Source organism: Microvirga ossetica, assembly GCF_002741015.1.
GTDB lineage: Bacteria > Pseudomonadota > Alphaproteobacteria > Rhizobiales > Beijerinckiaceae > Microvirga > Microvirga ossetica.
In genome coordinates this window covers 1,525,284-1,580,803 of the sequence record NZ_CP016616.1, presented here as the reverse complement: position 1 = coordinate 1,580,803, position 55,520 = coordinate 1,525,284, and the positions used below count along the sequence as shown (strand labels likewise).

The following is a 55,520-nucleotide window of genomic DNA, read 5'->3' as shown; positions in this document are numbered from 1 at the left end:
CAAGAAGCCGGATGGGATGGAGAGGTTCTGGCAGGTGTGGCCCGATGTACCCTGAACGAACTCAATGGAGTTCAATGGCTCCAGTTCACAATCAGGCAGCCAGAGCCCGAAGCCGCCTCTGCAAGCTTTCAAGCTGCTGAACGTAGGGCATACGCCGCTCTCGATGGCATTCTTGCAGCTTTCTAATCGTCGTCTGCTTCAGCCACTCATCCGCTGAGCTATTCCTGACAGTCTCAACGTCACTCTCATGCTCGAAGTCAATGTCGGCTACGGTCGCCAGAAGCGATTGCACCAACGGCAGAAGCTCAGGAGGATACATCCGAGAAGCATCCATTCCAGCGTTAGAAGATCGACGTTCCGGGTTAGCGGCCATGTGTTCCCTCGGCTTGTTATTGGTTGCTGACGTAGCCTGTTACTGGCCCACGTGGGCTGTCGTTGAGTTCCACGCAATGATCCTATGGAAGTAGCACTTATGGGTAAGCGCCTCTTCTGATCCGCCCAGGGATTAGGAGGGTGCTGATCCCTCTACGACCCACGAGGTCACCGCATCGGCACGATCCAACACCTGATCAATGAGAAGGTGAGCGGGCGAGTGGTTTACGCCGTGATGACCTTTGGGGGTTTTCTTGGGATCGGCAGCCATGGGCACCCAATCCCATGGGAGAAACTGAAGTACGACACCCAGCTTGGCGGCTACAGAACCGATATCACGCAGGAGCAGCTAACTGATGCTCCGGTCGTCTCTGGCGATGAGAAAGACTGGTGGGACCGCAGCCATGAGCAGGACCTTGACGATCACTGGAAAGTGCCGCCCTACTTGGGCTGGTGAGCAGCATTGCCAACACTGACCGCCCAAGCCTGAACCTTGCCGCTGCTCATCATTGTATCGGTGCGATGTCGATCCAGGCTGATGCTGTTAGTAAGCACGCTCCACGAGACGGGATGCTCGTCCGCGCCGATCCCAAGGATGCTATGCAACGTTACTGACGAACATTCCTAGCCTTTGCGGTCGCAGTTTCGGAGGAGTATAGTTTTGGCCCAATAACAAGTGTTCTGGCTGCCCTGAGTTGGATGCCGCTGCGGTCGAGCGCAGAGGAAGGGCAGCGCCTCGGCCCACCTTCACCGGCCACGTCGCTCTTGCTCGGGTCGAGCAAGAAAGTCGGCCCCGGCCCGGAGCAGGCGACCTCAACAACAGGAGGACGCTATGCTGGACATCGACCGTAGATCAGCCCTTGCCATCGGTTTTGCCGGGCTATCAGGGCTTGTTCTTCCAGAACAGGCTGCCGCCCAAACCTATGGCCCCAACGAGGGTAAGGAACTGATCCAGGGCGTCAGGCAGATTGACTTAGGGGAGCGGGAGTCATTGATCCCTGCCTACAAGAAGGTGCATTTGCGTGACATCGTTCTACAACCCGGTGCCAAGACCCCGGACAACACAATGATGAACGACATGCTCTGCCACATGTCCGAGGGCGAACTCGCGGTGGTGCAGAACGACAAACAGTTCACGGTCAAGAAGGGAGACGTGTGGACTTGCGCCAAGGGCAACACCACGGAAGGCACCCAGAACAAGAGCAATGCAATCGCCATCATGAGAATCATCGACCTGCTGACAACATGAGCGAGCAGGTGATGGACACTTCCTTCCCATGGCAACCTCAGGAGAGCGCTATGCCTATCTTCATTTCTCAGGGTCGGTATTCGCAAGATGCGATGCGCAATATGGCGACCACGCCGGAAGACCGGACTGAGCCGGTATCCAAGCTCATTGAAGCTGCGGGCGGTAAGCTTCTGTCCTACTATGTGACCTTCGGCGAGTACGACTGGCTCCTCGTGGTCGAAGCGCCGGATGCACGCACGGTTGCGGCGGCGGTGATCACGGCGGCGGCAGGCGGCGGCGTGACAGACATGAAGACCACCCTTGCAATGACCGGGGCTGAGGCCATGCAAGCCTTCCGCGCCGCAGGGGATCTCGCCAAGAACTTCAGGTCAGCCGGGCAGGCGGCGTGATGACCGGAGCTTAGGTCTGAAGAAGCGAGGTTTGGACCGACACCTGCGCCGCAGGCAGGGTCTCGTTGATAAGTCCCGGTCCTATGAGGGGACCGGGAGCGGAATACCTCTGCCGCTTGCCTGTCCAGATCGTCAGGTCAGGACCCAGTAGTAGGACACCTGATAATGGTCGTGCAGATCCTGCTCACTCTGCCGATCCGGCCAGTCCTGACCGCGATCACGGGAGAGACGCGGCGCACTCCGAAGCTGCTCTGCGGTAGTCTGGATCTGATAACCTCCCAGGCGGGGGGCATAATCGAGCATGCGCCAGGGGACGGCGTACTCGTCCGCACCAACCCCAAAAAAGCCGCCAAACGACATCACGGCATAGGCAACACGTCCACTGAGCTTATCGATCATGACCCGCTCGACGGTGCCGATGCGCTTGCCGCTCTGGTCGTAGACGGCAGTTCCTTCCACCCGGTCGCTTTCGATCAAAGGCTTGCCGGAGCGCTGACCAGGGGAGTCCCTTCGGCTCCTGGCACCAGATGGCGCACGGTCCTGGCTTCTGGTCAGACCACCAATGACCCAGGCCATACCAAGGCCGACTGCTCCGACCGCCAGCAGCGATACGAGTGGGGACTCAGTGAATTGGTGCTCGATGGCCTGTGTGGCTCGTTGATAGTAGCGCTGGGCCTCGGGATACCGGTCACTTGCTTCGCGGACATATTGCTGACCCTGCTCGTAAGCACCACGGGCCACATCGGAGGCACGGTCTGCAACGTCAGCAACAGTGTTCGTCGCTTGGTCAACCAAACTTTCAGTCGAGCCCCCGCCCCCTTGAGCATTCCCTTGAGGATTAGGGCCATTACCGCTCGCTTGGGTTGCAGCATTGGACTGCACATTTCCAGCTTGCCCGGTTCCTGTTCCCTGTTTCTCGTCCATGATCACTCTCCTGTTGAGATGACGATCTGACTTCTTTGGGTGTGGCTTTCCAACTCCTACGACCAGCGTATCGTTCAACGTACTTTGAGGCTTGGCTGCGGTGGCTCGGATGTCCGGATTCCAACACGCAATCATACAGCCGCGCTGGTATAGTTGTCCTTGCGCCCTTGTGGCGATGCAAAGTGTGAGCGGGGAGGGTAGCTGCCGGGACGCGTCTGGGCAGAGATAGTTCAGTTCGCTGGACCTTTCGGCGTTCACCGTTTTCCACCCTGGATCAGCATGAGCTTTCGCAGCATCGGTGGTAGATCCGGAGGAGGGCGACTGGTTGCCTCCAAGTCCGTGAAGCGGGCTTTGCACTTTGGATCGTATTGACCAGCAGGGCGCTCCCACGGGAGGGACTTCCTCGGGCAATCGAGTGAGATCCTATCGAGGAGGTCGCATAGCTGGATGTCTGACCCGAACTCCTCGGCCAACCGAGCCAGCCGATACTGCCCCTTCCGGCGAGGACAGAAGGGACAATCGATCCGGACGATCACCCAAGGAAAATCGCTCAGCCGTTCAACCATCGCTGCCCCATAGCTGTATGCGAACGAAATGAGAACGATAGGCTGGGGGTTCCAAACGATTCGGCAGGAGTTGGCTTGGGCTTCAGCCCACCTTCAGGCTAAGCTCAGGGTCCCGATAGATGACGTGGGAGACTTCCAACATGGCTGACGCGCTTCAGAGCAGTCGTTGTCAAAAAGCAGCCAGAAACGGCATCCGAACGGTTTAGCCACCGGGCTGACTGGGCAGCTTTTTCTGTAGAACTCGATTCGAAATGCGATCCGATGCCATGCGGCCCAAACCGTCACCGTGAATAGCGACTGTTCCCGTGTTCATTGGCGGCGACGACGCGGGCTACAAGGCTGAGCAGGGTTTCCCGTTCAGCCTGCGAGAGCGACGCCATGACTTCATCTCTCACTGAGAGGACGGCAGGATAAAGTTGGGAAAACAGTTCGTGCCCCTCGGGTGTGAGACTGAAAAGGCGTCGGCGGTTACTCCCAAAACCGTCCGCCCGGCCAACGAGCCCTCGGCTTTGAAGGTGCTTCACCATCCGCTGAACATGGGCAAGATCAGCCCCGATCCGATCCGCAAGGCGCTGCTCATCAATTGCGGGAGCGTCATGGAGCGACGCAAGCACTGTTGGCTCAACTGCTGTCAGTCCCTCGGGCGTGGCAATCTTCCGTACAGCAGCGGTAAGAACTCGATGGAAGCGCCGAACTAAGTTAAACTCACTTTGGCGGTGAACCGATGGAATAGCCCGCGACAGCGGATTGATAGAAGGGCAGGCAATATAAGCTCGAACAGGTGTGCTCAAATTCTTGAAGAGTTGCGGTCCAAGGTCGTCAAAAGTCACTGACACGGCCTTGCAAGCGTATTGAAAGGCTGCTTCTGAAACAGCTACACATCCGGGTGGGGCCAGCTTCTCCATACGCGCTGCGATGTTGACACCATCGCCGAACAGATCACCGTTTCTGGTCATGATCTCGCCGACATGAACGCCAATCCGAAAAATGACCCGTCGCTCTCTTGAAATATCCTCGTTGGCGTCTGCGATTTGCTCCTGAACATCTAAGGCGCACCTAACTGCGTTTATGCAACTCGGGAACTCTGCAACAATACTGTCTCCGGCAGTATTCGCGGTGCGGCCACCGTAACGAGTGATCAGTCGATCAATAATCTCACGACGCGAGTTAAGTAACGATAAGGCGCTAGACTCGTCAATACTCATCAGACGTGCATAACCCGCCGCGTCTGCGCAAAAGATTGCAGCTAGGTGGCGTTGGATTACTGGTTGAGTCTTGTTCATCGGCAGTGCCTTTGATGGCCATCGAGAACGGACCCAGCACACAACGCGCAACTTTTAGTAAGTTGCTCCACCAGAACGCAACTCAACTTTCCGCAAAACGAACATAGTAGGTGTGGGGTTCCCCTAAAATCTTTCCCGCTGAACGTGCAGGTGGAGCCTCACGTGAACGACCGTGGCGAAGACCGTGCTGCCTCACCATCACGAGGACGATGGGCCTGGGACATTGGCGACATCGTGGGTGAGATCGTCGGACATATGGTCTGAAGACGGTGGGTGCGACGGTGGTTGCAACGCCATCCAGAGCTATAACATATCGCTTTATGTCAGCCTGCAATAGGAGGGTGACAAGCAGCCGTTATCGGGTCACAGTCTGACGGTCTGACAGGCAGAGGAACGGCACGGATGGCAACATATTCCTATTCAAGAGTAAGCACACTGACCCAAGCCAATGAGGGTGAAAGCCTGGGTGCTCAGCAGCGCCGCATCGAAGGTTATTCCCAGATGATCGACACCACGGTAGATGAGCATTTCGTTGAAGAAGGGGTTTCTGGCTCTGTGCCTTTCGCTGATCGCCCTCGTGGTGGTGAGCTTATGGCGAAGGTGAAGGTCGGTGACACGGTGATCGTGACCAAGTTGGACCGCTGCTTCCGTTCTGCTGATGATGCGCTCAACGTCCTGCGGAAGTTCAAGGAGAAGGGTGTTGCCCTGCACATGATGGACCTTGGTGGCGACGTGACCAGCAACGGTGTCTCGAAGCTCGTCTTCACAATCTTGTCTGCCGTGGCCGAGCAGGAACGAGACAGGACGAAGGAGCGTATCACCGAGGTTAAGCAGGACCAGAAGAAGCGTAATCGCTTCCTGGGTGGCTCTGTGCCCTTCGGCTTCATGGTTGGTGACGATGGTGAACTGATCGAGAAGGAAGACGAGCAGGACGCAATCAAGACCATGATCGAGTTGAAGGCCGATGGCTTCTCTTATCGCGGCATCGCGAAGATGTTGCAGAAAGATGGCTTCAACATCAGTCACGAGACTGTCGGTCAGATCGTCAAGAAACAGCTTCAGCAGACCGTATAAGAACGTCACCAGCAGGCTTCAGACCCATGGGCCGGGAAATCTCCCGGCCTTTCTTTTTGCCTTTCTGCGGCCATTTCTGAGCCCTCAACGGGCCTACAATTGGTGGTAGGGCAGGGGAGGGCTGACGCTATTTCTAAGTGTGATGCTCTATATGGGCGACGAGCGAAACGTGTGCGTCTTCCGGTTATTTCTCCCAGAGTGGAGCGGCTTACACGTCGTCCGTCAGAGCGTAGAACAGATGCCAGAACCATGACGTTCTGGTTTGCACCGTCCCGAGGCACTTGGCATCTTGCACGACGACATTTGAATTAGGGACAATCGGTTTCTCGCACATCCGAAGCATCAACGCATACCGCTGGTTCTCTATTCTCACGAGCCTATCAGCAACGAAAAGCGACAGTGCGAGCAGCGCAAAGATCGTTAGGGATTTCACCGTCATTGCTCAGAACCGCTGACAGGAGCCATAGCTTACGGCGAGATGAGAACGGCGGTGCAAAATTTGACCACGGTAGCGGCGGGATAGACCCGCTGCGGGCGGCGTAAAAGTCGTCCACCTATTCCCTTTCTGCCGGTTGCAGGGAGGGCTGGGGGATTTTCACCGTGGAACTTTACCGGAAGGTTCGGCTGGCGTGCTCTGAAGGCATGAGCCAGCGCGAGGCGGCGAAGCATTTCAACATATCGCGCGACAGCGTTCGCAAGATGATGGCCTATGCGGAGCCGCCCGGCTATCGGCGTCATGCTCCTGTCCGGCGCCCGAAGCTGGAAACGTTCGTCCCGATCATCGATGCCTGGCTGGAGGGCGATCGGTCGGTTCACCGCAAGCAACGCCATACGGCGAAGCGGGTGTTTGACCGGCTCCGGGAGGAGCATGGGTTCACCGGCGGCTATACGACGATCAAAGACTACATCCGCGAGCGCGAGCGGCGATGCCAGGAGATGTTTGTGCCGCTGTCGCACCCACCCGGCCATGCGCAGGCCGACTTCGGGGAGGCGGTGGTCGTGATCGGCGGGGTGGAGCAGAAAGCGCATTTCTTCGTGCTTGATCTTCCGCACAGCGATGCGTGTTTCGTCCGGGCCTATCCCGCGGCTGTGTCTGAGGCCTGGGTGGACGGCCACATCCAGGCCTTTGCCTTCTTCGGTGCGGTGCCGCAGTCGGTGCTCTATGACAATGACCGCTGCCTGGTGGCAAAGATCCTGCCGGACGGGACGCGCAAGCGGGCGGCGTTGTTCAGTGGTTTCCTGTCGCACTACGTGATCCGGGATCGCTACGGTCGTCCGGGCAAGGGGAACGACAAAGGGAATGTGGAGGGCCTCGTCGGTTATTCCCGTCGCAACTTCATGGTGCCAATCCCGAACTTCCCGAGCTGGGAGACCTTCAACACCTGGCTGGAGGGGCAATGCCGCAAGCGGCAGGATGACAAGCTGCGGGGGCCGGCCGAGACGATCGGCCAGCGCCTGCAGCGGGATACCGCGGCCATGCGTCCCCTGCCGGCCTCGCCATTTGAGGCCTGCGATCAGGCCAGCGGGCGCGTCTCATCGCAGTCGCTCGTGCGCTACAAGACCAACGACTACTCGGTGCCCGTGGCCTGGGGCCATCAGGATGTCTGGATCCGGGGCTATGTCGACGAGGTGGTGATCGGCTGCCGCAGCGAGGTCATTGCGCGCCATCCCCGCAGCTACGAGCGGGAAGAGGTGATCTTTAATCCGCTACATTACCTCCCGTTGATCGAGAACAAGATCAACGCACTCGATCAGGCCGCTCCTTTGCAGGGATGGGACCTGCCCGAGGAGTTCGCGACCTTGCGCGGCTTGATGGAAGTCCGCATGAACAAGCAGGGCCGGCGCGAATATGTGCAGGTGCTGCGGCTGCTGGAACTCTTCAATCTCCCGGATCTCCATGCTGCGGTGAAGCAGGCCCTGCAGATGGGGGCGATCGGCTTCGATGCGGTCAAGCATCTGGTCCTGTGCCGGGTGGAGCGCAGACCGCCGCGGCTGGACCTCGATGTTTACCCCTATCTGCCGAAAGCCAGGGTCGAGAAGACATCGGCGGCGGCCTATATGTGCCTGATCTCGGAGGATGCCGCATGAGCGCTGAAGCTCCCGAGATTTTGCTCGCCCACCACCTCAAGGCGCTCAAACTGCCCACATTCCTGCGCGAGCACCAGAAGCTGGCCCGCCAATGCGCCACCGAGGGGCTTGACCATGTCCGCTTCTTGGCCCGGCTCGTGGAGATGGAGCTGATCGACCGCGAGCGGCGGATGGTCGAGCGGCGCATCAAGACCGCGAAGTTCCCGGCCGTCAAAAGCCTCGACAGCTTCGACTTCGCCGCCATCCCGAGACTGAACAAGATGCAGGTCCTAGAGCTGGCGCGTGGCGAGTGGATCGAGCGGCGCGAGAATGTCATTGCCCTCGGCCCCTCCGGCACCGGCAAGACCCATATCGCCCTGGGGCTCGGGCTGGCCGCCTGCCAAAGGGGACTGTCCGTCGGCTTCACCACAGCCTCTGCCCTGGTCAGCGAGATGATGGAGGCCCGTGACGAGCGCCGCCTGCTTCGTCTCCAGAGGCAGATGGCCGGATACAAGCTGCTGATCATCGACGAACTGGGCTTCGTGCCCCTCTCGAAGACCGGGGCGGAGCTGCTGTTCGAGCTGATCTCGCGACGCTACGAACGCGGCGCCACCCTCATAACCAGCAATCTGCCCTTTGACGAATGGACCGAGACCCTTGGCTCAGAACGCCTTACGGGCGCACTTCTCGACCGACTGACCCACCATGTCAGCATCCTCGAGATGAACGGCGAGAGCTACCGTCTTGCTCATAGCCGATCGCGCAAACGGCAAACATCGTCCTGAAATCAACCCGATGACAATTGGCCCAGGGGGCCAATGCGCCATGGCACGCGCCAGCTATGTGGTCAGCGCGCCCGCCACTGGCCCAGTTTTGCGCCGCCCCGTGGTCGACTTTTGAACCGCCGTTGACAGGATCATTGCAATCTTTTCAGCTTCTCAAACTTCTTGCGCCGTTCCGTATCTTCAACGATTACGGTGCGGTTCTGAGCATCCCGGTGATCTTTACCATCGCTCGTATAGGCTTCGGCTCTGATGTTACCAGCCTCAATCTGTGGGATCAGGTTGATCTGGGCCTCAAGCTTACCGTCTCGGAAGCGATATGCCTTGATGCCACCGAACACGATTACATCCACCGCGCCATCGGCATAGAAGTATATGCCATCGACCATGCTCTTGATGTTGAAGGCGAGCCGTTCGCGAAGACGAGCAAGGTCCGCCCCTTCGGCCTGAGCCAACTCGCCTTTGATGGCTTCGATGGTTTCGATGCTCTGAACCCGACGATCTTCCCGAATGCGCGAGGTCCGAAATTCCTCCTGAAGTTTCTTGAGGTCAGCCTCAGCCGCGTCCAGTTCGGCAAGTTTCTTGTCAACGCGGTCCTGTATGAACGCACCTGTCCTTTCGGACTTGGCGTTATCAAGCTGCTTGCCGAGGTTCTCGATTTCGGCTTCCAGTGTCTGAACCTTATATTCCGTCTCTTCGATCTGTTTACGGATAATCTGCTCAGGGCTCTCCGGGGCTTTGTTCTTGAGCAACCCCGTTACGTCAAAATCTCGCACATGTTCCAAAAACAATTTTTCGAACAGATCGTAACGCCAGTTTCTCTGGGTCTCATGAACGTTGCTGCCCGCTTTCCTCTTCGCGGCGCAAATCAGATATGAGTAGGTCTTGGGCTTCCTATTCCCCTTACCCTTCCGGAGGTTGCCACGGATCTGCATCGTCGCGGCCTCACCGGTTTCCGCATCGTGGCAGTGGCCGCACAGAAGCAGCCCGCGAAACAGGTTCGTATAGTTCGATGTTCCGTCATTAGAAGTGCCAGTGCGTCCCTTATGGTTAGGACGGCGACGGGCAGCTTGAGCCCGATTGTAGAGTTCGACTTCCACAACGGGAGGATAATAGTTGTAGATCGGGTCACCGTCTGGCACGGGCTTGCCGCTATCGAGCTTACAGGGTTGCATTTCGCCGATGACTTCCCGCGAGTTCAGGATGCGCGAAATGTAGGCCGTGCTCCAACCGTGCTTGGCGCTTCCCTTGCCCTGTCGAAAAGTCGGTTCCTCCCGTTCGGTGAGGGTGCGGCAGAGCGAGAAGACAGTCATGCCGTCAGCGGTCATTTCGTAGATATCGCGGACGACTTGCGCCCGCTTGGGATAGGGCTTGAACCAGTAGGTCCGCCCGTCTTGCTCATAAGGCTGTTGGCTTTTGTGCAGCCAGTAGGGGCAAACCGATGTCATCGCCTTCCGGCCTTCACGGGCGTCGATCCGGTTCTGCTTCCGCCGCTCCCCGACACGGAACGCTTTCTGAGCGCTATCAGCATGGGCAAGGCCCATGAACATCAGGGCACCCATGAGCTTTTGAGGGTCATTGAGTGCATCTTTGTCGTATGCCGTCCGGAGCACTCGAATGTGAACGGTCATTCCCGAGAGGATAAGGGTGCGGAACTGCTGATACGCGTCATCGAGCGTCATACGCGAAAGGCGGTCAAACGCCTCGACGATGACATGCTTTATGCCGTGCTGCTGGAAGATCCCCTGAGTGGCCATATCGTTTAGAGCTTTGAACGCGCCGACCTTCGCATTGCGCCCTTTGAAGGCCGAGATACCAAGATCCTCGAAGCTTTCAACGATCTCCAAATGCGCCTGATCGGCATAGGCGGCATTGGCATCCCTTTGACGACGCTTGGAGTCACCAAGGCTTTGGATGGCATCGCTGAAACGTAGGTACTCGATAGCCAATTCTTTCGAGCCGGTGGGCGGCTGATGGCCATAAAGCGAGCGCGAGCCAGTAGGCGAGGGATTCCAGTGCATGGTATCGATCAGGGGTGATTTGCGAAGTTGCGGTTAACCCTAGTCGAACGTCATGCCTTTCGCAAATGATGTAGACACCTCGCTCCACATGAACAACGGCCGCTACTGGACGCTCATGGATCTCGGCCGCACCGACATCATGATCCGCTCCGGCCTGTGGCGCCCGATTCTGAAGCATGGGTGGGTGCCGGTAGTGGGCGCCGGGCAGATCCGGTTCCGGCGGGAGCTTAAAGCTTTCCGCACCTTCACCCTGGAGACGCGCATCCTAACCTGGTCGGAAAGCCACGTGGTGATGGAGCATCGGCTGGTCTCGGAGGCGCGGGACGGCAGTTCGATTCTGAATGCCATCGCCCTCGTGCGGGCCGGACTCTACGACCGGCGGGAGAAGGGCTTCGTGTCGATGGAGCGGCTGCTCGGCGAGATCGGCCTTCGGGCTCAGGCGCCGGCGGTGGCGCCCGAGGTCGAGGCTTTTCTCCGGGCGGAAGAGACGTTGAAGCGCGCCGCCTGATGGTTCAAGGTGGGCCATCGCCGTTCCGGCCTGATCAAACCCGAATCGGACCCATGCCCCGCATCATCGATTATTACTTCTCCCTCGTGAGCCCCTGGGCCTATATCGGCCATGCGCCCTTCATGGAGATCGCGCAAAGGCACGGGATCGAGGTCAATTACAAGCCTGTCTTCCTCGGCCGTGTCTTCTCGGAGACCGGCGGCCTGCCCCTCGCCCAGCGCCACCCGGCGCGGCAGCGCTACCGGATCGTGGAACTGCAGCGCTGGCGCGAAAGGCGCGGGCTGTCCTTCAACATAGCGCCGAAGCATTGGCCCTTCGATGTGAACCTCGCCGACCGGTTCGTCATCGCGATCACCGCCTCCGGCAAGAGCCCCGATGCCTTCCTGCGCCGGGCCTTTTCGGGGATCTGGGAGGAGGAGCGCAACCTGGGCGATCCGCTCGTGCTCGCGGAGCTGGCGGAACAGGCCGGTCTCGACTCGTCCGCCCTCATGGACGTGGTGACAGGCAGCACCACCGAGGCGATCTATGCGCTCAACCTGGAGAATGCGGTGGCAGGCGACGTCTTCGGCTCGCCGGCCTATGTGCTCGACGGCGAGGTGTTCTGGGGCCAGGATCGGCTCGAGCTGCTCGACGACGCGCTCGGCAGCGGGCGCGATCCCTATACGCCGAACGCCTGAGGGCCTGTGCGATGCGGACCATCGGCCTCATCGGCGGCATGAGCTGGGAAAGCTCGGCCGAGTATTACCGCATCATCAATCAGGAGACAAACCGCCGGCTCGGTGGCGTTCATTCGGCGCAATGCCTGATGTATTCCGTCGATTTCGAGGGGATCAAGCGGCTTCAGCACGAAGGTGACTGGAACAAACTTGCGGAAGCGATGAGGGAGGCGGCGCTTCGGCTGGAGCAGGGCGGCGCGAGCTTCATCGTTTTGTGCACCAACACCATGCATCGCGTCGCGGATGCGATCGAAACGGCCGTGAGTATCCCGCTGCTCCACATCGCCGATCCCACAGCGGAGCAGATCAAGGCCGCCGGCTTCCACCGCGTGGGTCTCCTCGGCACGGCCTTCACCATGGAGCAGGACTTTTATAAGGGCCGCCTGCAACAGCATCATGGCCTCGACGTCACCGTGCCCGACGAGGACGACCGTCGCGTCGTGCACGAGATCATCTACAAGGAACTCGTGCTCGGAAAGATCGTGCCGGAATCGCGGCAGGCCTATCGCGCGATCATCGCCCGCCTGATCGAGCGCGGTGCTCAATGCGTCATTCTCGGCTGCACCGAGATCATGCTACTCGTGTCCGACGAGGACTGCGCCGTGCCGTTGTTCGACACGACGACGATCCATGCGCTGGCAGCGGTCAATGAGGCGCTGAAAGTGGATTGATCCTCCACGTCATGGCCGGCCTTGTGCCGGCCATCCCGATCCTGTGGAGCGCAGCGTTTCTCGTATCGAGATCACCGGCACAAGGCCGGTGATGACGTCGAGGGATGACGCCATAACTACTCCGCCGCCACCTTGGTCGCGCGCCATTGCGTCAGCAGCGCGCGCAAAGCCGCCGGCTTGAGCGGCTTGTTGAGGACGTGGATGTGCATGGAGGCGGCGGCGTCGCGCACGACCGGGGTGCGGTCGGCGGTGACAAGAACGGCCGGCGTGTCGACCTGCGTCTTCCAGCGCAGGGCCTTGATGAGCTCGAGGCCGTCCGTGTCGTCGAGATGATAATCGGCGACGATCACCTCCGGCAGCGCCTTGTGCGTTCGCAGAGCCTGATGGGCCGTTTCGAGATCCGACGCAATCCAAGTCTCGCAGCCCCAGCCCGTGAGCAGAAGGCGCATGCCCTCGAGAATGGCCGGCTCGTTGTCGATCACGAGCACGCGCAGCCCAGACAGAACGGTCGCCGCCGGCTTGGGCAGCTCGGGAGCGGCGGCGGTGGCCGGGAGCGCTGCGACGACAGGCACCTCGACACGGAACACGGACCCTCGCCCCGCTTCCGAGTTCAACGTGATCGGGTGCTTGAGCACGCGACCGATGCGCTCGACGATGGAAAGGCCAAGGCCCAGGCCGCGCGCAACCTTCACGCCCTGATCGAGGCGCTGGAATTCGCGGAAGACGATGCGCTGCTTCGAGGGCGGAATGCCGAGGCCGGTGTCCCAGACCTCGAGAACGAGGTGCGCGCCGCGCCGGCGCGCGCCGACGAGCACGCGGCCCGACGGCGTGTACTTGATCGCGTTGGAGATCAGGTTCTGCAGCAGGCGGCGCATGAGACGCCGGTCGGAGCGGACCGTGAGGGAGGGGATGGCGAAGGTAAGCGTCAGGCCCTTGCTGCCGGCCACGGGCTCGAACTCACGCTGAAGCTGGCGGAACAGCTCGTCCATGCGGAAGCTCGACCATTGCGGCTTCATGGCGCCCGTGTCGAGGCGCGAGATGTCGAGGATGGCGGTGAGGATTTCCTCGACGGCGTCGAGCGAGGCGTCGATGTTCTCGGCGAGCGTCGCGTCGCCTGCGTCGCGGTCCCGCTCCACGAGCGAGGTCGCGTAGAGGCGCGCGGCATTGAGCGGCTGCAGGATATCGTGCGAAGCGGCGGCGAGAAAGCGCGTCTTGGAAATGTTCGCCTCGTCGGCGTCCGCCTTCGCGCCTCTGAGAGCCTCGTTGAGGCGCGTCAGCTCTTCGGTTCTCTCGCGCACGCGCTGTTCCAGCGTCTCGTTCGCGCGCCGGCTCGCCTCCTCCGCGAGAACGGTGTCGGTGACATCCGTGTAGGTGGTGACGTGGCCGCCGTCGGGCAGGAGGTTCGAGCGGATCTCGATGACCTTGCCGGAGGGAAAGAGTTTTAGGCGCACCGGCTCCACATCGTGCCGGAACGAGTGCAGGCGGGCCGCGACGAGTTCCTCGATCCGGCCGGGTCCGTAGGATCCGCGCGAGGCATTGTAGGTGACGATCTGTTCCATGCTGATGCCCACATGAACGAAGTTGGGCGGCATGTCGTAGAGATCGATGAAGGCCTGGTTCCAGGCCAGCAGGCGCAGGTCGCTGTCGAGCACGGTGATGCCCTGCTTGGCATAGTTCAGCGCGTGCTGGAGAAGGTCGCGGCTGTGCTGGATCGCGGCAGAGGCATCGTCGAGGAGCTTGAGGGCCGCCTCCGTCGAAACGGTGCGGCGGCGCAGAAGCAGCGACAAGGCAAGACGTGAGGATGCTGTGCCGATGGCCGAGGCCAGAAGATGCTCGGCGTAGCGCAGAAGATGAATGTCGGCCTCGGCGCGCGGCTCCAGGTTCTGCCCGCGGCTGTGGGTGAAGCCCTCGAAGGAGCGCGTCGTGCGCTCCTCGCCGAGATAGCGTGCCACGGTGGCGCGCAATTCGCCGACGGTGACGCTGGCGCGGAACAGGCGGAAGCTCGGCGTCACGGAGGCGACGGCCTCGCCGACAAAGAGATTGGCCTGGATCTGCTCCATCGCCGTCACCGGGCGCCAGAGGGAGAAGGCGACGTAGCAGAGGATGTTGAGCGTCAGGCTCCAGACGACGCCATGCGTGAGCTGCGGCAGGTCGACGCCGAACAGGGATGTGGGCTTGAGCACCGCGATGCCGAACGGGCCGGTGACGACGACATCGGACCAGAACACGCCATCCCAGACGAGGCTCGGGAGAAGGAGCGTGTAGGCCCAGGTGAGAAACCCGACGATCAACCCGATGCTGGCGCCGAGCGCCGTGCCGCGCGTCCAGATGAGCCCTCCGAGGAAAGCCGGCGCGACCTGCGCGATGGCGGCGAAGGACAGAAGGCCGATGGCGGCGAGAGCCGCTTCTCCCGATGCGCGGTAGTAGACATAGCCGAGCAGGATCACGAGAACGATCGAGACCCGCCGCACGCCGATCACGAAGCTGCCTGGATCGATGCCGGCAAAGGCGCGCCGCCGCAGCACGATGGGCATGACGAGATGGTTCGAGATCATCACCGCGATGGCGACGGAATCGACGATGACCATGGCGGTGGCGGCCGAAAACCCGCCGAGGAAGGCGATGACCGCGACGGTGCCGGCCTTGTCCATGAGCGGCAGCGCGAGCAGCGTCATGTCGCGGTCGATGGCGCCGCTGGGGTAAACCGCGAGACCTGCGAGTGCGATCGGGATCACGAAGATGTTGATGAGGATCAGGTAGAGCGGAAACAGCCAGGCGGTCCGCTTCAGGTCGGCGATCTCGTGGTTCTCGACCACGGTGACGTGAAACTGACGCGGCAGAAGCAGGGCGGCGCAGGTGGAGAGCAGGATCAGCGTGATGTAGCTGCCGAAGCCGGAGGTCGTGCCCATCAGGTTGGAGCTCGTGCCCTGCGCGTTGAGGCGCTGCACGATGGCATCGTATCCGTCGAACATCACGAATGTGATGTAGCCCCCGACGACCAGGAACGCGATCAGCTTCACCACGGATTCGACAGAGATGGCGAGGAGCAGCCCGTTCTGGTGCTCGGTCGCATCCGTGTGGCGCGTGCCGAAGGCGACGGCGAAGCCTGCGAGCACGAGCGCGACGACGAAGGCGAGATCGCCTACCAGCGGGAACTGGAACGGCAGCGTTTCGCTCGCGGCGCCGAGGAACACGTCGAGCGAGGAGGAGACCGCCTTGAGCTGCAGGGCGATATAGGGGATCGAGCCGACGAGGGCGATCAGGCTGACGAGGGCCGCGACCCGTTCGCTCTTGCCGTAGCGGGCGGCCACGAAGTCGGCGATGGAGGAGATGTTCTGGGTCTTGGCTACGCGCACGATCCGCGCGACCAGCGGATAGCCGAAGCCGATCGCGAGGATCGGGCCGATATAGATGGCGAGGAAGTCGAAGCCCGAGCGGCTGGCAAGGCCCACCGATCCGAAGAAGGTCCAGGAGGTGCAATAGACCGCGAGGGCCAGCGCCGCGATGGTCGAGCGGGCCGGCCCCTGGATGAAACGCTTGCCTCCGTTGTCGCCCCAATGGGCGACCGTGAAGAGAAAGCAGAGATAGACCAGCGCCGACAGCACGACGGCCCAGGTGGCGACCATAGGCGTTAACCCTCGAAAACCAACGTGGAACAGCTTTATCCGGTTAGCCGTGCGAAGGCCACCGCCGGGCTAGCGGAGGCCCCGATCCCAGCCCGGCTCCGGCCCGAAACACCGGCTGAGGAACGCGATGAAGGCGCGAACCTTCGCGGGCGCCTGCCGGCCCGAGGGCAGGACCGCGTGGATACCGGGCTGGTAGGTCGGATAGCCGGGCAGCACCGGCACGAGGGAGCCGTCGCGCAGGCTGTCGCCGACGATGAAGGTCGGCTGGTAGATGAGCCCCTGTCCGGCGACGGCCGCCGCGAGCAGTGCGTCGCCGTTATTGGCGCGCAGGTTGCCCTGCACCGGAACGACCGCTTCGCCATCGAGGCCGAAGGCCCAGCGGTTCGCCCCGATGGCGCTGGGCAAAGTATAGCCGAGGCAATTGTGCCGGGAGAGATCTTCCAGGCTCTGCGGGATGCCGTGTTCCGCAAGATAGGACGGCGCAGCGCAGACGGCCGTGCGGCATTCGGCGAGCCGCCGGGCGACGAGGCTCGAATCCTTCAGGCGTCCGATGCGGATCGCCAGATCCCAGCCTTCCTCGAGGAGGTCCACGTAACGGTCGGCGAGGCCGAGGTCGAACGAGACGGCAGGGTACAGCCGGCTGAACTCGGCCAGGGCCGGAACCACCTGCCGGAAGCCGAAGGTGAGAGGCACGTTGAGCCTCAATGTGCCGCGCGGCTCGACGCGGTCCAGGCTGGCGGAGGCCTCTGCCTCCTCGATCTCGGCCAGGATGCGCTCGCAGGCGGCAAGATAATTCCGGCCGCCCTCGGTCAGCACCAGCTTCCGGGTAGAGCGGTGCAGCAGCTTGATCCCGAGTCTCTCCTCGAGGGAGACCACGTGCTTCGTCACCATGGTCTGCGACAGGTCGAGCGCCCGGGCGGCCGCCGAGAAGCTGCCCAGGGCCGCAACGCGGACGAAGACCTGCATGCTGGTGACACGGTCGAGCATGGATCGATCTCATTCCTGCAGTGTGAGCTCATATTCCAGCTCTAAGATTATCATATTATCAGTTTGAGGTCATATGAGGGACCCTTTCAGGAGATTCTTCGATGATCGACTCCCGCACCGCTCCCTATGCTGCGCTGATCCTGCGCATCACCCTCGGAATCCTGTTCCTGGCCCATGCCGGCCTCAAGGTCTTCGTGTTCACCCCCGCAGACGCCGCGCAGTTCTTCGGAAGCCTCGGCCTGCCTCCGGCTCTGGCCTACCTGACCATCGCGGTGGAGGCGGTCGGCGGCATTGCCCTCATCCTCGGCATCTTCACCCGCTGGGTAGCGCTCGCCCTGATCCCGGTCCTCATCGGCGCCATCGCCTTCGTGCACGGCCCGGCCGGCTTCTTCTTCAACAACCCCAATGGCGGCTGGGAATATCTGGCCTTCTGGATCGCAGCCCTCGTGGTCCAGGCTCTCCTCGGCAACGGCGCTCTTGCCCTGCAGGCCGGATCGGCGAAGACTGCTCCTGCTTTGTCCGTCCGGTCGGCCTGAGGTTCAAGACGATGTCGCAATCCGTTCTCTCTGGCGCCACCGGATATCCGGTGGCGCGGCCCATCGATCCCGGCGTCAGGATCGGCCACGTCCATCTCAAGGTGGCCGATCTCGAGCGCGCGCTCGCCTTCTATTGCGGCGTGCTCGGCTTCGAGCTGATGCAGCGCTACGGCAGCCAGGCCGCCTTCGTCTCGGCGGGGGGCTACCATCACCATATCGGCCTGAACACCTGGGAGAGCAAAGGAGGATCTCCGCCGCCTCCCGGCACGACCGGCCTCTACCATGTGGCGATTCTCTATCCCACGCGGGCGGCCCTTGCCGATGCGCTCTTCCGGCTTACCGAGGCCGGCATCCCCCTGCAGGGTGCGAGCGACCACGGGGTGAGCGAGGCGCTCTACCTCAGCGATCCCGACGGCAACGGCATCGAGCTTTATGTCGACCGCCCGCAGGACCAATGGCCGCTCACGCCCGACGGCGAGCTTCAGATGGTCACAAAACGGCTCGACCTGCAGGACCTTCTGGCCGCCCGCGAGGCTTGACGAAATTCTCAGGCCGGACAGCTTAAGCTTGGGAACAAGCGGAAGGATCCGGTCATGTGGAACGAATTCAAGCAGTTCGCCTTGCGCGGCAATGTGGTCGATCTGGCGATCGGCATCATCATCGGTGCCGCGTTCGGCAGGATCGTGGACTCGATCGTCGGCGACATCTTCATGCCCATCATCGGGGCCGTCACGGGGGGCCTCGATTTCTCGAACTACTTCACCACCCTGTCGGGCAACGTCACGGCAGGGTCTCTCGAGGAAGCCAAGAAGCAGGGCGCCGTGCTCGGCTGGGGCAACTTCCTCACGGTCGCCATCAATTTCGCCATCATCGCCTGGATCCTGTTCCTCCTGGTCAAGGGCATGAACCGCCTGCGCCGCACCGAGGATGCCAAGACCGGCACGGCCGACAAGCCTGCGGAAATTCCAGCCGACGTGAAGCTGCTGACGGAAATCCGCGACCTTCTAAAGACGGGCCGGACGGCTTGAGAGGCTGCTCATCACCCTCGACCTCATCCTAAAGGAGATGCGAAGCACCGTCTCGCAGGAGTATTCAGCGTGCTCTGGAGACGCGCTCGTCCTTCGAGACGCCGCCTCCGGCGGCCCTCAGGATGAGGGCTTGGGAGAGCGCCGAATATGGGCCAGACTTTGAGAATGATCACTGGTTTCGATCGGACCCTTCGTCTTTTGTCATGAGACCTATTCCAGGCTTGCCTTGAGGCCGCCGACAGGTCATCCCTGTTCGCCTGCCCAGAGGAAATCCCCGATGAACGTGTCCGTCTCGATGCCGTCCTTTCTCAACCTGCGCCCCGAGGCGGAGCAGGCGCCGACGAGCGGCATCGTCGACGTGTTCAGCTATGGTCGGCTCAAGCCCGGCATCATCCCGCTCTGGGTCGGCGAGGGCGACCTGCCGACGCCGACCTTCATCTGCGAGGCGGCGGCGCAGTCGCTGGCGGAGGGCGAGACCTTCTACACCTATCAGCGCGGCATCCCCGAATTGCGCCAGGCCATCGCCGGCTACCACGAGCGGGTCTACCGCAAGCCGTTCGACCCCGAGCGCTTTTTCGTCACCTCCGGCGGCATGCCTGCGATGCAGATCGCCTTCCGCATGCTCGCCGGCAACGGCGACGAGGTGCTGGTTCCGACCCCGGCCTGGCCGAATTTCGCCGGCGCGATCTCCATTGCCGGAGCCCGGCCCGTCGCCGTGCCGATGATCATCGACGCGAAGGGCTGGCATCTCGATTTCGAGCGGCTGGAAAAGGCGATCACGCCGCGCACCCGCGTGCTCGTCATCAACTCGCCCTCCAATCCCACCGGCTGGGTGGCAAGCCACGACGATTTGCGCGCAGCACTGGATCTTGCCCGCCGTCACGGGCTCTGGATCGTGGCTGACGAGATCTATGGCCGCTTCGTCCACGATCCGTCGCTCACGATCGACGGGCGCACGCCGTCCTTCCGCGATGTAATGGAGCCGGAGGACAAGATCATCTTCGTCCAGACCTTCTCCAAGAACTGGGCCATGACCGGCTGGCGCCTCGGGTGGATCGAGGCGTCTCCCGCCTTGGGCCAGGTCATCGAGAACCTGGTGCAGTATCAGACCTCGGGAACGCCGGTCTTCGTGCAGCGGGCGGGCGTCGCCGCCATCGAGCAGGGCGAGGATTTCCTGGCCGACCAGATCGCAAAGGCGCGCCGTGGCCGGGAGGCGGTCGGGCGGCTTGCGGAAACGGGCCTCGTGGAACTACCGCCCCCAAACGGCGCCTTCTATGCCTTCCTCAAGATCAAGGGCGCCACGAGCGCGAAGGACATCGCCTTCCGTCTCATCGACGAGGCCAATGTCGGCCTCGCGCCGGGCTCGGCCTTCGGCGAGGCGGGCGAGGGCTACCTGCGCCTGTGCTACCTGCGCAAGCCCGAGGATGTGGAAGAGGCGGTCCGCCGCATCGCCGAGGCCCTGCCGCGGCTCGTGGCTTGAGCCAGTCAACTCGCTACGGAGGCGGGATCACGCCCTTCTTCAGGATGAAGCAGCCGTAGAAGCGGCGCTCGCCGGTGACGACCACCGCATAGGCCTGCTTGGCGCGCTCGTAGAACGCGAAGCGCTCCACGGAGCCCATCGGCCACGCGTCGCGCCCGGCATCGCGCTGGGCAACGGCGTCGATCTCTCCTTGAGCCTCCCGTTGGATCGCCGGAAGCTCGTCCGGATTGCCGACGACCTCCATGCGCTCCGCCGGATGCTCCACGAAGCTGTCGAGCGGCATGACCGAGAGGATAGCGCGCACGGCCTGGGGCGAGGTGATGTTGTCCATGCGGATCAGCCGGCCATGGGCGGTCTGGCGCGCGATTGCTTCGGCCGGGAAGTTCGCGTCGCAGACGACGATGTCGTCGCCATGCCCCATGGCCCGCAGCACATACAGCACATCGGCGTTCAGCGCCGGATCGATTCCGTGCAGCAAAGTTTCCTCCCCGATTTGAATTGTGAGCGATCTCAGCAGGCTTTCGCGTTGCGTGCAATGCTCCGGATGAGCCCGCAGCGACGACAGTCGCTCATCGCATGGCCACTGCGCAGCATCGGCATTTGACGCAAGGGGAAAGGACGTCCATTGAGCAAAGTCTCATGCGTCTCGTCTTTGCCCATCTCGCCCAGATCCTGATCGCCGCACTCGGCGGGCTCATCTTCCACTGGCTCGGCGTTCCGGCCGCGTGGCTGTCGGGCGCTGCCATCGCCGCGACGCTCTGGGGCCTCACCGGCTGGGCCGTGCCCATGCCGAAGGCGCTTGCCGACACCGCCATGCTGATCTCGGGCGCCGCCATGGGCGCGGCGGTGACGCCCGACGCCATCGCGGCCATGGGACGATATCCAGGCAGCCTCATGCTGCTGGTGATCGGAGTCGTGGCGATCTCCGCGGCATCCACCGGCTGGCTCGTGCGCATGTCGGGCTGGCGCAAGGCCGATGCGGTGCTGGCTTCGGTCCCGGGCGCCCTGTCCACCGTTCTCGCCGTGGCGGCCGACCGCAAGGCGGAGGTCGCCTCCATCGCCATCGTGCAGAATTTCCGCCTCTTCGTGCTGATCGCGCTTCTGCCGAGCTTCGTCGTCGTGACCGGAGGAGGGGGCAATACGGGGGCGCTGATCGGTGAAGGGCTTCCCATCGAGAGCCCGGAAGGCATGGCCTTCATCCTTCTCGGCGGCCTCCTGCTGGGGCTGGTGTTCAACCGGCTGAAGGTGGCCGCGCCGATCCTGCTCGGCGCAACCGTGGTCAGCGCGGTCAGCCACGGCGCGGAATGGGTGACCGGCGTCATTCCTCCTGTCATCGCCACCGGCGGCCTCGTGCTGATCGGCCTGTTCATCGCGGAGCGGTTTCGCAACGTCCAGCGCTCCACCCTGAGGCAGGCGCTCGTGGCGGCGCTGGGCTCCTTCGGCGTCGGAATGGTGGTGGCGGTGCTCTTCGCCGGCGCTGCGGCGTGGCTTGCCGGGGTCAGCTTCGCCAACGGCCTCGTCGCCTTCGCGCCGGGCGGGCTGGAGGCGATGACGGTGCTCGCCCTCATCCTCGGGCTCGACCCGCTCTATGTCGGCATCCACCACCTTGTCCGCTTTCTCGGCATCGGACTGGTTCTGCCGTTCCTCATCGGCTGGCTGCAGCGGAGCCGGCCCGAGGCCGCGGAATAACGCTCAGGATCTCTCGTTCCGCAGCCGCTCGACCGCCTCCATCCGCGGCTTGGCCGTCTCCCACAGGCGCTTCGTGACGGCGGCGACGAGGGCCTCGGTCAGCAACAGAAGGCCGGCGGCGGAATCCCAGTTAGAGGGAGCGACGATGTGGGCCGGCAGCACATGCCGCGCCACGCGGGCGATGGGCGAGAGCCACGGATCAGTGAGCAGAACCACCGTCGCGCCCTGCTTCGCCGCCGTTTCGCAAAGCGCCGTGACATCCTCCTGGTAGCGGCGGATGTCGAAGGCGACGATCACGTCCTTTCGGCCGATCTCGATCATCCGGTCGCGCCACAGGGCGGGCTGGCCCTCGATGAAATCCACGTTGCTGCGCACGATGCGGAAATGGCTCTCGGCATAGCGCGCGAGCGCGCCGGTGAAGCGCCCGCCCGTGACATGGATGTGCCGGCGCGGGTCGGAAAGCAGCGTCACCACCGCTTCGAACTCGGCCGGGGCGATGTTCTCCACCGTCGCCTTTAAGTTCGCGATCACCGCTTCGGCGAAGGAGGCGAGCGCCGGCGCGCCCTGGCTTTTGTCCGAGGGGCTTGCCTTGGCGAGCGGCGAGAGAAGCTGCGCCTCGAGTTCCTCGCGCAGGTGCTTCTGGAAATCCGGAAAGCCGCCGAAACCCAGCCTCGTGACGAAGCGCAGGACCGAGGGAGCCGAGATGCCGGCGCGGGACGCGAACTCCGCAACGGTGTCGAGGCCGGCGAAGGGGTAGTGGCTCAGAAGCAGGTGCGCGGCGCGCTTCTCGCTCGGCGTGAAGGCGTCCATCTCGAGACGGATGCGCTCGGCGAGGCTCGGCGGGGCGGTCGGGGGGAGGCGAGGGTCGCGACGCATACCGGATTGATTCACAGCCCTCCTTGACGGTTTTGAAAAGCTGTATCAGAAATTTCAGAACATGAAAAAACTATAAGAAACGTATCAAGCGTTCAATCGGGGATCGACCTGCCTCGGGCAGGATCACGGAGAGCCGCATGACGCAGGCGAGTCGGGTGACAGCCGGGATGCCCTCTGCCGCAACGGCAGAGCAGCCGGTCGCTGCCGTCGACAATTCGCAGGGCCGTTCGCCGATCCTGCTGATCTGCGAACACGCCTCCAATCGCCTTCCCGCGCGCTACGGCACCCTGGGCCTGACCTCCTCCGAACTCGAAAGCCATATCGCCTGGGATCCGGGGGCGCTCGGCGTGGCAAGGGAGCTCTCGCGTCTGCTCGATGCACCGCTGATTCATGCGACCGTCTCGCGTCTCGTGCTCGATCTCAACCGCGAGCCTTCCGCCCCGGATTCGATCTGGACGCTGAGCGAGCGCACCACGGTCCCCGGCAATCTCGATCTCGACGCGACGGAGCGGGCGACCCGCGTGCGCGAGGTGTACGAGGCCTTTCACGGCGCGGTCGATGCCTTCGCGAATGCGCGTCAGGCGGCGGGACAGCTCGGCGCCGTCGTTTCCATCCATTCCTTCACGCCGGTCTACCGCGACGTGAAGCGGCCCTGGCAGATCGGCCTCATCTTCGACCGCGACGAACGCTATGCGCAAAGCGTCGAGGCCGGTTTGAAGCAGGACCCGGCGCTGATCGTCGGCATGAACGAACCCTATTCACCGGCGGACCGGGTGTTCCACACCCTCGAGCGCCACGCCGAACGGCGTGGTCTTCCTCCGCTGATGATCGAAATCCGCAACGACCTGATCCGCACACAAGACGGACAGGCGTCGTGGGCTCACCGTCTGGCGCCGCTTTTGAGGGAGGGGGCACGGACGCTCTGATGACGGGCATGGCGCATGACGTGCCATGACCTGAAACGCAGAACTTCTTGGAGGATCAACTCGATGTCAGTCGGACAAGGAAGCACCGGGGTTCATGCCCCGCCGGCCGGGGCCCAGGGCACCGCCGGCATCACCTATACCACGGTGGACGAAAGCTATTTCGAGGCGCGGCGCCTGAAGCGTCACGCCCGCGTCTGGTCGCTCTGGGCGCTCGGCGTCGGCGCGGTGATCTCAGGCCATTATTCGGGCTGGAATCTCGGCCTCAGCAACGGCTTCGGGGCGATGTTCTTCGCCACCATCATCATCGCCATCATGTATCTCGGCCTGACGTTCTCGATCGCCGAGATGTCGCCGGCCCTGCCGCATACGGGCGGCGCCTATTCGTTCGCCCGCACCTCCATGGGTCCGTGGGCGGGCTACATCACGGGCATCGCCGAGAACATCGAGTTCGTGCTGACCCCGGCCGTGATCGTGTTCTTCATCGGCTCGTACCTCTCGGCGATCTTCGAGACGGCGCCGGCCTTCCAGCCCGTCTACTGGATCCTGTGCTACGCGCTCTTCGTCGGCCTCAACATCGTCGGCGTTGAATTGTCGTTCAAGGTCACGGTGGGCGTCACGGTGGCAGCGCTTGCGGTGCTCGCGTTCTTCTACGTCTCGGTGCTGCTCTCCGGGCAGTTCGACTTCTCGCTCTGGGCCCTGAACATCGGCCCCGATGGTGCGGAACTGCCGACCGGCAACGGCGCGTTCCTGCCCTTAGGATTCGGCAGCATCCTCGCCTCGCTGCCCTTCGCGGTGTGGCTGTTCCTCGCCATCGAGCAACTGCCGCTCGCGGCGGAGGAATCGCACGATCCGCAGACCGACATGCCCAAGGGCATCATCGCCGGCATCCTGACGCTCATCGCATCCGCGTTCCTCGTGCTCTTCCTGAACACGGGCATCGCGCCGGGTGCCGCCGGCCTCGGCAAGTCCGGCGAGCCGCTCCTCGACGGGTTCCGCACTCTGTTCGGCACGGATATCGCGAAGATCCTGGCGGCGATCGCGGTGATCGGTCTGATCGCCTCGTTCCACACCATCATCTTCGCCTTCGGCCGGCAGATCTACTCGCTCTCGCGGGCAGGCTACTTCCCGAGCGTCCTGTCGGTGACGCACGGCGAGCGCAAGACGCCGCATGTGGCGCTGATCGCAGGCGCGGTGCTCGGTCTCCTTGTGATGCTGATCATCTGGTTCTCGGTCGGCGCCGAATCAGGTGCGAGCATCATCGGCGGCACGCTGCTCAACATGGCGGTGGCGGGCGCGATGCTGGCCTACTTCATGCAGGGCATGTCCTATATCGTGCTCAAGAAGAAGTTCCCGGACCTGCATCGTCCCTACAACAGCCCGTTCGGCATCGCCGGCGCGGTGATCTGCATGGCGATTGCGGCGGTGACGCTTTACTTCCAGCTCACCGACTCGGTGTTCCGGGGTGCGGTCATCGGCGTCGTCATCTACTATGCGGTGATGATGGCCTATTTCCTGCTCATCGGGCGCCACAAGCTCATCCTCTCGCCGGAGGAGGGGTTCGCGCTCACCAAGGGCGAGAGCGAGTACAAGACGTACTGACGATCCAAAGGGGGCGCGTCCTGCGCGCTCCCTCCCTGTCCCGCTCAAGGTTTTTCTTAAATGGACGCTCCCAAGATCAAGAATGCCGCCGATGCGTTGGAATATGTGCGCAGCCGCGATCTCCCCTTTGTGAAGGTCGGAATCGTCGATGTGGACGGCATCATGCGTGGCAAGTACATGGCCCGCGACAAGTTCGAATCCGCCCTCGAGAAGGGCTTTGGCTTCTGCGATGTGGTGCTGGGCTGGGATTCCAACGATCAGCTCTACGACAACACCAAGCTCACCGGCTGGCACACGGCTTATCCGGATGCCTCGGTGCGCGTGCTGCCGGAGACCATGCGGCTCATCCCGTTCGAGAACGACCTTCCGTTCTTCCTGGGCGAATTCGACGGCTATGCGGAGGGTGCCTGCCCGCGCGGCGTGCTGCGGCGCGTGCTGAAAAAAGCCGAGGACATGGGTTTCGCGGTCTCGGCGGCGGCCGAGTTCGAGTTCTTCCTGTTCGAGGAGACGCCGCATTCCGTGCGCGAGAAGAACTATCGCGACCTGAAGAACATCACGCCGGATTTCTACGGCTATTCGGTGCTGCGCTCCGGCGTGCACGCGGATTTCTATCACGAGCTTCTCGACCTCGCGAACAGGATGGATTTCGAGATCGAGGGTCTGCACACCGAGACGGGTCCCGGTGTTCTCGAGGCCGCGATCCGCGTCGACGACGCGTTGAAGGCGGCCGACAAGGCGGCGCTCTTCAAGACCTACACCAAGATTTTGGCCCAGCGCCGCGGCTGGATGGCGACCTTCATGGCCAAGTGGTCGCGCGACTGGCCCGGCCAGTCCGGCCACCTGCACACATCGCTGCGCGATATCCGCACCGGCAAGGGCGCGTTCTACGATGCGAACGGCCAACATAGCATGTCGGAGACCATGCGCTGGTTCGTCGGCGGCCAGCAAAAGCTGATGCCCGAACTCCTCGCCATGGTCGCCTGCACGGTGAACAGCTACACGCGGCTGATCCCCGGCTTCTGGGCGCCGACCGATTCCGCCTGGGGCGTGGAGAACCGCACCACGGCGCTCCGCGTCATTCCCGGCTCCGAGAAATCGCAGCGCGTGGAGTACCGGGTCGCTGCTGCCGATATCAACCCATACATTGCGCTTGCCGCCGCCATCGGCTCCGGATTATGGGGCATCGAGAACCGGGTCGATCCGGGCGAGCCGATCCAGGGCAACGCCTATGCGGTCGAGCATCCGAAGGAGCGGGCGCTGCCGCGCTCGCTCGGCGAGGCCGCAGAGCGGCTCAAGGGCTCCGCGGCTGCGCGCGAACTCTTCGGCGACACCTTCGTCGAGCACTACGCCGCAACTCGCGAATGGGAGGAGCGCGAGGCTCGCAAGGCCATCACCGATTGGCAGCTCGCCCGTTACTTCGAGATCATTTAGGAGGTTTGCGAGACCTCAAGCATGAATGCGCATCTTCCCTCCCCCTTGCGGGGAGGGGTAGGGGTGGGGGTCGCAAAGTCAGAGTGCTTCGTTCGTCGCTTAATGATGATACTGATACAGCGTCTGACTGGTTTGATCTCGCGTCCCGTCGTGCCACCCCCACCCCTTACCCCTCCCCGCAAGGGGGAGGGGATCATTGCTGAAGGAGACGGCCTTATGGCCGATACCGATATCGTCTGCATTTCCCCCATCGACGGACGCGAGCTCGTCCGCCGTCCGATCATGTCCGAGACCGCCATCGATGCGGCGGTCAAGGCCGCGCGCGAGGCGCAAAAGGCATGGCGTAACACCTCGATTGCCGAGCGCGCTGCGAAGGTCTCCGCCTTCCTCGATGCGCTGCTCGCCATGAACCAGGAGGTGGTGCCCGAGATCGCCCAGCAGATGGGCCGCCCGGTGCGCTACAGCGGCGAGTTTCGCGGGGTCGAGGAGCGGGCGCGCTACATGATCTCGATTACGGAGAAGAGCCTGCAGCCGATCCCAGCCGACGACGAGAAGCCGGGCTTCCGCCGCATGATCAAGCGCGAGCCGGTCGGCCTCGTTCTCGTCATCGCGCCCTGGAACTATCCCTATCTCACCGCCATCAACACCATTGTGCCGGCGTTGATGGCCGGTAATGCGGTGCTGCTCAAGCACGCGTCGCAGACGGTGCTGGCCGGCGAGCGCTTCCAGATGGCGATGGACCGGGCCGGCCTGCCGAAGGGCCTGTTCCGGAACATGCATCTCTCCCACGACCAGACGGGCCGCATTCTCGGTTCCGGCCTCGTCGATCACTGCAACTTCACCGGCTCCGTCTCCGGCGGGCGCTCCATCGAGCGCGCAGCGGCGGGCTCCTTCACCTCGCTCGGGCTCGAGCTCGGCGGCAAGGACCCGGCCTATGTGCGCGCGGACGCCAATCTTGATCACGCCATCGAAAACCTCGTCGACGGTGCCTTTTTCAATTCGGGTCAGTGCTGCTGCGGCATCGAGCGCATCTATGTGCATGAGAAGCATTACGACCGCTTCGTCGAGGGCGCGGTCAATCTCGTGAACACCTATGTGCTCGGCAATCCGCTGGACGAAGCGACGACGCTCGGCCCGATGGCGCACAAGCGCTTCGCCGATCTGGTGCGCCAGCAGAACGCGGAAGCCGTGGCGAAGGGCGCGAAGGCGCATATCGACACGAAGCCTTTCGCAGCGGATACCGGAAACACCGCCTATCTCGCACCGCAGGTGCTGACCAATGTGGACCATTCCATGAGCGTCATGCGCGACGAGAGCTTCGGCCCCACCGTCGGCATCATGAAGGTGAAGGGCGACGAGGAGGCGATCCGCCTCATGAACGATTCGCCCTACGGCCTCTCCGCCGCGATCTGGACCTCGGATGTCGATGCGGCGGAAGCCATCGGCGAGAAGCTCGAGACCGGCACCGTGTTCATGAACCGCTGCGACTATCTCGATCCCGCGCTCGCCTGGACCGGCGTGAAGGACACGGGCCGCGGCGCGAGCCTGTCGCGGCTGGCCTACGAGTCGCTCACCCGTCCGAAATCCTACCACCTCCGTCAGATCTGATTGAACGCACCATGACCTCATCTCCCCGCTCCAACTGGAATTACCCCACCGCCGTGCGCTTCGGGGCAGGCCGCATTTCCGAGCTTGCGGAAACCTGCAAGGCAGTCGGCATGCAGGCTCCGCTCATCGTGACGGATCCGTTCCTGGCGACTCAAGCCATGACGAAGGCGGCGCTCGATCAGCTCACCGGCGCAGGCCTCAAGGCCGCGATCTTTTCCGACATCAAGCCGAACCCGGTCGAGACCAATGTCTACAAGGGTCTCGAAGCGTTGAAAGCCGGCAAGCATGACGGCGTCGTCGCCTTCGGAGGCGGCTCGGCGCTCGATGCGGGCAAGGTCATCGCCTTCATGGCTGGCCAGACGCGGCCCATGTGGGATTTCGAGGATATCGGCGATTGGTGGACCCGCGCGGACCCCAAGGGTATTCAGCCGATCGTCGCCGTGCCGACGACGGCGGGCACCGGCTCCGAGGTCGGCCGCGCCGGCGTGATCACGCAGGAAGCGACGCATACCAAGAAGGTGATCTTCCATCCGCTGATGATGCCGAAGATTGTGATCTGCGATCCGGAGCTGACGGTGGGCATGCCGCCGCACATCACGGCCGGAACGGGCCTCGATGCGCTGGCCCATTGCATCGAGGCCTATTGCGCGCCCGGCTATCACCCTATGGCCGACGGCATCGCGGTCGAGGGCATCCGCCTCGTGAGGGAATACCTGCCGCGCGCTTACCATGACGGCAAGGACATCGAGGCGCGCGCGCAGATGATGTCGGCCGCCGCCATGGGCGCCACCGCGTTCCAGAAGGGCCTCGGCGCGATCCATGCCCTGTCGCATCCGACCGGCGCGCTCTACGACACCCATCACGGCCTGACCAATGCGGTCTTCATGCCCTACGTGCTGGTCTATAACCGCAAGGCCATCGAGGAAAGGGTCGAGCGGCTTGCCGCCTATATCGGCCTCGAGCCCTCGTTCCAGGCCTTCCTCGACTGGGTTCTCAAGCTACGCAAGGATCTCGGCGTGCCGCATACGCTGGAGGGCCTGAAGGTCGACAGCGCCCGCTTCGATGAGATGTCCGAGATGGCGCCGAACGATCCGACCGCCGGCGGCAATCCGGTGCCGATCACGAGGGAGAGCGCGCGCAAGCTCTTCGAGGATGCCCTGGCCGGACGGCTCTGATCCATTCGCCATAAAATGAAGGCACCGCTGCAGATGTCAGCGGTGCTTTTGTCTTGATCGGCTGTCTATCGGTTAAGCGGCGGCCTTCAATGGGGCCTTGCGCTGGGCGCGCAGGGACTTGAGGGCTTCGGTCCAGCGGAAGAGCTCGTCGAGCATCGTCGTTGCCGAGGTCTTGTAGATGTCGATGGGCTTGAGGTTGCCGGCCTCGTCCAGGTTCGGGAAGACCATCGGCATCGGCACGCCTTCCGGAATCGGCATCATCTTCAGCGTCGTCACGATCTGCTTCGCCATCTGGACGGCGCGCAGGCCGCCCGAGATGCCGCCATAGCTCACGAAGCCGGCGGGCGCATAGTTCCACTCCAGCGACAGATAGCTCAGCGCGTTGATGAGGGACGAAGGCGGGGCGAAGTTGTATTCCGGCGTCACGAACACGAAGGCGTCGGCGGAGCGCACGCTCTCGGCCCAGGCCTTGGTGTGGGCATTCCGGTAGCTCTGCTTCATCGGATGCTCAGGCTCGTCGAAGACCGGCAGGTTGAACTCCGCCAGATCGACCAGGACCGGCTCGAACTTGCCATGCTCGGCCGTGAACTCGCTGAACCATTGGGCGATGCCTGGGCCGACGCGGCCGGGACGGGTGCTGCCGATGATGATGTGAAGCTTGGGCTTCATGACATGTCCTTGGTTTGCAATTGGAGGCGGGACCACTTAAGTTCCCTTTTGTAACCGAGGCTCATTAAGTAACTTCTGAGCCGCCGCGCAAGGAGGCACTTTCATGTCACCCAGTCACATCCATGTGCCCAGCCACTGTCGGACCGTGACGGAGATCCTGTCGCGGGTCGGTGACAAGTGGAGCGTCCAGGTCGTGGTCCAGATGGGCGAAGGGCCTAAGAGATTCAACGAGTTACGCCGCTCCGTGACCGGGATCTCGCAGCGCATGCTGACCCTGACCCTGCGCAGCCTGGAGCGTGACGGGCTGGTCACGCGCACCGTCTACCCGACCATTCCGCCGCGGGTGGATTACCAGCTCACAGGGCTGGGTTGCTCCCTGCTCAAGACCGTGCGGGGCCTCGGCGAGTGGGCGATCGCCAACCGGGACGAGATTCTGGAGGCCCGGCGGCGCTTCGATGGGGACGGCGATGCCGAAAGCGAGGCTTCGCGGCAGAGACCCGATGCAGCCTGAGAGCTGACCGGCGCCTCTCTAGAGCTGTTTCCACTGGCGTGGAATCAGCTCTTCTTTGGTTTGCCGCATTTTTTGACGGCGAACCGGATCCGCTTTGCCGAAAAATGCTCTAGCGGCCGGTCCGGTGCTCCAGGATCTCCCAGAGCGCGGGGTCCCGAAAGGTCATGATGGCACCGTCGGCGCCGACATCCCTCATCTCGTCCGCCGTGAGCCCGGTCAGGACGCCGAAGGAGAACAGGCCGGCGGCCTTGGCCGCCCGCATGCCTGAGGGGGAATCCTCGAAGGCGATAGCCTCCCCATCGCTGATGCCAAGCCTTTCTATGGCCGTCAGGTAGGGCAGGGGGTCGGGCTTGCCGCGCTCGACCTCTTCGATAGTGATCTCGACTTTGAACCGCCCTGCCAGCCCGAGCACCTCCAGCATGTGGTCCGCGTTGAGGCGCGGCGCATTGGTGACCAGAGCGATCTTGATGCCGCTGCCCTCGGCCCAATCGAGCAGGTCGAGCAGGCCCTCCAGCGGCTTCAGCTGCGTGGCCATGCGGCGGAAGGTGGCCTCCTTTTCGTCGGCATAGGCCTCGTGCCGGTCGACCGGCAGGTGCGGCAGGAGCGAGGCGAAGATGGCCTCGTTGGTCCGCCCGATGATCTTCGAGCGGTAGATCTCCTCGTCGATCGCCACGCCCTCGTCCTTGAGGACCGCGGCAAAAGCCTCCAGGTGGACCGGGTCGCTATGCACCAGGGTGCCGTCCATATCGAAGATCAGAGCTTTCAGCATCGGGCCGTCTCGCAAAGTGTCATGTCGCAAAGCGTCTTGGAGCATGGGTCAGGGGAATAGCGTCCTTTTCGTCAGGCGGCACCCCGTTGGAATTGCTACCCTGCTCTATAGATATTTGGGGAACAGTAAACCGTCTCCAAGCCGATCCCCCTATGTCCCGCGACCTTTCCCGACCCGTTTCCGAGATGCCCCCATGCGGGTAAAGGACAAGCTCAGGCTGCTCTACGAGGGCGATACGCCCGAGGCCCATCACTTCCGCTATGCGCTGCTGGTCTTCGATGTCACGACGATCCTCTTCATCGTCGCGACCTCGTTCCTGCCGCGCTCGCCTGCCTTCGAATGGATGGACGTGATCATCGGACTGATCGTTCTGGCCGACTTTTCCGCGCGTCTCCTCATCAGCCGGACGCGCTGGAGGGATCTGCTGCGCCCGACCACCCTGGCCGATGTGGTTGCCATCGGGTCGTTCCTGGCGCCTGCCGTCGGCGAGCAGTTCGGCTTCCTGCGCATCTTGCGCACCCTGCGCCTCCTGCGGACCTATCAGCTGACCGCGCGGCTTCGGGCCGACTTTCCGTTTTTCAGGCGCTACGAGGACCTGATCATCGCATCGGTGAACCTCGCCGTCTTCGTCTTCATCATGACCGGCTTCGTCTACGAGACGCAGCGTTGGACGAATACGAAGATCGGCAACTATATCGATGCGCTCTACTTCACCATCGCGGCGCTCACCACGACCGGATTCGGCGACATCACGCTGACCGGGACGCTGGGGCACCTGATTTCGGTCATCATCATGATCTGCGGCGTGACGCTCTTCCTGCGCCTCGTCCAGGTCCTGCTCCGGCCCGACAAGGTGCGCTTCCCCTGTCCCGCCTGCGGATTGCAGCGGCATGACTGGGATGCGGTTCACTGCAAGGCCTGCGGCACCACCCTCAACATTCCCGACGAAGGCGCGATCTGACGATCACGCTTCGGGAATGATGGCGACGCCGCGTAGCGTCGCAAAGGAGATGGCGACCGGCGTGCCCGGTGCGATCGGCTGCTTGCGCCCATACTGCACCACGAACAGGTTTCCGATGGGGCTCTCCACCTCGTATTCGATCTGAGTGCCGAGATAGGAGGCCTTGCTCACCGTTCCCGCGAGCGCGCCGGGCTGCACATTCTCGTCGATCTGGACCGCATCGGGGCGCACGGCAAGCCTCACGGCACCCGGGCCCAGGCCTCGGTGGGGCAGGTCGAGGGTGACGGCGCCGAGGCGCACCTGCGCATTCGGGCCGGCAAGGCTCACGAGATCGCCGGTGACGATGTTGGCGTCGCCGATGAAGTCGGCTACGAACAGGTTCGCCGGTTCCTCATAGAGTTCGCGCGGCGTTCCGGTCTGCGCGATGCGCGCATTCGACATGACGATGATGTGGTCGGAGACGGCGAGCGCCTCCTCCTGGTCGTGCGTCACATAGGCGACCGTGAGGTTGAGGCTCTGCTGCAACTCGCGGATGTCCTCGCGCACGCGCCGGCGCAGCTTGGCGTCGAGATTCGACAGAGGCTCGTCGAAGAGCAGCACCTGCGGCTCCAGCACGAGCGCGCGGGCGACCGCGACACGCTGCTGCTGGCCGCCGGAGAGCTCGGAGGGCGCACGCTTCTCGAGCCCCTTCAGGCCGATGAGCTCGAGCTTCTCCATCGCCATCGCGTTGGCGTCCTTCTTCGACGCTCCCTGCACGGAAGGGCCATAGGCCACGTTCTCCAGCACCGACATGTGCGGGAACAGCGCATAGGACTGGAACACCATGCTCACGTCCCGGTCGGCGGCGGAGAGGTTCGTCACGTCGCGGCCGCCGATCAGGATCTGGCCTTCGCTCGCCATCTCGAGGCCGGCGATCATGCGCAAGGTCGTGGTCTTGCCGCAGCCGGAGGGGCCGAGCAGGGTCACGAGCTTGCCCGGCTCGATGGTGAAGGACACGTCATCCACGGCCGTGACGTTGCCGTAGCGCTTCGTCACGTTGCGGAATTCAACGGACGCCGCCTGCTTCGTGCCGGCAGCCGAGAGGCGGGAGAGTGAGCTGATCGAGGACATCTTGTTCATGGAATCGCCTGCACGGCAACGGGAGAGGGGGCTGTGCTCGCGCTGCGGCGCCCGAGGCGACGTTCGCCGACGGCCAGCTGGATCGCCACGATGGCGACCAGCATGACGACGATGAGCACGGTGGAATAGGCGATCGCGAGGCCGAACTCGCCCGCCTCGACGCGGCCGACGATATAGGTCGTCGCCATGTTGTACTCGGCGGTGACGAGGAAGATCACGGCGCTCACCGCGGTCATGGCGCGCACGAAGGAATAGACGAGCGACGCGACGATGGCCGGCCGCAGCAGCGGCAGCACCACGCGGCGCATGGTGGTGGACGAGCCCGCGCCCAGGGTCAGGGAAGCCTCATCGAGGCTCTTGTCGATCTGGCTCAAGGTGGCGATGCCGGAACGCACCCCCACCGGCATGTTGCGGAACACGAAACACATCACGAGGATGAAGCCCGTGCCGGTGATCTCGATCGGCGGCACGTTGAAGGCGAGGATATAGGACACGCCCACGACCGTGCCGGGGATGGCGAAGCTCAACAGCGTGCCGAACTCGAAGGCGCGCTGGCCGGAGAAACGCTGCCGGGTCAGCAGATAGGCGGTGAGCAGGCCGATGGCGGCGGTGAGCGGCGCGGAGAGCGCGGCGACCTTGACGGTGGCGAAGAACGAGTTCCAGGCGGAGCCGGAGAAGTAGAGGCCCCAATCGGCGCGCTCGACGCGGAAGGCGGTGAGGAAATGCTCGAGGGTCGGCGTATAGTCGCGGCCCATGGAGCGCACGAAGGCCCCGATGACAATGATCACATAGATGGCGACGGTAAAGAGCGCCCACGGGATGGCCGTGAGATAGGAGGCGAGCGCCACGCGCCGCGGAAGGGGCAGGGGAAGGCCCGCATCACCCTTGCCTGTCACCGTCGTGTAGACCTTCTTGCCGAGCCAGGCGTGCTGGAGCCAGAAGGCGCCCAGCGTAAAGGCGAGCAGGATGATGGAGAGCACGGCGGCCCGGCCCTGGTCCTGCTGCGCGCCCACGACGGCGAAGAAGATCTTGGTGGACAGCACCTCGTAATTGCCGCCGAGCACCAGCGGGTTGCCGAAATCGGCGAGGCTTTCCACGAAGCCGAGCAGGAAGGCATTGGCGAGGCCCGGGCGCATGAGCGGCAACGTCACGGTCCAGAACGTCGTCCAACTCTTGGCACGCAGGGTCTGCGAGGCTTCCTCCAGGGTTGGGCTGATGCCCTGCACGACGCCGATGAGGACGAGGAATGCGATCGGCGTGAAGGCGAGAAGCTGGGCGATGAGCACGCCGGGAAGCCCGTAGATCCAGCGCGAGCGCGGCACGCCGAACCATTCCCACAGCACGGCGGACAAGGCTCCAGAACGGCCGAAGAGCAGGATCAGGGCGAGGCCGATCACGAAGGGCGGGGTGATGATGGGCAGAACGCTCATCACGCGCAGGAGCTTCTTGAAGCGGAACTCGGTGCGCGTCGCGATCAGAGCGAATGCCAGCCCCAGAGCCGTGGTGCCGACGCCCACGAGCAGACCGAGGAACAGCGTGTTCCAGGCCACGCCGCAGCGCAGGTCGCTCGACAGGCAGTCGACACCCCAGATCGACTTGTCGAGGAATTTCGTGACGAACTCCGCCGGCGCGAAGTTGCCGCTGTTGTCGGCAAAGGCGCTCGCCAGGATCGTGGAGACCGGGAAGAAGACGAAGACGATGATCAGCGCGATGACGGTGCCGATGGAGGAGACGACGAAACTGTCGCCACGGCACCAGCCCCGTGCGGCAAGACCGTGACAGAGAACGATCAGGAACGCCGTCGCGGTCAGCGCCGCGCCGTAGCCCATGCCGGCCTGACGCGGTCCCGGTTCGCCGAAGAGGCTCTTCAGGATCTCGAGCGTCCAGCCGTTGAGGCCGATGGAAAACCCTTGAACGACGATGAGGCCGAGGCCGAGAAGTCCCGATGCGACGAGCCATGTGCCTTTCGAGTCTGCAGTCGGCCTGACGACCGGCACCAGGGCCATGCCGAGCGGCACGATGATCGGCAGAAGCCACCAGGCTCCACGAAATCCGTGAAAGAGGGCCGATCCGCTGACGAAGTAGTCGGCGAGGGTCGGTGCCGCAGAGCGCTCGAACCCATACCAGGGCAGGAGGGCAAATCCGACCCAGCCCAGCACGATCCAGCCAAGGGTTGCCCGTGACATCCTGAATATTCCCGCCTCAAGGCCGATGCGCAGACCGGCCGACAAATCGATCAAGCATTGATGGGCCTTCGGCGAAGCGGGATGCGCTTCGCCGAAGGACGGTTCGATCCGACTATTTCGGCAGGTTCTTCACCTCGTTGTCCCACTTGGACAGAAGGCGCTTGCGCTCGGCCGAGGAGCCGTATTTCGCGAAGTCGAAGTTGATCAGCTTGATGTCGCTGAGCTTGGGCGCCTGCGGCGGAACCGGCGTGCTCTTGTTGGACGGCACCTGGTACGACTTGGCGTCGGCGCCGAGCTTCTGTGCATTCGCCGTCAGCGCCCAGTCGTAGAACTTCTTGGCGTTGTCCATGTTCTTGGCGCCCTTGATGAGCGACATGGAGCCGATCTCGTAGCCCGTGCCCTCGCAGGGAGCGACCACCTTCACCGGCGCCTTGTCGACCACCATCGTCACGATATCGTGCATGAAGGCGATGCCGGCCGTCGTCTCGCCGAGCGCCATGGCCTTGGCCGGAGCAGCGCCCGACTTGGTGTATTGGTTGATGTTCTTGTGCAGGGCCTTGAGGTAATCGAAGCCTTTGTCTTCGCCCATGATCTGCACGATGGTGGCGAGAAGCGTATAGGCCGTGCCGGAGGAGTTCGGATCCGCGACCTGCACCTCGTCCTTCAGCTCAGGCTTGAGCAGATCTGCCCAGCATTTCGGCTCGCCGATCTTTTTGGACTGCGCGAGCTCGGTGTTGTACCCGAAGCCAAGCGCGCCGGAATAGATGCCGACCGTGCGCTGTTTGGACTGCTCCCACTGGCGCACCGCCCAGTCCTGCAGCTCGCTCATCTTGGGAGATTTATACTCCACGGTGAGGCCTTCCTCGGCTGCCTGCATATGGGGGTCGCCCGTGCCGCCCCACCAGATGTCGGCGCGGGGATTGGCGGACTCCGCCTTCACTTGGGCGTAAACCTCGCCGGCGCTCTTGCGGGTCATGGAGACCTTGATTCCGGTCTCGCGCTCGAAGGCGTTGACCATGGCGCGGCACCATTCTTCCTGCACGCCGCAATACATGACGAGCTCGCCCTGCGCTTGGGCTGCTCCCGCTGACATGAAGGACAGGGCCGTCATGGCGCCCGCCAGCATGGTTCCCGTTACGAAAGTCTTCTTCAGTCTCATTTCAGTCCTCCCATGATAGGCCGATATGTTATTGTTTGGCCGGCTAAGCTCCCTCCATTGCCTCGGCGGGTCAAGAGCCCTGTCGGCCCTCCGGCTGAATCTTTAGAATAAGGCTACGGCCTCAAGCTCACCTCGCAATTCCCGTCGCCTGCGTGAGGGCGTCGGCAAGCTCGGGTGTGCACACCAGAACGGGGTTTCCCTTACGCAAGCCGTCATTGGCCAGGAAGTCGTTGGCCCAGCCGCCGGCCTCCTCGACGAGGAGGAGCCCCGCCAGCACATCCCAGGAATTGATGTGGAGCTCGCAATAGGCGTCGGTGCGCCCATCGGCGACATAGGCAATGCCCAGCGTTCCCGAGCCGGCGCGGCGGACATTGGCGCCGCCGGCTTTCAGCTTGTCGACAACGGCGATGTAGGGTTCCGGCGGCAATCGTGACGACCATCCGGCTTCCACCGTCGCCTGCTTCATATCGGCAAGTCCGCTCACCCGGATCGGCTCTCCATTGAGGGTCGCGCCACGGCCACGCTGGGCCGTATAGAGCTCTGAATGCATCACGTCGTAGACCACGCCGATCTCCACGCGGCCATCGCGCACGAAGGCGATGGAGATGGCGAAGTGCGGGATGCCGCGGGCGAAATTCGCCGTGCCGTCGATGGGATCGACGACCCAGACGTCGCGCTCGAAGGATCCGCCGCCTTCCTCGCCGAAGAAGGAATCCTGCGGGAAAAGCCCGCTCAGCCGGGTCCGAATCAACTCCTCCACCTCGGCATCGGTGGCGGTGAGAAAATCCTGCGGCCCCTTGAAATCCGGGCGCTGCGAGCGCGGCCGCTCCAGGAAGCGCTTGCGGGCGAGCACGCCGCTCTCCCGCGCGACGGCGCAGGCTGCGGCAAATCTCAGGTCGAGGCCATCGGTCGTCATCGCTCGGGGTCATCCTTCTGAATCGCAATCGCGGACATCTTCGTTATCAGCCGGTCATGGAACTTTGAAAGCATGGAGAATGGTATCAGGCGGGAACCCCTGCCATCCTCAACTCTTTTTGAAAAGATCCTTTCTTAGCCGGCTCAAATCACTTACGTTACAAACTAACCCGCCAGGAATCCTACTCTCGTCGAATGTCCCAGATCCCCCCAGAAGAACTCAGCCAGGTTGCAGCGCTTCCTTTCCGCATCAAGGATGGAAAGATCGAGGTGCTTCTCGTGACATCGCGGGAAACCAAGCGCTGGCTGATTCCGAAGGGCTGGCCCATGAAGGGCAAGAAGCCGCACAAGGCGGCCGCCCAGGAGGCGGAGGAGGAGGCCGGCGTCAAGGGCGAGATCAAGAACAAGCCCCTCGGCTCCTACGATTACTGGAAGCGACGCGCCGCGCATTTCGATCTCTGCCGGGTCAACGTCTATCCCCTCGAGGTTTCCAAGCAGCTGAAATCCTGGCGGGAGAAGGGGCAGCGCAGGGCGCAGTGGTTCGAGGTCGAGGAAGCCGCTCACCAGGTTCTCGAGCCGGCGCTGGCCGACCTGATCCGCAGCCTGCCGCAGCACGTCTGACGGCTCGCCGCAACGGATGCGGGCAGATTTTACCAAGTCCGAGGGAACGTAAGGCTCCCGAATAAGTATTCCCCGCGAACGCGGCCGAAACCACGAGGCTTGGTATTCGTCGGTCGTCTGAGGGAGATATTAATGAAGGCGCTCGTTTGGCATGGCACCACCGACATCCGGTGCGACTCTGTTCCCGACCCCGAGATCGAGCAACCCCGTGACGCGATCATCAAGGTGACGAGCTGCGCCATCTGCGGCTCGGACCTTCATCTCTACAATCACTTCATGCCCGGCATGAAATCCGGCGACATCATGGGCCACGAAACCATGGGTGAGGTCGTCGAGGTCGGCTCAGAGGCCAAGGGTAAGCTCAAGGTCGGCGACCGGGTGGTGATCCCCTTCACCATCATCTGCGGCGAGTGCGAGCAGTGCAAACGCGGCAATTTCTCGGTCTGCGAGCGGACGAACCGCAACGGGCACATCGCCGCCAAGGCCTTCGGCCACACCACGGCGGGCCTATTCGGCTACACCCATCTCACCGGCGGCTATGCCGGCGGGCAAGCCGAATATCTCCGGGTGCCCTTCGCCGATGCCACCCATATCAAGGTGCCGAACGGGATCCCCGACGAGAAGCTTTTGTTTCTGAGCGACATCTTCCCCACCGGCTGGCAGGCGGCGGTGCAATGCGACATCCAGCCCACCGACACGGTGGCGATCTGGGGCTGCGGCCCGGTCGGACAGATGACGATCCGCAGCGCCATCCTGCTAGGGGCGAAACAGGTCATTGCCATCGACCGCATTCCCGAGCGCCTTGCGATGGCCGGGGCCGGTGGCGCCATCACGATCAACATCGATGAAGACAGCGTGATCGAGCGCCTCAACGAACTCACGAACGGGAAAGGCCCCGAGAAGTGCATCGACGCCGTCGGCATGGAGGCGCATGCGACCGCAACGATCGATTCCATGTACGACCGTGTGAAGCAGGCGACGATGATGGAGACCGATCGGCCGCATGTGCTGCGCGAGATGGCCTATGTCTGCCGACCGGCCGGCACGCTCTCGATTCCCGGTGTCTATGGCGGCCTGCTCGACAAGATCCCCTTCGGGGCGATCATGAACAAGGGTCTTACGATCCGCACGGGTCAGACGCATGTGAACCGCTGGTCCGACGATCTTCTGCGCCGCATCGAGAAGGGACAGATCGATCCGTCCTTCGTCATCACCCATACCGTGTCCCTCGATGAGGGGCCGGACATGTACAAGGTGTTCCGCGACAAGCAGGACGGCTGCATCAAGGTCGTCATCAAACCCTGACAGGTGAGCATCATGCGCTACGAAACCGAAAGAACGCGCCGTCGCGGCCAGGCCGACACGGCGACCGACACCCTGGCCCGCGGGCTCGGCCTGTTCTCCATCGCCCTCGGCGTCGTCGAAGTGGCGGCGCCGCGCGCGTTGGCGCGGGCGCTCGGCATGAAGGGGCAGGAGGGTTTGATCGCCGGCTACGGCGTGCGCGAGATCGCAACCGGCATCGGAATCCTGGCTTCGAAGGATCCGACACCGTGGATCTGGGGCCGCGTGGCAGGCGATGGGCTCGATCTAGCGACGCTGGCGACGGCGCTCGAAGGCAATAATCCGAAGAAGGGCAATGTCGGCATCGCCATGGCGGCGGTGGCCGGCGTGACGGCGCTCGACATCTATTGCGCGCAGACCCTGAGCTGGGAAAGCCCGCATCCGCTGCCGCCGCTGCAGGATTATTCCGATCGCAGCGGCTTCCCGCGCGGCATCGAGCAATCGCACGGCGCGGCGAGCGACTTCGAGGTGCCGCGGGACTTCCGCACGCCGGAGGCGCTCCGCCCTTACACGCAACCGGAGACGCCTCGACATCCGCAGCCATCCATGTAATTTCGCGGCATGGCAAAGCCGCAGGTTTTTACGATCGGATACGAGGGAGCGGATGTCGACCGCTTCCTCGGCACCTTGAAGGATGCGGGCGTTGAGACGCTTGCGGACGTGCGCGCCGTCGCGCTCTCGCGCAAGCGCGGCTTCTCGAAATCCGCGCTGCGCGATGCCTTGGCGAGCCGGGAGATCGGCTATCAGCACTTCATCAAGCTCGGCACGCCGAAGGAGGGCCGCCAGGCGGCCCGGGCCGGCGACGGCGACCTCATGCGCCGGATCTATTGCGACGAGGTTCTCGTCACTGAACCGGCACAGGAGGCTTTGCGCGATCTCGAGGCGCTGGCTCAAAGTCAGCCGATCTGCCTCCTGTGCTTCGAGCGCGATCCCGCCAATTGCCATCGCCGCGTGCTGGCGCAGCGTCTCGCGGAGAAAGGCTTCGAGACGGTGGATCTGACCGTTCTCTGACGCTACAAGGCGAAGGAAGCATAAGCGAGGGGGCTCGGCGCGGAATGGATGCGATCGTCACGGCGGTGAGCCGCAGCGCGACACACAGCTTCAGCAAGGCCAATCATGAGGGCATTCGTCTTCTCGCCGGGCTCGGCGTCGAGGGCGACGCGCATCTCGGCACGACGGTCCGGCATCGTTCGCGGGTGGCGAAGGACCCGAGCCAACCGAACCTGCGGCAGGTCCACCTGATCCATGCCGAGCTGCACGATGAATTGCGGCACGCGGGCTTCGATGTCGCCGCCGGCGCGATGGGTGAGAACATCACCACGCGCGGTATCGATCTGCTCGGCCTTCCGACCGGCGCGCGCCTGCTGATCGGCAAGAGCGCGGTGATCGAAGTGACGGGCCTGCGCAACCCCTGCGTCCAGATCGACCGCTTCCGAAAAGGGCTCATGAAGGCCGTTCTCGGCAAGGACGAGGACGGCAACCTCGTCCGCAAATCCGGCATCATGGGCATCGTGATCGAGGGTGGCGACATCAGGCCGGGGGACGCCGTCCGGGCGGAGCTGCCGGCGGGTCCGCACCGACCGCTTCAGGTCGTATAGGCGTCGAAAACAGGCCCGAAGTAAAAGTGCGGTTGCCAAGTCGAGCGAACTGCATTACTTTCAGTCTAGGTTTAATTTCAAGAGAGGGAGGACTGCATGGCTCACATCTGCTTGCTGAACGTTCCTCCCATGTCCAAGCCGAAATCATAGGCCGGACCGGGTGGGGCCCCGAGGCCCTGCAAACCTTACCAAGCTTCCATAGTCCATAAACGAGCGATATTGGGCGCCGTAAGCCGCCGTTCCGCTGTCGCTTCGCACAAATTCCGGGAGAGGCATGCGCTTCGAGCGCTGCCTGTTCGCTTCCATGAACCAGCACAAGAAGAGCGGGGACGCCACCCGCGACGTTTTGAGATTCACCTTCCGCCACTGGCGCGCGGAGCCGCGCTATGTGGCGCTCATCGTGGTGACCATGATGGTCTCCACGCTCGCCGACGTGTTCATGCCCGTCTTCGCAGGGAGGCTCGTCGATGCCATCGCTGCAGGCGGCGACCGGGGCGCAGCGCTGCATGCGGCGCTGATCGCATTCGGCTGCATGACCGGCCTCGGCCTGCTGATGATCGTCATGCGGCACCTGGCATTCTACGGCATCGTGGAGCTGACGCTGCGCGTCATGGGGCGCGTGGCGCAGGACGCGTTCGCACGCGTGCAGCGCTTCTCGACCGATTGGCATGCGAACTCCTTCGCCGGCTCCACGGTGCGCAAGATCACGCGCGGCATGTGGGCGCTTGACCTGATGCACGACACGCTCTTGCTGGCGCTGCTGCCCTCGCTCACCGTGCTCGCCGGCTCGATGATCGTGCTCGGCCTGCGCTGGCCGGTGATGGGCCTCGTGATCGGCGTGAGTGCGCTCGCCTACATCGTGATGACGGGCTTTCTCGCCACCCTCTATGTCGCCCCGGCGGCGCGACTGGCGAATGCCTGGGATACGCGTGTCGGCGGCACCCTGGCCGATGCCTTGAGCTGCAACCCTGTCGTCAAGGCATTCGGCGCCGAGATCTGCGAGGACGGCCGGCTGACCTGGGCGCTGGGCAAATGGCAGAGTCGCACGCGGCGCGTCTGGCAGCGCGGCACCAACAGCGGCACGGTGCAGTTCATCGCCCTGCTCGGCATTCGCGCCGCCATCATCGGCACCGCGATCTGGCTGTGGTGGGACGACCGCGCCACGCCGGGCGATCTCGCCTATGTGCTCACGACCTATTTCGTAATCCACGGCTATCTGCGCGATGTGGGCATGCACATCAACAACCTGCGCCGTTCGGTGAACGACATGGAGGAGCTCGTCGAGATCCACCGGGAGCGCATCGGCGTGCCCGATCATGCCCATGCGACGCCGATCCGCATCGGGCGCGGAGAGGTCGTGTTCGACCGCGTCACGTTCCACTATGGCGGGCACGTCACGCCGCTCTACCGGGATCTTTCGTTGACGATCCGCGCCGGCGAGCGCGTGGGCCTCGTCGGTCCTTCCGGATCCGGCAAGACGACCCTCGTCAAGCTGATCCAGCGCCTCTACGACGTGACGGGCGGCGAGATCCGCATCGACGGGCAGAACATCGCCGATGCACGGCAATCGTCCCTGCGGTCGCAGATCGCCATCGTGCAGCAGGAGCCGATCCTGTTCCACCGCACGCTCGCCGAGAACATCGCCTATGGGCGGCCCGGTGCCGGCATGGCCGAGATCGAGCGTGCGGCGCGGCTCGCCAACGCGCATGACTTCATCATGAGCCTGCCCAAGGGCTACCTGACCCTGGTCGGCGAGCGCGGCGTGAAGCTGTCGGGCGGCGAGCGCCAGCGCGTCGCCATCGCCCGCGCGTTCCTGGCCGATGCGCCGATCCTGATCCTCGACGAGGCGACCTCCGCTCTCGACTCGGAATCGGAGGTGCTGATCCAGCAGGCCATGGTGCGGCTCATGGAGGGGCGCACCTCCATCGTGATCGCGCACCGCCTGTCCACGGTGCGCGCGCTCGACCGCATCCTCGTGTTCGACAAGGGCCGGATCGTGGAGGAGGGGGACCACTTAAGCCTCTATCGCAAGGGCGGTCTCTATCGCCGCCTCTGCGACCATCAGGGGCTCGACCTCGCCGGGCCAGCCCGGTCGGGCATGGCGGCGGAGTGAGTCCAGCTGGACAGGATAGCCGGAGATCCATAAGGAAAAGCCTATGTTCGAAGCCAAGCCCCTCTCGAGTTCCGGCAGCAAACGGGACTTCTACGCCTCGCTCGCCCAGCAGCTCACCGGGCTGCTGGAGGGCGAGCCGGATGCGATCGCCAACGCCGCCAACATGTCGGCATTGATCTATCAGCTGATGCCCGATCTGAACTGGGCCGGCTTCTACTTCATGCGCGGGCCGGGGCTCGTTCTCGGCCCATTCCAGGGCAAGGTCGCCTGCGTCCGCATCCCCGTGGGGCGCGGCGTCTGCGGCTCGGCCGTGGAGCGGAAGGAATCGATCGTCGTGCCGGACGTGCATGCTTTCCCGGGCCACATCGCCTGCGACAGCGCCTCCCGCTCGGAGCTCGTCGTGCCGCTCGTCAAGAACGGCGTCGTGCTGGGCGTGCTCGATCTCGACAGCCCGAGCCCGAACCGGTTCGACGATGAGGATCGCGAGGGCTGCGAGCGGCTGGTTGCGATCTATCTCGCAGCCTCCGAGATTTCGCCCGACCCGTAAATATCGACATCTATTACAGCCGAACCGCCGCTACCGCAGAAACCTATCCTCAAGCGGCGGGCCGGGCGCAAGGTCGTGCTGCTCGAAGCCCAGCGCGTGGTCTGGGGTGCCTCCGGTCGCGCCGCGATTCAGCTCACCTATTGGAGCTATCAGGCCGCCGATGCAGCCCGGGAGTTTCGCTCCCGCTGAAGGTGCGGGAGCGATATAGAATTACATTTTGGCGGCGGATGCAACGACCCAGAGACAGCTGAAGCTGAAAGCGAGCGCAATCAGATTCAGCACATAGGCCATTGCATCGTTGGCGGGGTGGCGTTTTCCCGTTTGGTCCATCGCACTTCCTCGTAGAGCGGAAAGTTTGATCTCAGGGATAACGCCTAAGCTTGCTTTCGGTCCAGATGGTTAACCAATAATTTCCGTCAGCGCCCATCGTTCTAAGACGTCTGCTCTCGCATGTACAATCGTTGCCAGTGGAGAGCGGCTCCGCAATCCGGCAGACGCTTTCGAGCGCGGACGATCACAAATAAAAGTCGCTCTTGGACAGCGCCGTAAGTCCTGTGACGGCGATCTTGAAGTCGGCACTCGCATCGCCGTTCACGTCGCCCGACACGATGCCGTCGGCAAAGCGCAGCTCGCCGGCCTTGTGATGGAATGCGGCTTTGCCGATGAAGGTGAAGGCCTGATCGCCGGCGACGGATGTTTTTGCGTCGATGCCACGCAGATCGATGTGGTCGGAGCCTCTGACGAAATCCTGAATCGTATCCACGGTGGACCTGCGCGAGTCGCTCGAAGCCTGAAAGACGAAGGTGTCCGCGCCGCTGCCGCCGATGAGCAGATCCTTGCCGCCCTGGCCATAGAGCTTGTCGCGGCCCGCGCCGCCGTGCAGCGCGTCATTGCCGCCGCGCCCGTAAAGCGTATCGTTGCCTCCGTCACCCTCAATGGTGTTTGCAGCACCATTGCCGCGAAGCTTGTCACTATGAGCGCTGCCGACCAATCCCTCGATGCTGACATAGGTATCGCCCGCGGCTTCGCCCCGGTTGCTCGAAGGGGATTGAAGGTCGGCCGTCACGGAGGCCTTAGCGACGGCATAGCTCGCGGCGTCCTTGCCGCCGCCGCCGTTCAGCAGATCCTTGCCGCTGCCGCCGATCAGAATGTCGTTGCCGCTTAGTCCGTAGAGCTTGTCGCTGCCGCCATTGCCGCGAAGATTGTTGGCCGCGACATTGCCCGTGATGACGTCGCTGCCCGAGCCGCCAGAGGCATTCTCGATGAGAGAGAGCGGATTGCCTTGATAGAGAAGGGCGTTGGCAATGTTGCCGGTAGCGAGCTCCGACCCGTCCCAGTACAGCTTGGCAAGCTGCTCCTGCGACGTGGTGGTCCATGCGCCGGGCTGGAGATCGATTGTCAGTTCGGTCGTGTAGCCTGCGAAGCTGTAAGTGTCGTTGCCGCCGCCATCCCACACGGTCTGCAGGATCCGGTTGCCGCCGGGAGCGCCCTGGCGCGCGCCATCGATGGACATCTCGCCTGTCGTCGGGCTCCAGGAATAGGTGGTGTTGCCGCTGTTGGTGGCGAAGTTCGCACCGTACATGTGCTGGATCGCGGCGATGTCATACGTCATGAGGGACTGGGCATAACCCCAGGTCTCGTTCGCATAGCCCGAATAGATCGAGGCACCGACATATGAGCGATAGCTCATCACCGTGTATTCCATGCTGTCGCGCGACAGCGGCATGTTGCCCTCGTGGGAGTGCTCGAGACCTAGGGCGTGTCCGATCTCATGGACGATGGTGAGATAGGCGTAGTTCCCCTTTGCGGGGCTCGCGTAATTGCGGCTGGAATTGTTGACCCACACATCGCCGCCTGTGGCGTCCGTGGTCGGAAAATAGGCCCATGCGGTGCTCGGCAAATCCGATTGAGCAAAGCGCAGATCGGCCGCCGCTGCGCCAGTTCCGCCGACTTCCTGGAAGGTCAGGTTGCTGACGGCCGAGAAGAGGTCCAGTGCGGATCGCGCGATCGATTGCTGGCTGCCGTTGAAGGCTCCAAATCCCTTGGCGGTCTCACCGTCCCCGTAGGAGGCGCCGTAGGAGGTAGCCGTCACCGGGAAGCTGTAGCTGAGATGGCTCGGCACCCATTTGAGGCTGCCCAAAATGGCATCGACGTAAGAGTTTCCCGAGGAATTGTAGGTCTCGACAGCTGGCATGGTTGTCTCAATCGATAAAGCGGGAGTTCAGTTGCCAAATCCGCCGAAACGGTGGCGTGCCGGATAGAGGCGCCGATGGCAGCCGATATCTCGGATAAAAGCCACGAGATCGCTGCCGGAGGCCGCATGGGGCGGAACCGCTACGGTAAATCGTCGTATGTCATTGTATTCTGCCCGATGCGAGAGTGTTTTTTCTTGGCTGTCTCGATCGAACGGTATCGCTCGGAGGCTTAGTAAAAGATTATCAAGGGAATAAAAATCGACTTTGCTTGAATTATTTCTCTATCGGACACCATGCCGCATGATCGTCCTCTACGTCATCCGCTGTCGGCTAAAGTGATTCCGGGGCATCAGGGACGCAGACGATCATCCAGCTTGGCGGTCTGGGGCCGGACGCTGGTCTCGAAGCGGATGGAGCTCTGGACAGGCGGAATGGCGGCACGCCTGCTGCCGGTCTTGCGGCCCCGCTTATCGAGAGCCTCCTGAGCGAGAAGGCGGACGTCCTCGAGACGCCATTCCTCGCTCAGCCATGATCTTCCGATGACTTTCAGGATCTGCTCGAGCGCCGCATACGGATCGGCGATCTCGGGCGCAACGGCCGCGTTCTTCATGGTCCATTCCCCCATCATGCCGGAGGTTTTCCTCCAGTCATCTTTCCCGGGATGCAGGCCGCGAAGACCAGCATTGCCGGCTCACCTTATTATTGCAAAGCCAAGCCCCAAAAGACAACTAGGCCTTTGGTTCTGCCCCCAGCGGATGAGGCGCGCGCAATGGAGTTGCGATGTGGGGAGAAAGAGGCTGCCGATGAGCCTCGAACCCTCGCGTCGCGAGGGCGTGGCTGGTGCTGCCAGAGAGGATCGAACTCTCGACCTCTCCCTTACCAAGGGAGTGCTCTACCACTGAGCTACGGCAGCGCGCCAACGGGGAGGGCCGCTTACTGCCACAGGGCAGCCCTCCATGCAAGCTTGAAAAATGATCTTTACTCGGCGGCCTGGATTTTCGCTTCCAGGGGGAGCCCGAGCGCGGTCCACACCTCGACGAGAGCAGCGGCGAGGGCGTCGATATGGGCGTTCGAGTGGAACGGGCCGGGGGTGATGCGCAGCCGCTCGGTGCCGCGCGGCACCGTGGGGTAGTTGATCGGCTGGATATAGATGCCGTGCTTGTTCAGCAGCCGGTCGGAGGCCGCCTTGCAGGCTTCCGCGTTGCCCACCATCACGGGGACGATATGGGTCGGTGTATCGAGCACGGGCAGGCCGATTCCGGTCAGGACCGCCTTGGTGCGGGCCACCTGGCGCTGCTGCTGCTGGCGCTCGGTGGCGGATTCCTTGAGGTGGCGGATCGAGGCCGTCGCGGCGGCGGCGACCGCCGGGGGCAGGGCGGTGGTGAAGATGAAGCCGGGGGCGAAGCTGCGGATCGCATCCATCACGGCCTTGGTGCCGGTCAGATAGCCGCCCATGACGCCGAAGGCCTTGCCCAGGGTACCCTCGATCACGTCGATCCGGTGCATGGCGCCCTCGCGCTCGGCGATGCCGGCGCCGCGCGGGCCGTACATGCCGACCGCATGGACCTCGTCGATATAGGTCATGGCGCCGTAGCGCTCGGCGAGGTCGCAGATGGCATGGATGGGGGAGATGTCTCCGTCCATGGAATAGACGCTCTCGAAGACGATCAGCTTGGGCCTCTCGCCGGCGGCCTGGAGCAGGTCCTCCAGGTGTTCGAGATCGTTGTGGCGGAAGATCGCCTTGTCGCAGCCCGACTGGCGCACGCCCTCGATCATCGAGTTGTGGTTGAGCGCGTCCGAGAGGATCAGGCAGTTCGGGATCAGCTTGGCGAGCGTCGAGATGCCGGTCTGATTCGAGACGTAGCCCGAGGTGAAGACGAGGGCCGCTTCCTTGCCGTGGAGATCGGCGAGCTCGGCTTCGAGCGCCACAATAGGATGGCTGTTGCCCGAGATGTTGCGTGTGCCGCCGGCGCCGGTGCCGAGCCGCCAGGCGGCCTCGACCATGGCGCGGGTCACGTCCCGGTTCTGGCCCATGCCGAGATAGTCGTTGGAGCACCACACCGTGATCGGGCGCGGGCCGTCCGGGGCATGCCAGATCGCCTGGGGATAGCGGCCGGCCAGCCGCTCGATATCGGCAAAAACGCGGTAGCGCCGCTCGGCCTGGAGGCGATCGAGGGCAGACTGGAAGAAGTTCTGGTAATCCATCATCTCACCGGGTGGGCAATGCAATGCCCGGGGATCGTAGGCCCATTATGCCAGATCGCATTGATCCGGGTCAAAGTGCCGAGCCGTGATATTGCGGTTGAGAGCCGCTTGCGAAGCCTCTATTTGATAAAAGCGACGATGGGTCGCGTGAACCATGACTGACGTGAAATCGCAAGAGAAAGCCGACCGGCTGAAGGCGGCCTTGAAGGAAAACCTGAAGCGTCGCAAGGTCCAGGCCAGGGGGCGGAAGGCCGTCAAGGCATCCGGAACCCAGGCCGAGAGCTTGAGCGTTTTGGATGAGCGCGACAAGCCGTCCGACTAGCCCAAAAGGTTCAAGGCGCGCATAGCGCATGGTTTGCTGATAAGATTTGCAAGGGGAATTTGATGGATCGCATTCGCATCCGGGGCGGCGTGCCTCTCAACGGCTTGATTCCGATTTCAGGCGCCAAGAATGCGGCCCTGCCTCTCATGATCGCGAGCCTCCTGACCGAGGAGACGCTCGAGCTCGGCAATGTGCCGCGGCTCGCGGACATCTCCTCCCTCCTGCGGATCATGAGCAATTTCGGCGTCGATCACTCGATCGCCGGCCGCCGGCCCGGCCAGTCGTCCGAGACCGGGCAGACGATTCGCCTGACGGGCAAGAACATCATCGATACCGTTGCTCCCTACGAGCTGGTCTCGACCATGCGGGCGAGCTTCTGGGTGATCGCCCCCTTAGTGGCCCGCTTCGGCCATGCCCGGGTCTCCATGCCGGGCGGATGCGCCATCGGCACCCGTCCGGTCGACCTGCTCATCATGGCGCTCGCCAAGCTCGGCGCCGCGATCGAGATCGACAGCGGCTATGTGGTCGCCACCGCTCCCAAGGGCCTGATCGGGGCCGAGATCGACTTTCCCAAGGTGACCGTCGGCGGCACCCATGTCGCCCTGATGGCGGCGACGCTGGCTCAAGGAACCACCGTGATCCGCAACGCCGCCCGCGAGCCGGAGGTGGTGGATCTGGCGGAGTGCCTGATCAAGATGGGCGCGAGGATCGAAGGAGCCGGCACCTCCGAGATCGTCGTCGAGGGCGTCGCTCGCCTCAACGGCGCGTCGCACGACGTCATGCCCGACCGCATCGAGACCGGCACCTATGCCATGGCGGTTGCCATGACCGGCGGCGACCTCGTGCTCGACAACACCCGGCCTGATTATCTCCAGGCCGCCCTCGACGCGCTCGGCCAGGCGGGGACCGAAGTGACCTCGACCCATGGCGGCATCCGCGTCCGTCGCAACGGCAATGGCATCCAGCCGGTCGACGTGACCACCGACCCCTTCCCGGGCTTCCCGACCGACCTGCAGGCGCAGTTCATGGCCCTCATGACCCGGGCCAGCGGCACCTCGCGCATCCGCGAGACGATCTTCGAGAACCGCTTCATGCATGTGCAGGAGCTCGCCCGCCTAGGCGCCCAGATCCGCCTCGACGGCGACAGCGCCTATGTGGACGGCGTGCCCGGCCTCAAGGGCGCGCCGGTCATGGCCACGGATCTGCGCGCCTCGGTCTCATTGGTGATCGCGGGGCTGGTGGCGGACGGCGAGACCACCATCAACCGGGTCTATCACCTGGATCGCGGCTTCGAGGCGCTCGAAGCCAAGCTCGCCCGCTGCGGCGCTCAGATCGAGCGCCTGAGGGGCTGACGATCGAGAAGCCGGCTTTTCAGCCGGCTTTTCTTTTTCAGGCCGGGCATTCCCTACAGACCGGCCTTCGAAGAAGAGGCCGGACCGTGGCCCGGGAGGTTGCGCCGGGGCAGGGGGCTCTCTACCTAAACCTTAAAGTTCAACAACAGGTTGGTGGCTCCATGGACCTCCTCAGACTCGTCGCGTTCGACCCCGACGACCTTGCCGTCATTTCCGCTCATCTTCAGGATTCGCTCCTGCGGGTGGGCGACATCGCCTATCTGCCCCGGGAAAGGCGTTTCGCCATCCAGATCCGCCGCTACGACTGGGAGGCCGCGACGCCTCAGCGGCGGCTGACCTGCATGCATTTCGAGAACGTCACGGGCGTGCGCGTCCGGGGCATCGACCAGACCAACAAGGATGCGGTCCTTAACCTTCTCGCCATCGCCTTCGAGGAGGCCAGCGCTCCGTCGGGCACTGCCACCTTGATCTTTGCCGAAGGCGGCGCCATCCAGGTGGACCTGGAGTGCATCGAGATGCAGATGAAAGACACCGGTCCGGTCTGGGCTGCCGAAAGCCGCCCCTCCCACGACGACCAGGTTCAAGCGGCGGGGCGTCCGTAATGGCGCAGAGGCTTGACGCGCGGGAGGCTTCCTTCCCGAAGGCTTTCGCCGCTCTCCTTTCGGCCAAGCGCGAGGTCTCGGAGGACGTGGACCAGGCGGTGCGTGCCATCATCGAAGAGGTGATGGTGCGGGGCGACGAGGCCCTGATCGACTTCACGCTTCGCTTCGACGGGCTCGCCCTCCAGCCTGAGACCCTGCGCATCTCGGATGCCGAGATCGATGCCGCCAGGGCCGAATGCCCGAAGGAGGCGCTGGAAGCCCTCGCGCTCGCGAAGGAGCGCATCGAGACCTATCACCGGACGCAACGCCCGCAGGATTCCATGAGCACGGACTCGGTGGGCGTCACCCTGGGCTGGCGCTGGACAGCGATCGAATCCGTCGGCCTCTACGTTCCCGGCGGGCGGGCGAGCTATCCCTCCTCCGTCCTGATGAACGCGGTGCCGGCGAAGGTCGCTGGCGTGCCGCGCGTCGTCATGGTCGTCCCAACCCCGAAGGGCGAGACGAACCCGCTCGTTCTGGCCGCGGCGCGCCTTGCCGGCGTCGACGAGGTCTACCGCATCGGCGGCGCCCAGGCCGTGGCGGCGCTCGCCTACGGCACGGAGAGCCTGAATCCGGTCGCCAAGATCGTCGGTCCCGGCAACGCCTATGTGGCGGCCGCCAAGCGCCGCGTCTTCGGCCAGGTCGGCATCGACATGATCGCAGGACCCTCCGAAGTGCTGATCCTCGCGGATGCCCACAGCAATCCGGACTGGATCGCCGCCGATCTCTTGGCACAGGCCGAGCACGATCCCGCTGCCCAGTCGATCCTCATCACCGACAGCCCCGCGCTCGCCGACGCGGTCGAGAAGGCCGTCGAGCGCCAGCTCCGGACCCTGCCGAAGGCCGAGATCGCCGGTGCCAGCTGGCGCGATTACGGCGCCATCATCCTGATCGACCGGCTCGAGAACGCCATTCCCCTGGTCGACCGGCTCGCGCCGGAGCATCTCGAAATCGAGACGGAGAACGCCGAGGAGTTCGCGGCGAAGGTCCGCAACGCCGGCTCGATCTTCCTCGGCAGCCACACGCCCGAGGCCATCGGCGATTACGTGGGCGGTCCGAACCACGTCCTGCCCACGGCCCGCTCGGCCCGTTTCTCCTCGGGCTTAAGCGTGCTTGACTTCATGAAGCGAACCTCGATCCTGAAATGCGATGCGGGCGCTCTGCGTGCGCTCGGCCCGGCAGCGATCGCGCTCGGGCGTTCGGAGGGACTGGAGGGGCATGCGCGGTCGGTCGCGATCCGCCTGAACCTCTAGCGCATCGTGCGGAAAAGTGGTTCCGGTTTTCGCTGACGCGGACCTCCGGTTCCGCGCTCAACGATGCGCATATTAGGAACAGGAGCATCGGATGAATCCCAAAAGTGCAAATCCACTTTTGGGTCCGATGCTCGAGGCTGGCGGAGGGCGGATGGCGAGCGAAGCGAAGGAGCGCACCCGGCTGGTCGCCGTCACGCTCGACGAATCCTCCATCGGCCGCGGCAACCCCGACCAGGAGCACGAGCGTGCCATCGCCATCTACGATATTCTCGAAGAGAACACCTTCGCCCTGCCGGGTTACGATGGCGGGCCCTATGTTCTGCGCATCTCACTGATCGAGAAGAAGCTCTGCTTCGAGGTCAACGCGCAGGATGGGGCGCACCTCGTTTCGCATCACCTGTCGCTGACGCCGTTCCGCAAGGCGATCCGCGATTACGAGATGATCTGCGACAGCTATTACCAAGCCATCCGCGCCTCCTCTCCGGCGCAGATCGAAGCCATCGACATGGGACGGCGCGGGCTGCACAACGAGGCGGCCGAACTTCTGATGAAGCGCCTCGAGGGCAAGCTCATCCTCGATTTCGATACGGCCCGGCGTATCTTCACGCTGATCTTCGCGCTTCACTGGAAGGGCTGACACGTGGACGAGTTCCGCTCGAAACGGATCCACTCGGTTCTGTTCGTCTGTGCGATGAACGCCGTGCGCTCCGCCATGGCCGAAGCCATTGCGCGACATTACTTCGGCAAGTCGATCTATGTGCAATCCGCCGGTGTCCGCAAAAGCGAGGCGGACGGCTTCACGGCATCGATCCTGTCCGAGATCGGCATCGACGGCTCAAAGCACCGGCCGCGCACGCTCGAAGAGCTGGAGGAATGGGAGGGCCTCAATTTCGACCTCATCATCTCCCTCTCGCCGGAGGCCCATCACGCCGCTCTCGAGCTGACGCGCACCATCGCGGCCGAGGTGGAATACTGGCCGACGCCGGACCCGACGATCACGCAGGGCTCGCGCGAGCAGGTTCTCGATGCCTACCGCAACACTCGCGATGGGCTGATGTACCGCATCCGCCTGCGGCTCAAGCAGGGCTCATCCAAGGGCCCTGATGACGGCAAGGGTGCCTAGGCCGGCGAGAAGGCCGACGATGTCGATCCGCGTCGCCGCCATGGCGACGATAGCGGCCGCGAGCGCGGCGATGGCAGGCCAGCCGTTGTCCATCGCCACCGGCAGGATCGTCGCCAGGATGATGGAGCCGGGAAGCGCGCGCAGGCCGCGCTCGATGCGCGGCGTGATGCGCACGCGGCTCATGACGACGACGCCTGCGATGCGGCACAGAAACGTCACGAGCGCCATTGCGGCGATGGCGAGAACCGAGCCCCACGGGCTCGCGATGACGGTGGCCGTATTCATTCGATCAGCATCCCGGCCGCGACTCCGGTAAGGGCCCCGGCGATGATGAAGACGTAGCCCGGCACCAGGGCATGGACGATGAGCGCGACGAGGCCCGCCACGAGCCAGGGCAGGGCGGTCCTGGCACCTTTCCAGAGCGGCACGAGCATGACGCCGAAAAAGATCGGCATCACGAGATCGAGTCCGAAACGCCGGGGTTCCGGTACGAGGGCGCCTGCGAAGTAGCCGCCAAGCGTCGCGGCGATCCACACCGTCCAGAGGATCATCCCGCATCCCAGCAGCACGCCGACATCCCGGCCGCCCTCGTTGTGATAGCGTGTGCTCACGAGCCATCCGGCCTCGGTGATGAGGAAGAGGTTGAGCGCGGTGCGGGCCAGGGGTTCGTCCTTCAGCCAAGGCTGGAGGGTCGCGCCCAGCAGGATCATGCGCGCGTTGACGATGGCGGTCACGGTCATGATCGTGAGGATCGTCGACGGGGTCCAGGCCTTCTGCCAGATTTCGAGCCCGACCATCTGGGATGCCCCCGCATAGACGAAGGCGGAGAGCCCGAGGGTTTCGCCGAGCGACAGGCCCTTCTGGGCCGCTGCCGCGCCGAAGGCGAGGGCGAACATGATGAAGCCGGGAAAGGCGGGCAGGGTGGCACGCGCGCCGTAGCGCAGGCCTGCCGTGGAAAAATAAGGGCGGAGTGCGGGGGACATGAGCGACATGCTCTGTGCCTTCCCGCATCTCCGCCGTCAATTGGAGATTCGATACGCAGGTCTAGAGAGGACGCATCGAATGGATCCCGAAAGCGGAGTCCACTTTCGGGATCCGATGCTTTAGCCGACGGCGCCGTTGACCAGCGGAGAAACCTCCAGGAAGCCCTCGTAGATCATCTTGAGCGACACATAGAGGATGATCGCCAGCCCCACATAGGCGATCCAGCGGTAGCGCTGGAGCAGGCGGGCGATGAAGGAGGCCGCAATGCCCATGAGAGCGATCGACAGCAGCAGGCCGAAGGCAAGGATGTAGGGGTGCTCACGCGCCGCTCCCGCCACCGCCAGCACGTTGTCGAGCGACATCGACACGTCGGCGATGATGATCTGCCAGGCGGCCTGGGCGAAGGTCTTGCGCGGAACGCCTCCGCCAATGGTGCCGTCCTGATCGATGTCCCGACCCTCGAGAGCTTCCTCAGCCGCATGCTGCTCGGCCTCATGGCCGGTGCGCAGCTCGCGCCACATCTTCCAGCAGACCCAGAGCAGCAGGATGCCACCTGCTAGGAGCAGGCCCACGATCTGGAGAAGCTGGGTGGTGATCAGCGCGAAAATGATACGCAGAACGGTGGCGGCGAGAACGCCGAGAAGGATGGCCTTGTTGCGCTGCTCCTTCGGGAGACCGGCGGCGGCCAAGCCGATGACGATAGCGTTGTCGCCGGCAAGCGCCAGGTCGATGCCGACGACCATCAGGAAGGCGACGACCTCGGGTCCGAAAAACTGCGAGAGATCAAACATGCGGTGCCTCATATGTCGGTTGGGGGCAGCGCATGTGAAACGCTCAAAGAGACGCATCTGGCACCGGAATGTCGCGAAATCCTTCGGACATCGAGCCGAAATGCAGGCAAAACCGTCTTTTTGAACGAACCCAGGCCGCCCTGGTTTTCATCCAGTCCGACATCGCCGCTTCGCAGAGAAGCGACCAGAGGGGCCCGGCCTGGCAGTACAAGGGTCCATCTAGACAAGACCGGGCACGTGATCAAGTGACCTTCCATGAGGCGAAGCTCACTGTCCAATAGTTTAATAGACCTCTTTGCGATGGATGGGTCATTCGAAGAGGTCTTGTTGAGAAACCTTCCCTTCGAGAAAGCGGAAGCTTGATCCAGAGAGCGGCCTCGGGCCATATCGGTCTCAACAACCTTGGGCGCGGGATGCGCTCGCCGGGAGGTCGCCCATGTCTGTTCTCCACGAAGGCTCCGAGCCTCCGCACCATCGCGGTTCGGTCCGTGCCCCGCAAAGCTTGGCCGGGGGGATTCTCCTCGTCGCTCTTGCCGCCCTCGCGCTCTGGCTCACCCGGGAT

Annotated in this window: 54 protein-coding genes and 1 tRNA gene (1 of these 55 only partly in view); 35 read left to right on the top strand and 20 right to left on the bottom strand. The window is 63.4% G+C overall.

The annotated features are described in order from the left end of the window. Positions 1-580 precede the first annotated feature (580 nt). The 3 genes from BB934_RS07465 (at position 581) to BB934_RS07455 (ending at position 2,010) form a co-directional block, all read left to right on the top strand. Complete coding sequence (locus BB934_RS07465) at positions 581-829, top strand: hypothetical protein (protein ID WP_237050212.1); 249 nt, start codon at positions 581-583, stop codon at positions 827-829. A 375-nt stretch (positions 830-1,204) separates the two neighbouring features. Next, positions 1,205-1,621, top strand: coding sequence for a cupin domain-containing protein (locus tag BB934_RS07460; protein WP_099509068.1), 417 nt, complete (start codon positions 1,205-1,207; stop codon positions 1,619-1,621). A gap of 50 nt (positions 1,622-1,671) precedes the next feature. Beyond that, positions 1,672-2,010 carry a GYD domain-containing protein gene (locus BB934_RS07455; RefSeq protein WP_099509067.1) on the top strand — a complete coding sequence of 113 codons (339 nt, stop codon included), beginning with the start codon at positions 1,672-1,674 and terminating at the stop codon, positions 2,008-2,010. Positions 2,011-2,142: 132 nt separating this feature from the next. Here BB934_RS07455 and BB934_RS50860 read toward each other — a convergent pair whose 3' ends face one another. Together BB934_RS50860 and BB934_RS07440 are read right to left on the bottom strand one after the other, a co-directional pair. Continuing rightward, complete coding sequence (locus BB934_RS50860) at positions 2,143-2,934, bottom strand: PRC-barrel domain-containing protein (protein ID WP_418294733.1); 792 nt, start codon at positions 2,932-2,934, stop codon at positions 2,143-2,145. 847 nt (positions 2,935-3,781) lie between these two features. After that, on the bottom strand, positions 3,782-4,783 hold the full coding sequence (locus BB934_RS07440; RefSeq protein ID WP_099509065.1) for an adenylate/guanylate cyclase domain-containing protein: 1,002 nt from the start codon (positions 4,781-4,783) through the stop codon (positions 3,782-3,784). 402 nt (positions 4,784-5,185) lie between these two features. Between BB934_RS07440 and BB934_RS07435 the strand changes: the two genes are divergently transcribed. The 3 genes from BB934_RS07435 to istB all read left to right on the top strand — a co-directional run bounded on the left by BB934_RS07435 (position 5,186) and on the right by istB (position 8,709). After that, complete coding sequence (locus BB934_RS07435; RefSeq protein WP_099509064.1) at positions 5,186-5,857, top strand: recombinase family protein; 672 nt, start codon at positions 5,186-5,188, stop codon at positions 5,855-5,857. A 600-nt stretch (positions 5,858-6,457) separates the two neighbouring features. Beyond that, positions 6,458-7,945, top strand: a complete 1,488-nt coding sequence (istA, locus tag BB934_RS07425; protein ID WP_157933989.1) for an IS21 family transposase — start codon at positions 6,458-6,460, stop codon at positions 7,943-7,945. After that, positions 7,942-8,709 (top strand): IS21-like element helper ATPase IstB, encoded by a 768-nt coding sequence (gene istB, locus BB934_RS07420; protein WP_099508287.1) that lies wholly within the window; start codon positions 7,942-7,944, stop codon positions 8,707-8,709. The genes istA and istB overlap by 4 nt, the downstream gene beginning before the upstream one ends. 131 nt (positions 8,710-8,840) lie before the next feature. On the opposite strand, the gene BB934_RS07415 is transcribed toward istB, so the two are convergent. Next, a complete protein-coding gene (locus BB934_RS07415; RefSeq protein WP_099509062.1) occupies positions 8,841-10,727 on the bottom strand; it encodes a recombinase family protein in 1,887 nt (628 codons plus the stop codon). Positions 10,728-10,779: 52 nt separating this feature from the next. Here BB934_RS07415 and BB934_RS07410 point away from each other — a divergent pair, with 52 nt between their 5' ends. Genes BB934_RS07410 through BB934_RS07400 form a run of 3 tightly spaced genes read left to right on the top strand, consistent with a single transcriptional unit; the run spans position 10,780 to position 12,622 of the window. After that, entirely contained in the window at positions 10,780-11,235 is a 456-nt protein-coding gene (locus tag BB934_RS07410; RefSeq protein ID WP_099509061.1) for a thioesterase family protein, read from the top strand. A gap of 53 nt (positions 11,236-11,288) precedes the next feature. Beyond that, entirely contained in the window at positions 11,289-11,912 is a 624-nt protein-coding gene (locus BB934_RS07405; RefSeq protein WP_099509060.1) for a 2-hydroxychromene-2-carboxylate isomerase, read from the top strand. An 11-nt stretch (positions 11,913-11,923) separates the two neighbouring features. Continuing rightward, positions 11,924-12,622: an aspartate/glutamate racemase family protein gene (locus BB934_RS07400; protein WP_099509059.1), complete on the top strand. Its 699-nt coding sequence runs from the start codon at positions 11,924-11,926 to the stop codon at positions 12,620-12,622. A 116-nt stretch (positions 12,623-12,738) separates the two neighbouring features. Here BB934_RS07400 and BB934_RS07395 read toward each other — a convergent pair whose 3' ends face one another. Next, on the bottom strand, positions 12,739-16,248 hold the full coding sequence (locus BB934_RS07395; RefSeq protein ID WP_099509058.1) for a PAS domain-containing hybrid sensor histidine kinase/response regulator: 3,510 nt from the start codon (positions 16,246-16,248) through the stop codon (positions 12,739-12,741). A gap of 69 nt (positions 16,249-16,317) precedes the next feature. Then, positions 16,318-17,235 carry a LysR family transcriptional regulator gene (locus BB934_RS07390; protein ID WP_099509057.1) on the bottom strand — a complete coding sequence of 306 codons (918 nt, stop codon included), beginning with the start codon at positions 17,233-17,235 and terminating at the stop codon, positions 16,318-16,320. Between the two features lie 101 nt (positions 17,236-17,336). On the opposite strand from BB934_RS07390, the gene BB934_RS07385 reads away from it, so the two are divergent. The 4 genes from BB934_RS07385 (at position 17,337) to BB934_RS07370 (ending at position 20,279) form a co-directional block, all read left to right on the top strand. Then, a complete protein-coding gene (locus tag BB934_RS07385) occupies positions 17,337-17,771 on the top strand; it encodes a DoxX family protein (RefSeq protein ID WP_099509056.1) in 435 nt (144 codons plus the stop codon). A gap of 11 nt (positions 17,772-17,782) precedes the next feature. Next, positions 17,783-18,310, top strand: coding sequence for a VOC family protein (locus BB934_RS07380; protein WP_162299147.1), 528 nt, complete (start codon positions 17,783-17,785; stop codon positions 18,308-18,310). A 54-nt stretch (positions 18,311-18,364) separates the two neighbouring features. Continuing rightward, positions 18,365-18,799, top strand: coding sequence for a large conductance mechanosensitive channel protein MscL (gene mscL / locus BB934_RS07375; RefSeq protein WP_099509055.1), 435 nt, complete (start codon positions 18,365-18,367; stop codon positions 18,797-18,799). A 277-nt stretch (positions 18,800-19,076) separates the two neighbouring features. Further along, complete coding sequence (locus BB934_RS07370) at positions 19,077-20,279, top strand: pyridoxal phosphate-dependent aminotransferase (RefSeq protein WP_099509054.1); 1,203 nt, start codon at positions 19,077-19,079, stop codon at positions 20,277-20,279. 13 nt (positions 20,280-20,292) lie between these two features. On the opposite strand, the gene BB934_RS07365 is transcribed toward BB934_RS07370, so the two are convergent. Continuing rightward, complete coding sequence (locus tag BB934_RS07365) at positions 20,293-20,757, bottom strand: RbsD/FucU family protein (RefSeq protein WP_099509053.1); 465 nt, start codon at positions 20,755-20,757, stop codon at positions 20,293-20,295. A 161-nt stretch (positions 20,758-20,918) separates the two neighbouring features. Between BB934_RS07365 and BB934_RS07360 the strand changes: the two genes are divergently transcribed. Continuing rightward, positions 20,919-21,968 carry an AbrB family transcriptional regulator gene (locus tag BB934_RS07360; protein WP_099509052.1) on the top strand — a complete coding sequence of 350 codons (1,050 nt, stop codon included), beginning with the start codon at positions 20,919-20,921 and terminating at the stop codon, positions 21,966-21,968. Between the two features lie 3 nt (positions 21,969-21,971). Here BB934_RS07360 and BB934_RS07355 read toward each other — a convergent pair whose 3' ends face one another. Beyond that, positions 21,972-22,844 (bottom strand): MurR/RpiR family transcriptional regulator, encoded by an 873-nt coding sequence (locus tag BB934_RS07355; RefSeq protein ID WP_099509051.1) that lies wholly within the window; start codon positions 22,842-22,844, stop codon positions 21,972-21,974. Positions 22,845-22,981: 137 nt separating this feature from the next. Between BB934_RS07355 and BB934_RS07350 the strand changes: the two genes are divergently transcribed. From BB934_RS07350 to BB934_RS07330, 5 genes are all read left to right on the top strand, one after another. After that, positions 22,982-23,770, top strand: a complete 789-nt coding sequence (locus tag BB934_RS07350) for an N-formylglutamate amidohydrolase (RefSeq protein ID WP_099509050.1) — start codon at positions 22,982-22,984, stop codon at positions 23,768-23,770. A gap of 63 nt (positions 23,771-23,833) precedes the next feature. After that, positions 23,834-25,369, top strand: a complete 1,536-nt coding sequence (locus BB934_RS07345) for an amino acid permease (protein WP_099509049.1) — start codon at positions 23,834-23,836, stop codon at positions 25,367-25,369. A 60-nt stretch (positions 25,370-25,429) separates the two neighbouring features. After that, the gene (locus BB934_RS07340) at positions 25,430-26,800 is read left to right on the top strand and encodes a glutamine synthetase family protein (RefSeq protein ID WP_099509048.1); all 1,371 of its coding nucleotides are present in this window, start codon (positions 25,430-25,432) and stop codon (positions 26,798-26,800) included. 216 nt (positions 26,801-27,016) lie between these two features. Then, on the top strand, positions 27,017-28,408 hold the full coding sequence (locus BB934_RS07335; RefSeq protein ID WP_099509047.1) for an aldehyde dehydrogenase family protein: 1,392 nt from the start codon (positions 27,017-27,019) through the stop codon (positions 28,406-28,408). Between the two features lie 11 nt (positions 28,409-28,419). Then, entirely contained in the window at positions 28,420-29,583 is a 1,164-nt protein-coding gene (locus BB934_RS07330; protein WP_099509046.1) for an iron-containing alcohol dehydrogenase, read from the top strand. Positions 29,584-29,655: 72 nt separating this feature from the next. Here BB934_RS07330 and BB934_RS07325 read toward each other — a convergent pair whose 3' ends face one another. Next, positions 29,656-30,252 carry an NADPH-dependent FMN reductase gene (locus tag BB934_RS07325; RefSeq protein WP_099509045.1) on the bottom strand — a complete coding sequence of 199 codons (597 nt, stop codon included), beginning with the start codon at positions 30,250-30,252 and terminating at the stop codon, positions 29,656-29,658. A gap of 103 nt (positions 30,253-30,355) precedes the next feature. Here BB934_RS07325 and BB934_RS07320 point away from each other — a divergent pair, with 103 nt between their 5' ends. Next, positions 30,356-30,763 (top strand): winged helix-turn-helix transcriptional regulator, encoded by a 408-nt coding sequence (locus tag BB934_RS07320; protein ID WP_099509044.1) that lies wholly within the window; start codon positions 30,356-30,358, stop codon positions 30,761-30,763. A 109-nt stretch (positions 30,764-30,872) separates the two neighbouring features. Here BB934_RS07320 and BB934_RS07315 read toward each other — a convergent pair whose 3' ends face one another. Beyond that, positions 30,873-31,532, bottom strand: coding sequence for an HAD family hydrolase (locus tag BB934_RS07315; RefSeq protein WP_099509043.1), 660 nt, complete (start codon positions 31,530-31,532; stop codon positions 30,873-30,875). A 193-nt stretch (positions 31,533-31,725) separates the two neighbouring features. On the opposite strand from BB934_RS07315, the gene BB934_RS07310 reads away from it, so the two are divergent. Then, entirely contained in the window at positions 31,726-32,493 is a 768-nt protein-coding gene (locus tag BB934_RS07310) for a potassium channel family protein (protein ID WP_099509042.1), read from the top strand. Between the two features lie 3 nt (positions 32,494-32,496). Here the strand turns inward: BB934_RS07310 and BB934_RS07305 are convergent, their stop codons facing one another. From BB934_RS07305 to BB934_RS07290, 4 genes are all read right to left on the bottom strand, one after another. Next, the gene (locus BB934_RS07305) at positions 32,497-33,603 is read right to left on the bottom strand and encodes an ABC transporter ATP-binding protein (protein WP_099512683.1); all 1,107 of its coding nucleotides are present in this window, start codon (positions 33,601-33,603) and stop codon (positions 32,497-32,499) included. A 5-nt stretch (positions 33,604-33,608) separates the two neighbouring features. Continuing rightward, a complete protein-coding gene (locus BB934_RS07300; protein ID WP_099512682.1) occupies positions 33,609-35,798 on the bottom strand; it encodes an ABC transporter permease in 2,190 nt (729 codons plus the stop codon). 112 nt (positions 35,799-35,910) lie between these two features. Beyond that, positions 35,911-36,957, bottom strand: a complete 1,047-nt coding sequence (locus BB934_RS07295; RefSeq protein WP_173909432.1) for an ABC transporter substrate-binding protein — start codon at positions 36,955-36,957, stop codon at positions 35,911-35,913. Between the two features lie 127 nt (positions 36,958-37,084). After that, entirely contained in the window at positions 37,085-37,873 is a 789-nt protein-coding gene (locus tag BB934_RS07290; protein ID WP_099509041.1) for an inositol monophosphatase family protein, read from the bottom strand. Positions 37,874-38,067: 194 nt separating this feature from the next. Here BB934_RS07290 and BB934_RS07285 point away from each other — a divergent pair, with 194 nt between their 5' ends. From BB934_RS07285 to BB934_RS07255, 7 genes are all read left to right on the top strand, one after another. Further along, on the top strand, positions 38,068-38,493 hold the full coding sequence (locus BB934_RS07285; RefSeq protein WP_099509040.1) for an NUDIX hydrolase: 426 nt from the start codon (positions 38,068-38,070) through the stop codon (positions 38,491-38,493). 132 nt (positions 38,494-38,625) lie between these two features. Continuing rightward, positions 38,626-39,798: a zinc-dependent alcohol dehydrogenase gene (locus tag BB934_RS07280; RefSeq protein WP_099509039.1), complete on the top strand. Its 1,173-nt coding sequence runs from the start codon at positions 38,626-38,628 to the stop codon at positions 39,796-39,798. A 12-nt stretch (positions 39,799-39,810) separates the two neighbouring features. After that, the gene (locus BB934_RS07275) at positions 39,811-40,386 is read left to right on the top strand and encodes a cyclase dehydrase (RefSeq protein WP_099509038.1); all 576 of its coding nucleotides are present in this window, start codon (positions 39,811-39,813) and stop codon (positions 40,384-40,386) included. A gap of 9 nt (positions 40,387-40,395) precedes the next feature. Continuing rightward, on the top strand, positions 40,396-40,845 hold the full coding sequence (locus tag BB934_RS07270) for a DUF488 domain-containing protein (protein ID WP_099509037.1): 450 nt from the start codon (positions 40,396-40,398) through the stop codon (positions 40,843-40,845). Positions 40,846-40,889: 44 nt separating this feature from the next. After that, positions 40,890-41,432 carry an MOSC domain-containing protein gene (locus tag BB934_RS07265; RefSeq protein ID WP_099509036.1) on the top strand — a complete coding sequence of 181 codons (543 nt, stop codon included), beginning with the start codon at positions 40,890-40,892 and terminating at the stop codon, positions 41,430-41,432. Between the two features lie 274 nt (positions 41,433-41,706). Beyond that, positions 41,707-43,545, top strand: coding sequence for an ABC transporter ATP-binding protein (locus BB934_RS07260; RefSeq protein WP_237050211.1), 1,839 nt, complete (start codon positions 41,707-41,709; stop codon positions 43,543-43,545). A gap of 43 nt (positions 43,546-43,588) precedes the next feature. After that, positions 43,589-44,092: a GAF domain-containing protein gene (locus BB934_RS07255; RefSeq protein WP_099509035.1), complete on the top strand. Its 504-nt coding sequence runs from the start codon at positions 43,589-43,591 to the stop codon at positions 44,090-44,092. A gap of 514 nt (positions 44,093-44,606) precedes the next feature. Here the strand turns inward: BB934_RS07255 and BB934_RS07250 are convergent. From BB934_RS07250 to hemA, 4 genes are all read right to left on the bottom strand, one after another. Next, positions 44,607-46,286, bottom strand: a complete 1,680-nt coding sequence (locus BB934_RS07250) for a M10 family metallopeptidase (protein ID WP_099509034.1) — start codon at positions 46,284-46,286, stop codon at positions 44,607-44,609. A gap of 350 nt (positions 46,287-46,636) precedes the next feature. Next, entirely contained in the window at positions 46,637-46,915 is a 279-nt protein-coding gene (locus BB934_RS07245; RefSeq protein WP_099509033.1) for a hypothetical protein, read from the bottom strand. 210 nt (positions 46,916-47,125) lie between these two features. After that, positions 47,126-47,200: transfer RNA gene (locus BB934_RS07240), tRNA-Thr, on the bottom strand. 65 nt (positions 47,201-47,265) lie between these two features. Continuing rightward, a complete protein-coding gene (hemA, locus tag BB934_RS07235) occupies positions 47,266-48,492 on the bottom strand; it encodes a 5-aminolevulinate synthase (RefSeq protein WP_099509032.1) in 1,227 nt (408 codons plus the stop codon). Between the two features lie 154 nt (positions 48,493-48,646). On the opposite strand from hemA, the gene BB934_RS46930 reads away from it, so the two are divergent. From BB934_RS46930 to BB934_RS07210, 6 genes are all read left to right on the top strand, one after another. Beyond that, positions 48,647-48,814, top strand: coding sequence for a hypothetical protein (locus BB934_RS46930; RefSeq protein ID WP_157934072.1), 168 nt, complete (start codon positions 48,647-48,649; stop codon positions 48,812-48,814). A 62-nt stretch (positions 48,815-48,876) separates the two neighbouring features. Continuing rightward, a complete protein-coding gene (murA, locus tag BB934_RS07230; protein WP_099509031.1) occupies positions 48,877-50,166 on the top strand; it encodes a UDP-N-acetylglucosamine 1-carboxyvinyltransferase in 1,290 nt (429 codons plus the stop codon). A gap of 161 nt (positions 50,167-50,327) precedes the next feature. Continuing rightward, positions 50,328-50,768, top strand: a complete 441-nt coding sequence (locus BB934_RS07225; RefSeq protein ID WP_099509030.1) for a DUF2948 family protein — start codon at positions 50,328-50,330, stop codon at positions 50,766-50,768. Continuing rightward, the gene (gene hisD, locus BB934_RS07220; protein WP_099509029.1) at positions 50,768-52,060 is read left to right on the top strand and encodes a histidinol dehydrogenase; all 1,293 of its coding nucleotides are present in this window, start codon (positions 50,768-50,770) and stop codon (positions 52,058-52,060) included. Before BB934_RS07225 ends, hisD begins: the two co-directional genes overlap by 1 nt. Before the next feature lie 151 nt (positions 52,061-52,211). Further along, entirely contained in the window at positions 52,212-52,697 is a 486-nt protein-coding gene (locus BB934_RS07215; protein WP_099512679.1) for a UPF0262 family protein, read from the top strand. A gap of 54 nt (positions 52,698-52,751) precedes the next feature. Beyond that, positions 52,752-53,183 carry an arsenate-mycothiol transferase ArsC gene (locus tag BB934_RS07210; protein WP_237050297.1) on the top strand — a complete coding sequence of 144 codons (432 nt, stop codon included), beginning with the start codon at positions 52,752-52,754 and terminating at the stop codon, positions 53,181-53,183. Here BB934_RS07210 and BB934_RS07205 read toward each other — a convergent pair. The 3 genes from BB934_RS07205 to BB934_RS07195 form a co-directional block, all read right to left on the bottom strand. Further along, positions 53,148-53,468, bottom strand: coding sequence for an AzlD family protein (locus BB934_RS07205; RefSeq protein ID WP_099509028.1), 321 nt, complete (start codon positions 53,466-53,468; stop codon positions 53,148-53,150). The two genes, BB934_RS07210 and BB934_RS07205, sit on opposite strands and share 36 nt — an antisense overlap. Further along, positions 53,465-54,175 (bottom strand): AzlC family ABC transporter permease, encoded by a 711-nt coding sequence (locus tag BB934_RS07200; RefSeq protein WP_237050210.1) that lies wholly within the window; start codon positions 54,173-54,175, stop codon positions 53,465-53,467. Before BB934_RS07200 ends, BB934_RS07205 begins: the two co-directional genes overlap by 4 nt. A gap of 111 nt (positions 54,176-54,286) precedes the next feature. Further along, entirely contained in the window at positions 54,287-54,958 is a 672-nt protein-coding gene (locus tag BB934_RS07195; RefSeq protein WP_099509027.1) for a TerC family protein, read from the bottom strand. A 436-nt stretch (positions 54,959-55,394) separates the two neighbouring features. Here BB934_RS07195 and BB934_RS07190 point away from each other — a divergent pair, with 436 nt between their 5' ends. Beyond that, on the top strand, positions 55,395-55,520 hold the 5' end (the start) of the coding sequence (locus BB934_RS07190) for a tripartite tricarboxylate transporter TctB family protein (protein WP_099509026.1). The gene runs 546 nt beyond the window's last position; the window shows 126 of its 672 coding nt (coding positions 1-126); the start codon lies at positions 55,395-55,397; the stop codon falls past the right edge of the window.

Excerpts from the sequence above, each read along its gene's own strand:
- BB934_RS07315 (WP_099509043.1), bottom strand. The coding sequence starts at position 31,532 with ATGCTGAAAGCTCTGATCTTCGATATGGACGGCACCCTGGTGCATAGC.
- BB934_RS07435 (WP_099509064.1), top strand. The coding sequence starts at position 5,186 with ATGGCAACATATTCCTATTCAAGAGTAAGCACACTGACCCAAGCCAAT.
- BB934_RS07350 (WP_099509050.1), top strand. The coding sequence starts at position 22,982 with ATGACGCAGGCGAGTCGGGTGACAGCCGGGATGCCCTCTGCCGCAACG.
- BB934_RS07385 (WP_099509056.1), top strand. The coding sequence starts at position 17,337 with ATGATCGACTCCCGCACCGCTCCCTATGCTGCGCTGATCCTGCGCATC.
- BB934_RS07360 (WP_099509052.1), top strand. The coding sequence starts at position 20,919 with ATGCGTCTCGTCTTTGCCCATCTCGCCCAGATCCTGATCGCCGCACTC.
- hisD (WP_099509029.1), top strand. The coding sequence starts at position 50,768 with ATGGCGCAGAGGCTTGACGCGCGGGAGGCTTCCTTCCCGAAGGCTTTC.
- BB934_RS07280 (WP_099509039.1), top strand. The coding sequence starts at position 38,626 with ATGAAGGCGCTCGTTTGGCATGGCACCACCGACATCCGGTGCGACTCT.
- BB934_RS07290 (WP_099509041.1), bottom strand. The coding sequence starts at position 37,873 with ATGACGACCGATGGCCTCGACCTGAGATTTGCCGCAGCCTGCGCCGTC.
- BB934_RS07325 (WP_099509045.1), bottom strand. The coding sequence starts at position 30,252 with ATGAAGCCCAAGCTTCACATCATCATCGGCAGCACCCGTCCCGGCCGC.
- mscL (WP_099509055.1), top strand. The coding sequence starts at position 18,365 with ATGTGGAACGAATTCAAGCAGTTCGCCTTGCGCGGCAATGTGGTCGAT.
- BB934_RS07455 (WP_099509067.1), top strand. The coding sequence starts at position 1,672 with ATGCCTATCTTCATTTCTCAGGGTCGGTATTCGCAAGATGCGATGCGC.
- BB934_RS07215 (WP_099512679.1), top strand. The coding sequence starts at position 52,212 with ATGGCGAGCGAAGCGAAGGAGCGCACCCGGCTGGTCGCCGTCACGCTC.
- BB934_RS07225 (WP_099509030.1), top strand. The coding sequence starts at position 50,328 with ATGGACCTCCTCAGACTCGTCGCGTTCGACCCCGACGACCTTGCCGTC.
- BB934_RS07310 (WP_099509042.1), top strand. The coding sequence starts at position 31,726 with ATGCGGGTAAAGGACAAGCTCAGGCTGCTCTACGAGGGCGATACGCCC.
- BB934_RS07355 (WP_099509051.1), bottom strand. The coding sequence starts at position 22,844 with ATGCGTCGCGACCCTCGCCTCCCCCCGACCGCCCCGCCGAGCCTCGCC.
- BB934_RS07460 (WP_099509068.1), top strand. The coding sequence starts at position 1,205 with ATGCTGGACATCGACCGTAGATCAGCCCTTGCCATCGGTTTTGCCGGG.
- BB934_RS07300 (WP_099512682.1), bottom strand. The coding sequence starts at position 35,798 with ATGTCACGGGCAACCCTTGGCTGGATCGTGCTGGGCTGGGTCGGATTT.
- BB934_RS07265 (WP_099509036.1), top strand. The coding sequence starts at position 40,890 with ATGGATGCGATCGTCACGGCGGTGAGCCGCAGCGCGACACACAGCTTC.
- BB934_RS07255 (WP_099509035.1), top strand. The coding sequence starts at position 43,589 with ATGTTCGAAGCCAAGCCCCTCTCGAGTTCCGGCAGCAAACGGGACTTC.
- BB934_RS07245 (WP_099509033.1), bottom strand. The coding sequence starts at position 46,915 with ATGATGGGGGAATGGACCATGAAGAACGCGGCCGTTGCGCCCGAGATC.
- BB934_RS07205 (WP_099509028.1), bottom strand. The coding sequence starts at position 53,468 with ATGAATACGGCCACCGTCATCGCGAGCCCGTGGGGCTCGGTTCTCGCC.
- BB934_RS07250 (WP_099509034.1), bottom strand. The coding sequence starts at position 46,286 with ATGCCAGCTGTCGAGACCTACAATTCCTCGGGAAACTCTTACGTCGAT.
- BB934_RS07370 (WP_099509054.1), top strand. The coding sequence starts at position 19,077 with ATGAACGTGTCCGTCTCGATGCCGTCCTTTCTCAACCTGCGCCCCGAG.
- BB934_RS07400 (WP_099509059.1), top strand. The coding sequence starts at position 11,924 with ATGCGGACCATCGGCCTCATCGGCGGCATGAGCTGGGAAAGCTCGGCC.
- BB934_RS07285 (WP_099509040.1), top strand. The coding sequence starts at position 38,068 with ATGTCCCAGATCCCCCCAGAAGAACTCAGCCAGGTTGCAGCGCTTCCT.
- BB934_RS07415 (WP_099509062.1), bottom strand. The coding sequence starts at position 10,727 with ATGCACTGGAATCCCTCGCCTACTGGCTCGCGCTCGCTTTATGGCCAT.
- BB934_RS07405 (WP_099509060.1), top strand. The coding sequence starts at position 11,289 with ATGCCCCGCATCATCGATTATTACTTCTCCCTCGTGAGCCCCTGGGCC.
- murA (WP_099509031.1), top strand. The coding sequence starts at position 48,877 with ATGGATCGCATTCGCATCCGGGGCGGCGTGCCTCTCAACGGCTTGATT.
- BB934_RS07440 (WP_099509065.1), bottom strand. The coding sequence starts at position 4,783 with ATGAACAAGACTCAACCAGTAATCCAACGCCACCTAGCTGCAATCTTT.
- istB (WP_099508287.1), top strand. The coding sequence starts at position 7,942 with ATGAGCGCTGAAGCTCCCGAGATTTTGCTCGCCCACCACCTCAAGGCG.
- BB934_RS07260 (WP_237050211.1), top strand. The coding sequence starts at position 41,707 with ATGCGCTTCGAGCGCTGCCTGTTCGCTTCCATGAACCAGCACAAGAAG.
- BB934_RS07395 (WP_099509058.1), bottom strand. The coding sequence starts at position 16,248 with ATGGTCGCCACCTGGGCCGTCGTGCTGTCGGCGCTGGTCTATCTCTGC.
- BB934_RS46930 (WP_157934072.1), top strand. The coding sequence starts at position 48,647 with ATGACTGACGTGAAATCGCAAGAGAAAGCCGACCGGCTGAAGGCGGCC.
- BB934_RS07195 (WP_099509027.1), bottom strand. The coding sequence starts at position 54,958 with ATGTTTGATCTCTCGCAGTTTTTCGGACCCGAGGTCGTCGCCTTCCTG.
- BB934_RS07275 (WP_099509038.1), top strand. The coding sequence starts at position 39,811 with ATGCGCTACGAAACCGAAAGAACGCGCCGTCGCGGCCAGGCCGACACG.
- BB934_RS07210 (WP_237050297.1), top strand. The coding sequence starts at position 52,752 with ATGAACGCCGTGCGCTCCGCCATGGCCGAAGCCATTGCGCGACATTAC.
- BB934_RS50860 (WP_418294733.1), bottom strand. The coding sequence starts at position 2,934 with ATGGACGAGAAACAGGGAACAGGAACCGGGCAAGCTGGAAATGTGCAG.
- BB934_RS07410 (WP_099509061.1), top strand. The coding sequence starts at position 10,780 with ATGCCTTTCGCAAATGATGTAGACACCTCGCTCCACATGAACAACGGC.
- BB934_RS07305 (WP_099512683.1), bottom strand. The coding sequence starts at position 33,603 with ATGTCCTCGATCAGCTCACTCTCCCGCCTCTCGGCTGCCGGCACGAAG.
- BB934_RS07295 (WP_173909432.1), bottom strand. The coding sequence starts at position 36,957 with ATGAGACTGAAGAAGACTTTCGTAACGGGAACCATGCTGGCGGGCGCC.
- BB934_RS07345 (WP_099509049.1), top strand. The coding sequence starts at position 23,834 with ATGTCAGTCGGACAAGGAAGCACCGGGGTTCATGCCCCGCCGGCCGGG.
- hemA (WP_099509032.1), bottom strand. The coding sequence starts at position 48,492 with ATGGATTACCAGAACTTCTTCCAGTCTGCCCTCGATCGCCTCCAGGCC.
- BB934_RS07320 (WP_099509044.1), top strand. The coding sequence starts at position 30,356 with ATGTCACCCAGTCACATCCATGTGCCCAGCCACTGTCGGACCGTGACG.
- BB934_RS07340 (WP_099509048.1), top strand. The coding sequence starts at position 25,430 with ATGGACGCTCCCAAGATCAAGAATGCCGCCGATGCGTTGGAATATGTG.
- BB934_RS07330 (WP_099509046.1), top strand. The coding sequence starts at position 28,420 with ATGACCTCATCTCCCCGCTCCAACTGGAATTACCCCACCGCCGTGCGC.
- BB934_RS07270 (WP_099509037.1), top strand. The coding sequence starts at position 40,396 with ATGGCAAAGCCGCAGGTTTTTACGATCGGATACGAGGGAGCGGATGTC.
- BB934_RS07335 (WP_099509047.1), top strand. The coding sequence starts at position 27,017 with ATGGCCGATACCGATATCGTCTGCATTTCCCCCATCGACGGACGCGAG.
- BB934_RS07380 (WP_162299147.1), top strand. The coding sequence starts at position 17,783 with ATGTCGCAATCCGTTCTCTCTGGCGCCACCGGATATCCGGTGGCGCGG.
- BB934_RS07200 (WP_237050210.1), bottom strand. The coding sequence starts at position 54,175 with ATGTCGCTCATGTCCCCCGCACTCCGCCCTTATTTTTCCACGGCAGGC.
- BB934_RS07390 (WP_099509057.1), bottom strand. The coding sequence starts at position 17,235 with ATGCTCGACCGTGTCACCAGCATGCAGGTCTTCGTCCGCGTTGCGGCC.